The organism is Clostridium sp. BSD9I1 (assembly GCF_900185645.1).
GTDB lineage: Bacteria > Bacillota > Clostridia > Clostridiales > Clostridiaceae > Clostridium_AK.
The window spans coordinates 403,701-461,371 of record NZ_FYAM01000023.1; the positions used below are offsets into that span (position 1 = coordinate 403,701).

Sequence of the window (57,671 nt, forward strand, 5' to 3'; positions counted from 1 at the left end):
CCTTCTAATAAGTACAATAAGTATCATCAAAGTGAATATCAAGTAGTAGATATGGATCCGGCGCAGGAGAATAGATTTGTTTGGATTGATATTGATTCAGATACAAAATCTTGGCTTACATGGGCCATGAGCGAAGAAGGAAATATACATACAGATATTATTGAATTTATTGGAACCTTTCCAGATTATCTTCATACACCGTATATAGAGGAAAGTATTAAAGCAACGCCTCGAAGTTGGGAAAGGGTTTCAAAAGCCTATGGAGTTTATTTAAGTAATAAAAATAAATACCCTAGTAAAATTTTTTATAATCTTGTAAGGGGAAATGTAGGCGGAAGCATAGCACAGGACTTTTTAAATTTTTTAGAAGAAAATAAAAATCCAATTATTAAACCCAAGGATATATTTGAAAAGGGATATTTGAGTGATGAATTATATGTAAAGGTAAAAACTGAAAGTCATTCAAGACTTTATATTGCAGCTAAAAATGCTCTTTTATATTTAAAGCACTCAGAACATGGAGAAAATGATATAAACTTATTTTCTGAGTTTATCCAGATGTATCCTAAGGATTTAAAAGTAGGTATAATGCAAGAGATTAAATTTAATTATAGTGATTCGTTATACAAGGAATTTTTAGATAATGATATATTTATTGAAGGATACTTTAGTCTATATGAAGATTTGGATGATTAAGGGAGGCATTGATGAATAATAGTAGTTTTGAGGAATTAAGAAAAGAACTTTTAAAAGAAGTTTATGCTTTAGGAGAAGAGATCAGCAAAAGCGAAGGCTTTGCAGTGAAGTTTAATAAGCTAATAGAATATTGTACCTTTTCACTAATGGAGGGGGAAGATAACTTCTTTGGCTTATTTACTATGCAAATGAAAAGAAATATAAATTATAATACCCTTAGTCCGCTGGGAACCACCGTATCCCTATCTCATTTTATATTACATTTTAATCCCACAATATTTTTACATTGCTCATTAAAGGAAATGAGAGCTCTTATAAAACATGAAATATATCATATAATGTTTGGACATCTTAAAAGACATAAAGAACTTAGAAAGAAATATAGTGAATCTGTAGTAAATTTAGCTCTAGATATTTCTATAAATCAATATATTGAAAATTTACCATCATGGAGTCGCAGTATAAAGGAAGTAAGTTTATCCTATAATGTTGATTTAGAATATGAAGAGTCCGCAGAATACTATGCTGAAAAAATTCAAAATGCCATCGAGAAATTAATTAAGGATTCAGGCACAGAAATATCAAAAGAAGTATTTAATAAAAGTGAACCTGAAACTGAATATGTATTAGATATAGAAAAATCTCATGATATATGGACACAAGAAAATTATGATTTTAATATGGATTATATAAGTGAACTTACTAAAAAAACAGTTGAGAATGCAAAAAGGGGTAAAGTGCCTATATCAATAGAAAAAGCTATAAATTTATTAAATAAAAGAGCAGAAATATCTTGGAATGATTATCTAAAAAGGGCCTTAGGCACAATGCCTTCAGGATATAAGAAAACAATAACTAGAAAGGATAGAAGGCAGCCAAATAGACTCGATCTAAGAGGAAGACTTTCAAATCATTTAGTACAAATAATAATAGCAATAGATATAAGTGGTAGCATAACAGATAAGGAAATAGACAAAATAATGATTGAAGTTTTAAATATAGTTAAAAATTATAAATCAGAAATTACAATAATAGAATGTGATAATATAATCAGAAGAGTTTACAAAGTTAAGAATAAAAAAGATGTGAAAGCAAAGTTGGAAACAAAAGGTGGAACTGCTTTTTCTCCCATTTTCGAATATATACATAATAACAAGCTAGCAAATTATCTTCTAATATATTTTACAGATGGAGTAGGAGAAGATGAGCTTACTGTAAAGCCTATAAACTATAAAACACTATGGGTTCTTACAGGAAAGGAAGAAGATTTATCTCTTAAAAATCCTCATGGTGAAATAAAAAAATTATCTAATAAACCTACTATAAAAAATGATGTAAACATTGCAATAGAAGCAATGAAAGAAATAACTAAGGATTGGGCAGCAGCTGCAAATCAGTATATTTGATAAACTATATAATAAAATAAATTTAAAAGGAAATTATAATATATGATATTGTATTTGTAGGGAAGGATGTATACTATATGAATTTAAAAATAATAGATAAGCCTATAGCATGGCATTTGAAAAATTTAATATTTATAATTATAGGTACGTTAATATCAGCTTTAGGTATTAATTTATTTATAGTAAATGCTAATCTTTTGAGTGGAGGAGTTTCAGGTATAGCTCTTATATTACAATATGTATTTAATATACCAGCAGGATATTCTACTCTTGCAATAAATATACCTCTTCTTTATTTAAGCTACAAAAAAATGGATTTAAGGTTTACCTTGTATACTATCATAGCTACTATTTCATTTTCTGTAATGCTTATAGTAACAAATTCACTACAAAATATAATTTCTATAGATGATACTTTGCTGTTATCCCTGTATGGTGGAATATTAAATGGAGTAGGAGTAGGAATAGCTTTCACTTATTATGGTTCTACTGGAGGACTTGACATAATATCTTCAGTTTTAAAAAGAAAAAATGAGAACTTTAATATAGGTACTACTAGTTTTATAGTAAATGCTGTAATAGTTCTAATAGGTGCGTTTATATTCGGAATTACTAGTGCATTGTATACATTGGTATCTATATATATAACAGCTTATATGATAGATATGGTTATTAAAGGTTTCGACAGAAAAAATAAGTTAATTTTTATAATAACTGAAAAAGAAAAAGAAGTTAGTGAAGCTATAATGCAAAGTTTAGGTAGAGGCGTTACCTTTTTGTATGGAGAAGGTGCATATACTAATCTTGAAAGGAAAGTATTATACTGTGTAGTGCAACTTTCTCAAGTACCGCTTTTAAAACAAATGGTAAAAGAAATAGATGAAAATTCATTTATTTCTATATTGGATGTAGCTGAAGTGGAAGGAAAAGGCTTTAGAAAAGATTCTATATAATACAAAAAAATTCTATATTTAATTTGAAAAACTATAGTTTTAGTTTATAATATAATAGAATAAGTTAGGAAGGTGATGATTACATGAATAATGTAGACAATTTAGCTGTAAATACCATAAGATTTTTATCTGCAGAAGCTATAGAGAAAGCTAATTCTGGCCACCCAGGATTACCATTAGGTGCAGCACCTATGGCATATGCATTATGGTCAAAAAATATGAAGCATAATCCTAAAAACCCTAAATGGATAGATAGAGATAGATTTGTACTATCAGCAGGACATGGTTCAATGCTCATATACTCATTACTTCATTTGTTTGGATATGGGCTAACAATTGAAGATCTTAAAAACTTTAGACAGTGGGGAAGTAAAACACCAGGTCACCCTGAATATAAGCATACTGTTGGAGTAGAAACTACTACAGGACCACTTGGACAGGGATTCTGCAATGCAGTAGGTATGTCTATAAGTGAAAGTTATTTAGCTGAAAAATTTAATAAACCTGATTTTAAAATGATAAATCATTATACATATACACTTGTAGGAGATGGATGCCTAATGGAAGGTATTACTTCAGAAGCAGCATCTCTTGCAGGAACTTTAGGTCTTGGAAAACTTATTGCATTATATGATTCAAATAATATATCTATAGAAGGACATACAGATATAGCCTTCAGAGAAAATGTAGGTAAGAGATTCGAAGCTTACAATTGGCAAGTTATTAATGTAGAAGATGGAAACGATATAGAAGCTATAGATAAGGCAATTAAAGAAGCTAAGAATGAGGAAAACAAACCTTCACTTATCATAGTGAAAACACATATTGGATACGGATGTCCAGCAAAGCAAGGTAAGTCTTCTGCTCATGGTGAACCATTGGGATTAGAGAATATAGGAGCTTCAAAGGAATTCTTAAAATGGGCTTATAAAGATGAATTTTATGTTCCAGATGAAGTCAGAGGCCACATGGGAAATCTTCAAAATGATTTTTCAAAAGAAGAAGGAAATTGGATTGAATTAAAGAAAAAATATGATGAAAACTATCCTGAACTTGCTAAAGAATGGGATTTATGGTTTGGTAACAAATTAAACGTAGATTTATTAAATGATGAGTCATTTTGGAGCTTTGATAAGAAGATGGCAACACGTGCATCTTCAGGAGAACTAATAAATAGATTAACTAAAGTTATTCCTAACTTAATTGGAGGTTCTGCAGACCTTGCTCCATCCAATAAAACTTACATGAAAGATAAAGGCGATTTTTCAAAGGAAGATAGAAGCGGAGCAAATTTACATTATGGAGTTAGAGAACATGCTATGGCTGCAATAGGTAATGGTATTGCACTTCATGGAGGGCTTAAAACATTTGTATCAACATTCTTTGTGTTCTCAGATTATATGAAAGCATCTATGAGATTATCAGCCCTTATGGGACTTCCTGTAACTTATGTTCTTACTCATGATAGTATAGGAGTAGGGGAAGATGGTCCTACTCATGAACCTATAGAACAATTAGCTGCACTTAGAAGTATACCTAATATGACAGTATACAGACCAGCAGATTCTAAGGAAACTGCTGCAGCATGGTATCATGCAATAACTCATGAAGAAGGTCCAACAGCATTAGTGTTAACAAGACAAAACCTTCCTTTATACGATGAAACAGGTAAGGAAGCTTTAAAGGGTGCTTATATACTTAAGGATTCTGAAAAAGGTACTCCTGATGTAATACTTATGGCTACAGGTTCTGAAGTAGAGTTAATATATGAAGCATCAAAAGTATTAAAAGAAAAAGGAATTGATGCTAGAGTAGTAAGTATGCCTTCTTTAGAAGTATTTGAAGCACAAGGAGAAGAGTATAAGGAAAAGATTCTTCCAATGAATATAAGAAAAAGAGTAGCAGTTGAAGCAGCTTCCTCATTTGGTTGGCATAAATATGTTGGATTAGATGGAGAAATAATTTCAATTGATACATTTGGTGCTTCTGCTCCAGCAGAAATACTATTTAGAGAATTTGGATTTACTGTAGAAAACGTAGTTGAAAAGGTTGAAAAGTTAATGAGTAAATAATAAAGTTTAAAAAATAGAGCATGCTCGATGACATGCTCTATTTTTTTAGCTTATAATAATATTCTTCTGTATTGTTATCTATTACTTTGAATTCATATCCTAACCCTTTATAATATCTTATTATGTGCGGAAGAGCTTTTACAGTGTTTTTATTATTAGAATTACAATGAAGGAGTACTATAAGTCTGCTATAGCTTTGCTTGTATTTTTTTGCATTTTGAACAAGCTTATTAGTGGTTAAGTTTGGATTTACCCCATCTGAAAGGTCTACATTCCAATCATAAACTTTAAAATTATGCTCATGTAAACTTACCAAAAAATCTTGAGTAAGATGATTAGAACTTCCTCCTGGAAATCTTATTACGGAAGGTGAAACATTAATAATTTCCTTAACTTTACTACGCACTTTTTCCATTTCTTCTATAAATATTTCTTTACTAGAATATATACTTTTAAAATTATGCGAGTAAGTATGAAGCCCTATACTATGGCCTTCATTGTGTATTCTTTTCAGTATATCTTCTCGTCCTTCAATTTCTTTGCCTACTACAAAGAATGTAGCCTTTACATTATTTTCTTTTAAAACATCTAGTAGTTTATCGGTAATTATATAAGTAGGACCATCATCAAAAGTAAGATATACAGTTTTATTATAATTTGGATCACCAGCATCGTATGTGGTTAGAGGATTTGATTTATCCTTTGCATATAATATATTTAAATCTTGAAGCTTAGCGCTAATTATAGCTACAAAAACTATAATGAAACATAGCGTATATACTCTAGTTTTTCTAAGTTTAATCATTCTAATCAACTACTTTCATTATATAATTTATAATTAGTATTTCACTAAACAGCATTTTTATTAAACCATAATTTTTAATTAAGATATATTTGATATTTTATATTATAAGATAAAGTCATTTTTAATATAATATTAAAAATAAAATCTTTATAAATTGACTTAAAAGTGCTAAAAAAGTATAATAAGATATATCCCTTTTGTTGGTAATTTAAACGAGCAAAAGAGATAATATATTTTAATAGGCCTAATTGCAAGGAAATACTAAGCAAAAGGGGGAAAGACATGAATAGTGTATTTAAACCTTCTAGGGCTTTACTAGAAGGTTTTTTTATTATGCAAAGGAGGAAAGGGTATGGATAAAAGAATAGGTGTAGTAGGGATAGTTGTAGAGGAGCTTGAAAGTGCAGAAAAGGTTAATAGTACATTACATGAGTTCTCATCTATAATAGTTGGAAGGTTAGGTATTCCTTATAGAGAAAGAGGAATCAGTGTTATTTCACTTATAGTAGATGGTACATCAGATGAAATAAGTGCCATGACAGGTAAAATTGGCAAAATAAAAGGCGTAAATGTAAAGTCAGCTATGACAAAAAAATAATTTTATAAGGGGAATATAAATGAATACAGTACAAAAATTAGTAAGATCATCTTTATTATTAGCTTTAGCTATTGCAGCGCAAGCTATAGGAAGAAGTTTTCCTCAAATAAGTCAATTATTCGTTGGGTCTATAGTAAATGCTATACTTATAATTGCAGCCGTAAGCTCAGGAATGCAATGGGGAATACTAGTAGGAGGACTAACACCTCTTTTAGCATGGTCTATTGGGCAATTACCGGCACCCTTTGGTCCTTTTGTACCTTTTATAATGATGGGTAACATTATATTTGTAGTAGCGTTTTCTATTATAAATAAAATGGGGGATAAAGCTGGTATTTTTGGAGTGATAATAAGTTCGTTATTAAAATTTGGCTTCCTATCTTTAGCATCATCTAAACTTATAACTATATTTAACTTAGGTATTCCGAAAAAGGTTGCAGACAAGTTAATAATTAGCATGGGAACTCCTCAGCTTATTACTGCGCTTTTAGGAGGGATTATAGCACTTATGCTAACAAATTTATTAAAAAAGAGAAGAATATTATAAGAGGATAGAAATTTCTATCCTCTTATTTTTTTTATAGCATCATTTCATTATTATCGCAATGTAATTTTGTAAATGTATTGGTTAGGTTATATGCCCTTAATAGAGATTTTGCTAAATTGTTAGCCATAGAATATACATAAAATAATCTTGTTTGTTGAAGCATGTATAAATTAGCATATTTTATATTATGATATTTATTTACAACAGCTTTAATAGATACATTTCCCATACAAAATGTACTATCACATAAGGCAGAAGCAGGAATTAACGGAGTATCTTCTATTATAAATTTGCCAATACTTTTTTTATCTCCTAAACAGGCATCTAATGCAATTATAAAATGATCTTTGTACTTATTTTTAATTATATCATTATTAGATTTAATAAAACCTAAATCTATAATGTTTTCAAGATCTCCTAGTACGTCATAAGAGCAATTGTTTTCCTTTAGAAGTGTACCCGTTAGGGGACCAAAAGAATCTCCTAAACAATTATCAGTACCTATACAAAGTATTAATATCTTTTTTTTATCTTTAATTTTAGGGTATATAAAGTTAGAAACATTAATAATTGAATCATCACTTAAAGCATCACAGTAATACTTTTCTCCCATGATTTTGGCCCCCTTTTATACTTTGCCCAATGTAACATTAAATAATATATATTATAACATATATTACCTATATATTGAATAAATTGGAATAAAAAAGAGCAGTATGTAACTACTGCTCCTAATAAGCTTTAGCATTTTTTACAAAACAAAGCTACTAAAACTAAAGGTAATAAATAACTATTGTTGTTTCCTAAAAATGAGTTATTTCCGCAACATTGATTGCATCCACAACCTTGGCTACATTGATGGCTTTGATTACAACAGCAGCTTGACTTCTTAACATATTCATATTCACAACAACAATCTTTGTGTTTATGCTTGTGACTCATATCCTATCCCTCCTTTTTATAATATGTTTATTGTCGTAGATAGGACTACTAGTCTTAATTTATTATATTCCATTAGTGTAATTATGATAATGAATTTATTGCATATATATTAACAATTATGTTAACGAACAAAAGTAAACTTTTTTAAATATAGCATTTGGTTTATAATAATATAAAAAGAAATATAATTGCTTATAGTAATTTAAAATTTTCTATAAGGAATTCAAGGAGGTATGACAAAATGTATGTAATAGCATCTATTGGACCTAGGGTAAACAATATTGATAGTATAATAAATATTATAGAACATGGAGCAAATGTATTAAGATTTAACTTTTCTCATATAGATTATAAAAATTCTGAGGGTTTAATTAAATATGTTAAATCAAATTATCCTCATATACTTATTATGGGCGATATACAGGGAAGCAAAATACGTATAAGTGATAAGTTTAAATTTGAAATAAAAGTTTATCCAGATCAAAAGGTAGATTTCTATAATGAACGGACTAATTTGTTTGTAAAAAACGATAGACATAGAGATATGATTCCTTTAATACCATTAAACTTTAATGGTATCTCCATCGAAAATTTTAGTGGCAAAAAGCTTTTGATGAAGGATGGAACCATGGAATTTGATATTATACAAAATAAAAATTCTATATTGCATACTATAGTAAGAAAAGGTGGAATACTAAGAAGAGAAAAGGGTATAAACATTCCAGGGGTTAAAAGAAAACATTTAAAATTAAACTATAAAGACAAAGAAGATATAAAATGGGCATTAACTAATAAGGTAGATATAATATGCTTATCATATTGCTCGGTAGCAGAGCAAATTGTGGAATTAAAAAACTTTATAAAAGTCCACAAGACCAAATCGAACCTTAATACATTAATTTGGGCTAAATTAGAAGAAGAAGAAGGTATTAAGAATAGTAAAGATATATTAAAAGCAACTGATGGCGTGTTGATAGGCAGAGGAGATTTAATAAGTGAAGTGGATATAATTAAAATACCGTTACTTCAAGAAAGAATTGTTAAGGAGGCAGCACTAGAAAAGAAGGACGTAATAATAGCAACTTATATATTAAATTCAATGAAAAATTCATCTAATCCTAATATAAGTGAAGTAAATGATATATATAATTTTCTTGATAAAGGAGTCAAGGGCTTTTTACTTGCAGGCGAAGTATCAATTGGTAAGTATCCTATAGAGGCTATAAAGTTTTTGAATAAAATGATTAATTTTTATAAGAATAATATTAAATAGTATTATTGGATAAATAAGTATACATAATATTTATTATGTATATACAAAAAATGTTATCCACAAATTAAATTTACTATAAAACTTAGACAAAGGAGGGTAACAAATGAATAAGCACTATAAAAAAGTATTAAAAAACAATAAAAGTGTATCTACTAATTGGGGAGCATATCAAGACACTACGGATCCATTATTATTTGCTTCTAAAGAACATAATATAGACCCTTATGGAGACACAAATCAACCTTTAGGAGAGGATTCTCATACAATACCTTTAGATATGACAGTAGAGAATGATAGAATAAATCCTTCTGTAGCTCGTGAAGCTATAAATACTATAACTGGAGATCCTTATATGTATACTGGTGGTTTAAATAGCAAGATGAACGCAAATATTGCCGACTTAGGACCAGATACTATACCAGGCACCTATAAAATGCCTTATGAAAGCAGTCGAACTATAAATAAAGGTGTTAAAACTCCAATATTTGACGATACTGATGATCCTATTATTGCTTATGATGATATAAATAAAGATGTTGGAGAGGCAATATCGCAAAACGGCTTTCAATTAAATGATAGATTAGATCCAAGTTTAAATACTGAAAAAGTAAATTATAATCTTCATAATAGACAAGATCCCACTATAGAAACTCTGCAGCATACAAGATTAAATCATCTTTTAACTGAACAAAAGAAGGGCAGTGCAAATGAAGAATATAAAAATACTCGAAGTAATCGTGGCTTATTTTATAATTTAGATTCAAGGCTTAATGAAAGTATTGAAAATAGAGTAGATGTGAATATAAATCCAAAAAAACCTTGACCATTTGCAATTTTCCTGTTATTATTAATAAAAATTGAATAAAATCATCCATATAATTCTGATAATACGGTTCAGAAGTTTCTACGGGAGACCACAAATTTCCTGCTATGGGTGAATCTGTTGCATCTGGTTTTAAATTTATTAAATGAACCAATATATGCTGGTAACGGGTTTACTCAAAATCCCTTACCAGCTTTTTTATTTTAATATACTAAAATTTAGGAGGTTTATTATGAATAATATTTATTCAAACAGCAATAAAAAGTCATTATTTGAGTCAATTTTTAAGTTATCTCAAAATAAAACTGATGTAAAGACTGAAGTTCTTGCAGGATTTACTACTTTTGTTACTATGGCCTATGCTCTTTTAGTTATTCCTAATATATTGAAGTTTTCAGGAATGAACTCATTAGGGTTAATAGGGGACAAGGCTGCCGCTCTTTCTACTGCAAATGATCCTGTTATTGCAGCTGCATTTGTAGGCATGTGTATTACTTCAGCTATTGGCACAATTCTTATGGGATTATATGCTAATTTACCTTTTGCTGTTGCCCCTGGTATAGGACTTACAGCATTCTTTACTTATAGTGTATGTTTAACACTAGGCTATACTTGGCAGCAAGCGTTAGCTGCAGTATTTCTTTCAGGACTACTTTTTATTTTAATAACTATTACTTCCATAAGAGAAAAAATTGTGGAAGCACTACCTGAAAATTTAAAAATAGCTATTACTGGTGGTATAGGACTTTTCATAGCGTTAATAGGATTGAAAAGTGGTAGTATAATAATTGCTAACCCATCTACTCTTGTAGGTTTCGGAAGCTTTACAAATTCTAGTACAGTATTAACCTTAATAGGAATTATCTTAATGGCAGTTTTAATGGCAAGAAATGTAAAAGGTGCAATGCTATTATCTATAATTATTACTACTATAATAGGAATACCTATGGGAATCACAAATATAAAAGATATAAGTTTTTTAAGTATGCCCGCAAATCCGGGACCTGTATTTATGGCATTTGACTTTAAGGGACTTATGCATCATGATGGAACAGGAGTTCTAGGCGCATTTATAAGTATATTTATGGTAGTATTAACATTTAGTTTAGTAGATCTTTTTGATACTATAGGAACACTTGTAGGAACTGCTCAAAAGGCAAATATGATTGAAGAAGACGGTAAAATTAAAAATATGAAAAAAGCGCTTTTAACTGATGCTATATCTACAACTATAAGCGCAATGTTTGGGACTACCACTACTGCAACTTATGTAGAATCCACTGCAGGAATTGCAGAAGGTGGACGAACAGGACTTACTTCTGTTGTTACAGGGATTCTCTTTATACTTGCATTATTTTTAGGTAGTTTAGTAGGTATAGTTCCATCTGAGGCAACTGCTCCAGCACTAGTAATAGTAGGAGTACTTATGATGAGCTCTGTTAAAGAAATTAACTTTGATGACTTTACAGAGGCAGTGCCTGCTTTCTTTACAATAGCTATTATGCCATTTAGTTATAGTATTGCTAATGGAATAGCTGCTGGAATAATATTTTATCCAATCATGAAAGTAGCTACAGGCAAGCATAAAGATGTACATCCTATAATATATATATTGGCTGTATTATTTGTACTAAGGTTCTTATTACTTCCACAATAATATAAGTATTAAAAGCTCAGCATAATTAATTTGTGCTGAGCTTTAACATTTATTGTTTAGTTGTATATAAATGTATTATAATAAATATTGGTTATTTTATGAAGTAATTAGTAGGAGGATGCATTAATGTCAAATATATTACTTGGTACTTTAGCTAGCATATTTACAGGTTTAGCAACAGGTATAGGAGCCCTACCCATATTTTTTACCAAAAAGGTATCTCATAAGTATTTAGATGCAATGCTTGGATTTGCTGCAGGAGTCATGCTTGCCGCTACATGTTTTAGCCTTATAATTCCTTCGATTAACTATGGGGGCGGCAATATAAAAGCAGTGCTTATAACATCTTCTGGAATATTAAGTGGAGGAATAATGCTGGATTTAATAGATAAGTATGCCCCCCATCAGCATTATTTATTTAATAAAAAGTCTGAAGGGAGAGCGTCTAATCTAACAAAAGTATGGCTGTTTATCATTGCCATAACGATACACAATTTTCCTGAAGGATTAACAGTAGGAGTTGGATTTGGTGGTAATAATATAAATGACGGAATATCTCTTGCTATAGGAATCGCACTACAAAATATGCCTGAAGGCCTTGCAGTAGGTTTGGCCTTGATAAGAGAAAACTACTCCGCTAAAAAAGCTTTTTTAATAGCACTTCTTACGGGTCTAGTTGAACCTGTTGGAGGAGTTATAGGTGTGTCTTTAGTAAGCATAGCACAACCTATACTTCCTTTTATATTAGCCCTAGCTGCAGGAGCAATGCTATTTGTAATAAGTGATGAAATAATACCTGAGACTCACGAACATGGCTATGAGAGAATAGCAACCTATGGACTATTAATAGGATTTATAATAATGATGATTATGGATGTTACTCTAGGATAAAGGAGCGAAATAAAATACATGGAAAGATTACAAAAGTTTATGGCTAGATGCGGTATAGCTTCAAGAAGAAAATGTGAAGAAATAATACTAAGTGGGAAAGTTAAAGTAAATAATGAGGTAGTAAAAGAATTAGGAGCAAAGATAGATCCTTTAAGAGATACTGTTATAGTCAATGATAAACTTATCAAGCCCGAGGAAAAAAAGCTATATATAGCTTTAAATAAACCTGAAGGATATCTTTCAACTGTTAAAGATGATAGAGGAAGAAAAACACTATTAGATTTAGTAAAGGTAGATGAAAGAATATATCCAATAGGTAGACTTGACTATGATACATCAGGACTTATACTTCTTACTAATGATGGCAATATCTATAATAATATAATGCATCCAAGAGTAGAAAAAAATAAAAGATATATTGCAGTAATTAAAGGGTGTCCTGATGAATCAAAACTAAATAAATTTAAAAGTGGAATTGATATTGGTGGATATATTACTGCTCCATCAGATATAAAAGTACTAAAGATGGAAAATAATAATACTGAGGTATTAATAACAATACATGAGGGGAAAAATAGACAAATAAGAAAAATGTGTGAAAAAATAGGTCACCCTGTGTTAAAATTAAAAAGAGTAGCTATTGGAAATATCGAACTTGATAATCTAGAAAAGGGGCATTGGAGATTTTTGACTGATGATGAAGTAAAATATCTTAAGGAATAATAGGAGGATGCTTATGAAAAATGAATTACAATTAATCGCCGTGAAGGAATTAAATCATTATGATGACATGTATAAAATAGTAGACTTTCTTAATAAAAATTTAAGTAATATGAATTTAGTCTTTGGATTAACAGAAAAAGAAGGTAAAGATATACTCTCCATATATAAAGAATCTTAGCAGAAATTGAAAGATATATTGATTATGTGTTCATTAGATGGTAAAATGAAATAAATGTTGCAATATTTTAGGGGATGTGGAGAAAGGATTGAATTAATATGGATGTTGGAAAACAGGATTTAATGAGAATTATTCAAAGTAGATTCCCAAGACTTAGTAAAGGTCAAAAGCTTATAGCTGAATATATATTAAAACACTATGATAAAGCTGCTTTTATGACTGCTGCAAAACTTGGAGTTAGTGTTGGGGTTAGTGAGTCTACCGTAGTAAGATTTGCCAACGAGTTAGGCTTTAGTGGATATCCAAAACTTCAAAAGGCGCTGCAGGAATTAATTAAGAATAAATTAACTACTGTTCAAAGAATTGAACTTTCTAATGATTTTATAAGTCAAGAATCTGCATTGAAAAGTGTTTTGAAATCAGATATGGAAAATATAAGATCTACTTTAGAAAAAATAAATCATAAAACCTTTGATGATGTAGTAAATAGCATATTTAGAGCCAGAAAGATATATATTGTAGGTCTTAGAAGCTCTACCGCTATGGCTGAATTTTTAGGATTTTACTTAAACCTTATATTAGATAATGTAAAGGTTATTGGCTTTGGAGTTAGTGATATATTTGAACATATGCTAAATATAAATGAAGAAGATTTAGTTATAGGAATTGGGTTCCCAAGATATGCAGCTCGCACTATAGAAGCTTTAGATTATGCAAAAGGTAAATATGCTAATGTGGTAGCTATTACTGATAGTTTATTATCCCCTTTAGCAGCAAGAGCAGATTATACCTTAATTGCTCAAAGCAATATGGCTTCATTTGTAGATTCTCTAGTAGCTCCTCTAAGTGTAATAAATGCACTTATAATTGCAGTAGGCCTTAGAGAAAAGGATAAGATATCTTCTACTTTTGAAAAACTAGAAAAAATTTGGGAAGACTATGAAGTTTATGCTTATAAAGAAAAGAGATCAGAATAAATGAGAGCGAACCTTTAATGGTTCGTTTTCTTAATTATAGGAGGTTTTGCAAGTGTCAAAGGTTATTGTTATAGGTGGTGGGCCTGCAGGTATAATGAGTGCAATTACTGCAGCTGAAAACCATGATGTTATTTTAATAGAAAAGAATGAAAAACTAGGTAAAAAACTTTTCATAACTGGAAAAGGAAGATGTAATGTTACTAATGCTAAGGACATAGGTGAATTTTTTGATTATATTCCTGGTAATCCTGAATTTTTGTATAGTTCACTTTATACATATACAAACGAAAATGTAATGAATTTTTTTCAAAGCCTAGGGGTAAAACTGAAAGTAGAAAGAGGCGATAGAGTTTTTCCTGAATCTGATAAGTCTTCTGACATAATAAGAGGTTTAGAACAAGAACTTATTAAAAGAAATGTTAATGTGAAATTAAATGCTAAGGTGAAGGATGTAATACTAGATGAAGGTAAAATTGCGGAATTAATTTTACAGGATGATTCTCATATTAAAGGTGACTATTTTATATTAGCTACAGGTGGTGCTTCATACCCTCAAACTGGATCAAGCGGCGAAGGATTCAATTTTGCAAAAAAAGCAGGTCATAAGATAGTACCATTGAAGCCTTCATTAGTCCCTATAGAACTTGAAGATGAATGGGTTAAAGAACTTCAGGGATTGTCTCTTAAAAATGTAGAAGTAAAAATTAAAAAAGGTACTAAAGTTGTATATAAAGAGTTTGGAGAAATGTTATTTACTCATTTTGGCATTTCAGGGCCAATAGTGTTAAGCAGCAGTCGGTTTGTGGAATCAAATTCATCTATGCAAGCTGTAATAGATTTAAAACCAGCTTTGTCTGAAGAAGAGCTTGATAAGAGAATACAAAAGGATTTTACTAAATATATAAATAAAGATTTTAAAAATTCCTTAGATGATTTATTACCTAAAAAGTTAATAAGTATAATTATAAAACTATCTTCTATACCCGAAGATAAAAAGGTAAATTCAATAACAAAAGAAGAAAGAAAATCATTAGTTTATTTAATCAAAAATCTAACATCTAACATAAAAGGGTTAAGGCCTTTAGCAGAAGCAATAGTAACTGCTGGAGGAGTAAATGTAAAAGAGATAGACCCTTCTACAATGAAATCTAAATTAGTAGATAACTTATACTTTGCAGGGGAAGTGATAGATGTAGATGCCTATACAGGAGGATATAATATACAAATAGCATTTTCCACAGGCTATTTAGCAGGTAAAATGATAGGTGATAAATAATGTATAGCATGTCTATTACTATAGAATAAAAACGCTTACCTAAATAAAGGAAAATCGTTCTTACTATAGAATATATAAATTAAAAGTAAAAAAAGAAAGGAAGTTTGAAATTGAAAGTAGCTATAGCAATTGATGGTCCTGCAGGGGCAGGGAAGAGTACCATTGCAAAAATACTCGCAACTAAATTTAACTTAATGTATATAGATACAGGTGCAATGTATCGTGCAGTAACTTTACTGGCCAAAACAAATGATATATCTCCAGATAATATATCAGCATTATGTACATTACTTGAAAATACAAACATGCATTTTGAAAATAATAGACTTATCTTAAATAATAATGATGTAAGTGAAGCTATTAGAACTCCAGAAATAAGCAATAGTGTATCCCTATATGCAGCTATTTCAGAGGTAAGAACTCTTTTAGTTAAACAGCAGCAAAAAATGTCTGAAAAGTATGATGTTATCATGGATGGCCGAGACATTGGTACTGTAGTTTTAAAGGATGCTCCTTTTAAGTTTTATCTTGTTGCATCTCCAGAGCTGCGTGCTAAAAGAAGATATGAAGAGCTTTTAGCTAAGAATATAACTGTAAAATATGATGAAATTCTCAGTGATATTATAAAAAGAGATTATATAGATTCTAATAGAGATGTAACTCCTTTAAGAAAAGCAGAAGATGCTATTGAAATAGATACTTCATATTTGACTATAGATGAAGTAGTTGAGAAAATTTCTAATATAATATTAAATACTTTAAAAGATAAAGAAAGGTGATATATTGTGGAAGTTATACTTTCAAAAAACGCAGGCTTTTGCTATGGAGTTAAGAGAGCCGTTGACATGGCCGTAAGTGTTCAAGAAAAATACAATAAAAAAATATATACATTAGGGCCATTAATTCATAATAATGATGTTGTAAGTTACTTAAAAACATTAAATATATTTCCTATAGAAATAGAAGATATAGAAAATTTAAAAAAGGATGATATAGTAATAATACGTTCACATGGTATTCCACTTGAAATATTTAATAAACTCAAGGAAAAAGAAGTTATTACAATAGATGCTACCTGTACATATGTTTCTAATATACAACAGAAGGTAAAAAAGTACTATGATTCTGGATACTCTATATTAATAGTAGGGGATAAAAATCATCCTGAAGTTATAGGTATAAATGGATGGTGTAATAATTCCGCTATAATTACAAATGATAGTGATGAACTACAGCATCTTCCAAGAAAAATATGCGTAGTTTCTCAAACTACTGAAAAACAATCTCGTTGGGAAAATGTACTTGAAAAGGTAGTTAAGTTTAGTAAAGAAATAGTTGCCTTTAATACCATATGCAGCGCCACTGAAGTAAGGCAAAAGGCTGCTTATGATCTATCAGAACATGTAGACTGTATGATAGTAATAGGAGGTAAAAATAGCTCAAATACAACTAAACTATATGAAATATGTACTAAAAACTGCAACAACACAATTCACATAGAAAATTTCAAAGAAATTCCTTTAGAGTTGCTAAATAATAAAAATATAAAAAAAATAGGAATAACCGCTGGTGCATCTACTCCGGATTGGGTTATAAATGAAACTATAAATAAACTAAGTAATAGGTAATATAGTATAATTTTATAAAATGCGTGTATGCTATTATAGTACACGCATTTTATAAGTCAATATAAAAACCATTAAACATAGTAGGAATTAAGAGAAAAATAGAACAATTACTAGTTTAAATGAAAATATTTTATAAAAACAAGGAAATATATTGACATTTCTCGTATATTTGATAAAATTTACTTGTTAATAAATTATAAAATATACTGTATCAAGGAGGAGTTTTTATAGAATGAACACTTTAGGACGCCACATTTTGGCTGAAATATATGGTTGTGATGGTGATATATTAGATAATAAAGAAATGATAGAAAGAATAATGGTAGATTCTGCACTAAAGTCAGGAGCTGAAGTTAGAGAAGTAACATTTCATAAATTTAGTCCAATGGGAGTTAGTGGAGTAGTTATAATATCAGAATCTCACCTTACTATACATACTTGGCCTGAGCTTGGATATGCCGCTGTTGATGTATTTACATGTGGAGACAAGATAAATCCATGGGATGCATGTAACTATATGACTGAAAAATTTCAGGCTAAGAATATGACAGCTACAGAAGTAAAAAGAGGTATATTTGAACAGCCTGTATCCGTTAAGGTTTCCAATATTTAAAAGGTCATCGCTTATAGATGTCCTTTTTTTATTTGTAATAATTTCTCCTATAATTAATATAATTTAATAGATACTAATAGGAGGGTAATTATGGGAGATAGGAAGTTAATACAGTATGTAGATGAACTTACTGATAAAGAAAAATCGATGATAAAAAAAGTTCTAGAAAACTATAATTTCTCCGTAATAGATATTAGCAAAGTAAGAAGCAGCTATAAAATAGATACTAATATAGGAGCTGTATGTTTAAAAAGAGTGAAACATAATAAAACTAAAACTCTTAATAGCAATTATTTAGCTGAAGAATTAAATAAAAATGATTTTCCTTATACATCTAAATTTTTTAGAACAAAAGATAACTATTTATTTGCAGCACATAAAAAAATGTATTTTTATGTTGTTGAATGGATTGATGGAGATGAATGTGACTTAAATGATATAGAGGAAGCATGTAACTGCGTTCGTCTTTTAGCGAGGTTTCATTTATCTAGCCAATATATTGATACAAAAGTACTAAAAATTAAAAACAATTTAAAAAATTGGCCAAGAATATTTAAAAAAAATTTAGGCGATTTGGACAAAATTAAAAAACATATTGAAAAGAAACGATTAAGATCTGAATTTGATAAAGTTTATAAAAGTTACTTAGATAGTTTTTATAATATGGGAAGTATGTGTTTACAAGTTTTGAATACCTCTGATTATTATGCACTATCTAAAAAAGCTAATGAACAAAAATTTGTTTGTCATGATAGTTTTTACTATCAAAATATAATAAAAAAGGACGATACTTATTATATAGTAAATTTAGATAATATATTAATAGATCTTCATATAAACGATTTAAGTAAATTTATACGAAGGCTTATGTTTAAAAAAGAGTATCAGTGGGACTTTGAAAAAGCTAAAACAATGATAGAAGCTTATAATAGTATAAATAAGTTATCTAGATCTGAATTAGAATCTATGCTTTCTATGATTATTTTTCCACATAAATTTTGCAGGTTAGGTAAGAAAAGATATATAAAACATAAGGATTGGAGCGAAAGTAAGTATATTCGTAAACTTAACAAACTTCTTCGATATAACGAGGCTCAACAAAAATTCTTAAATGATTATTTATGTTACTTGGGGAGTTTTGATGACTTTAAGGAAAATATTGACTAAGTTTTTTTAAAGTTTTATACTTATTTATATAATATTAGGCTTATGAGGAATGTTATGTGCAAATATGTTAAGTTAAGTAAGAGTTTAATGCCACAATTTAAAGAATTAAATGCTGCTAGAAAATCATTTAACTCTTTAAACGAAGATTTTTTTCAATATTATAGCACTACAACTTTACCGCAAAAATTATTTTTGCGTAGAAATATAAGCATACTTCAGGATAATAAAAACTTATGCGGATATATTTGGACTTCTATAGATAACAAAAATTTCTATAATATAAGGGCTTTAAGTGTAGATTTATCTAGTAAAAGTGCAGACTATTTAAGACTACTTTTAAAAACTTTAAAGCCAGGTTTTACAGCAGATTTTTTATGTGAAACCAATGAATTCAATATACAACTACTAAAAGAAGCAGGTTTTAGTAAAAAAGTAGGCACAATTGAAATGGGTTTGGATTTAAAAAAGGAAATAAAATCTGTATCAGTAGAAAATATAAGCTTTGAAGTATTTAGAAAAGGATTAGATGAAAAAATAAGATGTGACATTCAAAATGAGGTATTTAAAGATAAAAATAGAGTTCCTATTTCTACAAAGGATATCTACTTTGATGAAAATCAATATTATTATTTTAGTCCCGGTGCTATATTCATAAAAGAGAATAATAAATATATTGGATATGGTCAAGTTATAATAGAAGGAGATATACCTATTATTGTAAATGTAGGTATTTTGCCTGATTATAGAGGTAAGGGTTACGGTAAACTGCTTATAAATTACCTTTTAAAAATAATAGATAATTATAGTTATAATACGGCAACTATAAATGTGGACACAAATAATACCGTTGCATTTAATTTATATAAGGATTGCGGATTTAATGTTTTAAAAGAATATGTGAAATTAGAAATAAAGACATAGTCTCACGCTGTGTCTTTTATTTATTTCTTATAATTCTACAAATTTCAATAAAAAATAGATAAACACTATAAAATATAGTATAATGTTTAATGTTACTTATGAAAACTTTAATATGAGGTGAAATAATTATGGATAATCAAAAATACTTTTATATAGAAACCTGGGGCTGCCAGATGAATGAAGAGGATTCCGAAAAGCTTTCAGGAATGCTAAAAAATATGGGTTATGCTAAAACTGAAGAAAAGAAAAAATCAAGTATTATAATTTTTAATACATGTTGTGTAAGAGAAAACGCAGAACTTAAAGTATATGGTAATCTTGGAGCGTTAAAAGCATTAAAAGAAAAAAATTCTGATTTAATTATTGCTGTATGTGGATGTATGATGCAGCAGGAGGGTATGGCTGAAGCTATAATAAAGAAATATCCTTTTGTAGATATAATATTCGGAACCCATAATGCCCATATGTTCCCTGAGTATTTAAATAGAACAAGACAAGAAAACAAATCAATAATAGAAGTATGGGATAAGGAAAAGGGTATTGTGGAAGGACTTCCTATAGATAGAGAAAGCAATACTAAAGCTTTTGTAACTATTATGTATGGCTGCAATAACTTCTGCACTTACTGTATAGTTCCTTATGTTAGGGGTAGAGAAAGAAGCAGAACTCCTGAAGAAATTGAAAAAGAAATAATGGCTCTTGTTGATAAAGGATATAAAGAAGTAACTCTACTTGGACAAAACGTAAATTCTTATGGAAAAGATTTAGTTCCAAGTCTTAGCTTTGCAAATCTTTTAAAAAAACTTAATAATATAAATGGTATAGAAAGAATAAGATTTATGACTTCTCATCCAAAGGATTTAACTGATGATGTTATAGATGCTGTAGCTGAATGTAGTAAATTATGTGATCACATTCATTTACCTGTCCAATCAGGTTCAAGTAAGATACTAAAAGAAATGAATAGAAAATATACAAGAGAAGAGTATTTAAATTTAGTAAATAAAATAAAGGCAAAAATTCCTGGAGTAGCTTTAACTACAGATATAATAGTTGGTTTCCCTGGAGAAACAGAAGAAGATTTTAGCGAGACTCTAAGCTTAGTTAGCGAAGTAGAGTATGATTCTGCTTTCACTTTCCTTTATTCTACAAGAAGAGGAACTCCTGCTTGTGAATTTGAAACTCAGGTAAGCGAAGAAGTTAAGCGCGAAAGATTTAATAGATTAGTAGAAGAAGTAAATAAAGCCTGCGCAAAGAAAAACAAGGAATATGAAGGCCGTACAGTGAAAGTTTTAGTAGAAGGTACAAGTAAAAGTGATGATGAAAAGCTTATGGGAAGAACTGAAACAAGTAAACTTGTAAACTTTGCTGGAAATAAAGATAATATAGGTAAAATAGTTACTGTAAAAATAACTAAAGCACAAACTTTTTCACTATTAGGCGAAGAAATATAAATTTGAAAGAGCATATAATGCACTAGTACGGCATTATATGCCTTTCATACTATTAAGGAGGTTTTGTAAAATTGGCACTCACTCCAATGATGCAGCAATATCTTGAAATAAAAGAAAAATGTAAAGATTGTATATTATTTTTTAGATTAGGAGACTTTTACGAAATGTTCTTTGAAGATGCTGAAGTTGCATCTAAAGAATTAGAGTTAGTTCTTACAGGCAGAGATTGTGGTCTTGATAAAAGAGCTCCTATGTGTGGAATTCCTTATCACTCAGCAAGCTCCTATATAAGCAGACTTATATCTAAAGGTTATAGAGTGGCAATAGGTGAACAATTGGAAGATCCTTCAGTTGCCAAAGGAATTGTAAAAAGAGATATAACAAAAATAATAACTCCAGGTACATATACAGATTCCTCATTTCTAGAAGAAAATAAAAATAACTTTATAATGAGTATACATACTGATAAGGACAATGCAGGACTAAGTTTTTGTGATGTTTCTACTGGTGAATTTATCTCTACTTATACTAAAATGGAAATTTCAGTAATATTGAATGAAATTTCTAAATTTAATCCTAGCGAAATATTGGTAAATAGTAATATAAGTGAAAGCTTTACTTTAGAAATTAAAGAAAGATTTAAAACTTCTCTTACTTTTATAGATGATACATATTATAACAATGAAAATGCGCTTAAAGAGCAATTTTTAGATTTTAATCCTGCTTCCTTTAGTAAATGTGTAATAAAAAGCAGCGCGGCACTGCTTACGTATATAATCGAAACCCAAAACACCTCTCTTTCTCACATAGATAAATTTGAATATTATCATATATTGGACTTTTTATCTATGGATATTAATTCACGAAAAAATCTTGAGCTTACGGAAACTTTAAGAGAAAAAAGTAAAAAAGGATCTCTTTTATGGGTATTAGATAAAACCAGTACATCTATGGGAGGGAGACAACTAAGAAAGTGGGTTGAGCAGCCGCTTGTAAATAAGGAATTAATAAATAATAGATTAGATGCAATACAAGACATTATATCTAATATTTCTCTTCATGAAGATATAAAAGAATCTTTAAAAAGCATATACGACATAGAGAGAATAGTTGGGAAGATATCTTCTAAAAATGTAAATGCAAAAGAACTTATAGCACTTAAAAATTCCATTGGAAATATCCCTGCTATAAAGCAAATACTTAGTAGCTTTAATAGTGGTCTATTAAAAGATATGTACTTAAATATTGATGAATTAAGTGATATTTATAATTTACTAGAAGAATCAATCGTAGATAATCCATCTTTATCCATAAAAGAAGGAAATATAATAAAATCAGGATATAATAATGATATAGACAGCTTAAGAGATGCTAAGGCCCATGGTAAGGAGTGGATTTCTAAGCTTGAGGCACAGGAAAAGGATTTTACAGGTATAAAGTCTTTAAAAGTAGGATATAATAAAGTTTTTGGTTACTTTATAGAAATAACCAAAAGTAATATTGCTTCAATCCCAGAAGGACGTTACATACGAAAACAAACCTTATCAAATGCGGAAAGATATATTACTCCTGAACTAAAAGAAATGGAAGAAAAGATCTTAGGAGCAGAGGAAAAATTAACTGCTTTAGAATATGATATATTTTTACAAATAAGAAGTACTATCGAAAATGAAATAGATAGAATGAAAAAATCCGGCCATATAATTTCAGAACTAGATTGTTTAAGTTCATTAGCTACTGTGGCATTGGAAAATAATTACTGCAAACCTTCTATATCTGATGATAATGCTTTATCCATTACAGAAGGCCGTCATCCTGTAGTAGAAAAGATGATACCTACGGGATGCTTTATATCCAATGATACACTTATGGATACAAAAGAAAACCAAATGATTTTGATTACAGGCCCTAATATGGCTGGAAAATCAACTTATATGAGGCAAGTTGCCCTTATTACTATTATGGCTCAAATAGGAAGCTTTGTTCCTGCAAAATCAGCTAAAATATCAATATGTGATAAAATATTTACAAGAATAGGTGCATCAGATGATTTAGCAGCAGGTAAAAGTACATTTATGGTTGAAATGTGGGAAGTTGCAAATATACTTCAAAATGCCACTAATAAGAGCTTAGTGCTATTAGATGAAGTTGGAAGGGGTACCAGCACCTTTGATGGATTAAGCATCGCTTGGTCTGTTATAGAGCATATGTGTGGAGATGAAGATTTAAAATGCAAAACGCTATTTGCTACTCATTATCACGAACTAATAGTATTGGAAAATAAGCTTAAGGGCGTTAAAAACTTTTCAGTTTCTATTAAAAAAATAGATAATGAATTAGTATTTCTAAGAAAAATAGTACAGGGCGGTGCTGATGAGTCTTACGGAATAGAAGTTGCAAAGCTTGCTGGCTTACCTGACAAAGTTATAGAAAGAGCTAAAGAAATACTTAATACAATTGAAAAAAATAAAAATGTTGTAACAAATATAGATGAACTATCATGCAATACATCTGAAGTTGCAATAAGTAAAACTTTAAGCGAGCCAAAAACCAATGCTATACCTTCTAAAAATCATGAAATTAAAGAGGAAAGCCTGCAATTAAACTTTACTGACATTGAAAAAAATAATCTTTTAGATGAGATTGCATCCATAGACATCATGAATGTAACGCCTATAGAAGGATTTAATAAACTTTATGAAATAATTAGAAAAGCTAAAACTATCTCAAAGGTGTGATGAGTTTGGTTAGAATAAATGTATTAGATAAAAATACTTCTAATAAAATAGCTGCTGGCGAAGTGGTAGAAAGACCTTTTTCCGTTGTAAAGGAGCTTTTAGAAAATAGCTTGGATGCTGGTGCTAAAAACATTGTTATGGAAATAATAGAAGGTGGCCAAAAGCTTATAAAAATCACAGATGATGGAGTAGGTATACATCCTGATGATATAGAAAAGGCATTTTTACCACATGCAACAAGCAAAATTTCGAGTATTGATGATATATTCAAATTGAGTACCATGGGTTTTAGAGGAGAAGCGCTAGCTAGCATCTCCTCAGTATCTAAGGTTACTCTCAAAAGCAAAATTAAAGATTTGGATTTTGGCAGGGAAATTCATATTGAAGGTGGTAACATACATTACCTAAAAGATACAGGAAGTAACAATGGTACAACAATTGAAGTACAGGATTTGTTTTATAATGTACCTGCAAGACTTAAATTTTTAAAATCTTCTTCTCGTGAAGCATCATTAATATCTGATATTGTACAAAGACTGGCACTTGCTCATCCAGATGTATCTTTTAAACTAATAAATAACGAAAAAGCAGTGCTTCATTCTTTTGGGACAGGAGATATAAAAGACGTTATTCGAAATGTATATGGAAAAACCGTTTTAGAAAATGTGATATATTTTGAGTCGCATAAGGATATAATTTCTGTACATGGTTTTATAGGAAATAGCGAAATAAGTCGCGGTAGCAGAAACCATCAAAGCATATTTGTAAATAAAAGATATATAAAGAGCAGGCTTATTACTACAGCTGTAGAAAATGCCTTTAAATCCTTCTTAACTATAAATAAATATCCCTTCTTTATATTATTTATAGATATATTTCCAGAGTATGTGGATGTAAATGTACATCCTACTAAAACTGAAGTTAAATTTAAAGATGAACGTGAATTATTTGGAACTGTATTTCATTCTGTTCATGAAGCAATAAAAAATAGTGTTATAAATTCATTTAATATAGAAGAGGAAGTAAAAGAAGCAGAAAAAGAAATTAAGTCTATAGAAACATTGCAGCTACCTATAGATTTTCTAAATTCCTCAAATTCAGTTGTATCATCTGGAAACTTCAGTGAAAAAACCAATGTGAAAACTAACGATATTAATATAAACTCAAATTTAAACAATGAATATACTTCAGAACATAAAGTTATAATTACTGAGACTCATAATGATAACTTTGAAGAAAAGCCATCATTATATATAAAGGAAGATCCAGCTAAAAAAGAACAAATTCTAGAAGCCCAAAAGCTTGCAAAATTACCAGAAATAAATATAATAGGTCAGTTTAATAAAACTTATATATTAGGGGAGATGAGTGACGATCTTTATATAATAGACCAACATGCAGCTCATGAAAAGATATTATTTGAAACATATTCTAAAAATATATCACAGCAGGAAGTGATTTCTCAGCTACTCATAAGCCCAGTTATAATAGAACTTCTACCTGAAGACTACTGCTATTATATGGAAAATAAAGATATATTTAATAAAGCAGGGTTTAATATTGAGATTTTTGGAGAAAATACTATAAGTATACGAGAAGTTCCTTTAATACTCGGAAAACCTGAGATAAATAAATTGTTTTTGGAAATATTAGATAATCTTAAAAATATGGGAAGCGGTAATACACCTGATGTTAAATATAATACCATAGCAAAGCTTGCTTGTAAGTCTGCAGTAAAGGCAAATAATAAGTTATCTCTTGAGGAAATGAAATCCTTAATAAATGAACTTAGGTTTATCGACAATCCATTTACCTGTCCTCATGGTAGACCTACTATAATTAAACTAACCTTATATGAATTAGAAAAAAGATTTAAAAGAGTTCAGTAGAAAGGGAGATAATTTTGAAAAAGGATTTATTTATACTAGCAGGCCCTACTGGTGTTGGAAAAACCGATATATCTATTAAGCTTGCAAAAAAATTAAATGGCGAAATAATATCAGCTGATTCTATGCAAATATATAAGTACATGAATATAGGTTCTGCTAAAATTACTAATGAGGAAATGAATAATATTAATCACTATTTAATTGACATAGTAGAGCCACATGAAAGTTTTAATGTAGCCCAGTTTAAAGAAGTAGCTGAAGAGTGTATAAACAAGATACATAGTGAAAAAAAGCTGCCAATGGTAGTTGGTGGAACTGGATTATATATAAACTCACTTATATATGACTATAATTTTACGGAAGCAGATAAAGATGAAGAATATAGAGTATATCTAGAAAACCTTGCAGCAGAAAAAGGAAATGATTATGTCCATGAAATGCTTAAGGATATAGATAGTGAATCTTATAATAAAATACATGCTAATAATCTAAAAAGAGTGATAAGAGCATTGGAAGTATATAAATTAACCGGAAAAACCATAGGAGAATATAGTATGGATAAAGAATGTTATGAAATCCCGTATAACCTTCATTATTTTGTACTTACTATGGACAGAGAAAAGCTTTATAACAGGATAGATAAAAGAGTAGACATCATGCTTGAAAAGGGTCTTATAGATGAAGTAGAGCGCTTAAGAGCTATGGGGTATACAGAAGAAATGCAATCTATGCAGGGAATAGGATATAAGGAAATTCTTTATTACTTAGAAGGTAAGATATCCTTAGATGAAACTATTTATTTAATTAAAAAGGGTAGTAGAAATTATGCTAAGAGGCAGCTAACTTGGTTTAGACGCGAGAAACATGCTCATTGGATAAATAAAGATGATTTTTCTAGCGAAAATGATATAGTAAATGAAATTTTAGGTCAAGTAAATGGCAGTGCTTAGTATTTTTCATGAAAAATTAAAGGATTTTAGTATATCATATAGAATAATAATATATAAGCTATAATGGAGGGTGAGTTATATGAATAAAACAGTGAACAATTTGCAAGATATATTTTTAAATGGTGCAAGAAAAAATAAAACTGATGTTACTATACATCTTGTAAATGGATTCAAACTAACTGGTTATGTAAAGGGATTTGATAGCTTTACGGTTATATTAGATTGTTTAGGAAAGCAAATGCTTGTTTATAAACATGCCATTTCAACTATAACTCCAGCGAAAGCAATTTTATTTACACCTAATCCTCAAGATACGCAATTTAATGGCTAAGGAAATAATAGGCAAAATTTTTGCCTATTATTTTTTTATGTGGTAATATATTAAGTTGTATGTATTTTAAAAACTATATTATGAATTGTTAGGTTGGAGGATGTAATTATAATGATTAAATTAACTAAAGATTATCTTAAGAATGTCTATCACATAAAAGATAATGTACTAGATTTATATGAAAAAGCTCTAAAAGATGTAGAAGAAGAGTTTAAAAGGTATGATGAAATAAGGGAATTCAACCAATTAAAGGTCTTAAATGCGCTTCAAGAAGAAAGAATAAGCGAGTCTCACTTTACTAATTCCACGGGATATGGTTATGGAGATATCGGAAGGGATTCTTTAGATAAAGTATATGCAAGAATATTTAATACAGAAAGCGCACTAGTGAGACCTCATTTTGTAAATGGAACTCATGCCATTGGTGCAGCACTATTTGGGAATTTAAGACCTGGTGATACTATGTTATCAATAGTAGGTTCTCCTTATGATACATTACACGGAATCATTGGAATTGGAGAGCAAAAGAACATAGGTTCACTTAAGGAATACGGAGTAAATTACAAACAAATAGACTTAGATAATGGGAAAGTAAATTTAAAAGAAGTAGAAGCAGCATTAAAAGAAGATAACTCTATAAAAATCGTACATATTCAAAGATCTACTGGCTATGGTTGGAGAAATTCATTACTTGTATCTGAAATAAGCGAGATTATAAAATTTATTAAAAACATAAGAGAAGATGTTATTTGTTTTGTGGACAATTGTTATGGAGAATTCATAGATACTCTAGAACCTACGGATGTAGGTGCAGATTTAGTAGCAGGGTCCCTTATTAAAAACATAGGGGGAGGAATTGCTCCTACAGGAGGATACATAGCAGGTAAAGAAGAGTATGTAACTCAAGCCTCATATAGGCTTACAATTCCGGGAATAGGTGGAGAATGCGGTTCTACCTTTGGTGTGATGAGAACTTTATTCCAAGGACTTTTCTTAGCACCTCATATTGCTATGGAAGCGGTAAAAGGAGCTATATTTTGTTCAAGAATAATGGAGCTTGCCGGCTTTGAGGTACTTCCAAAGTTTAATGAAAAAAGAAGTGATATTATTCAAGCAATCAAGTTTAACGATAAAGAAAAGCTTATAAATTTTTGCAAGGGTATTCAGCTAGGTTCTCCTATAGACTCCTTTGTACAATGCGAACCATGGGATATGCCAGGATATGAAGATCAAGTTATAATGGCCGCTGGAGCCTTTATACAAGGATCATCTATAGAGCTTTCAGCTGATGCTCCAATTCGAGAGCCTTATATAGCATACCTCCAAGGTGGTCTTACTTTTGATCATGCAAAAACTGGAATAATCATAGCTCTTAATAAAATATTAAACTAGAAACTTAATATATAAATAAAAAACCAAGCATGATGTTATGCTTGGTTTAATATTTTCTATAAAGTCCTATAAGTTTCCCTATAATGGTACATTCTTTTACTATTATAGGCTCCATAGTCTTATTTTCAGGTTGTAGTCTTATGAAATCACTTTCTTTGAAAAATCTTTTTATAGTAGCTTCATTTTCGATAAGCGCTACTACAATGTCTCCATTTTCAGCTGAATTAGTTTTTTCTATTATAACTAAATCCTCATTCATTATTCCTACATCAATCATGCTTTCTCCATGAACTTTAAGCATAAACAATTCTTTATTGCTTCTTATAAAGTTAACAGGCAAAGCAAAGGTATCTTCTATATTTTCAACTGCTAGTATAGGCACGCCTGCAGTAACTGTACCTATTACAGGAATACTAACTAGCTCTCTTTTAAATGATTCATCCATAACTTCAATAGCACGAGGTTTTGTAGGATCCCTTTTTATAAGACCTTTTTTTTCTAATCTTTGAAGATGACCGTGAACAGTGGAAGTGGATTTAAGGCCTACTGCATTACAAATTTCTCTTACGGAAGGTGGGTAACCCTTATCATGTATTTGCTGCTTTATATATTCGTATATTTCCTTTTGCTTATCCTGCCTAGACATAAGAACACCTCTTACATATAATTTTAATAAAATTATATCATAATATAAACAAAATATCAAACTTATGTTCTCGAAACTTGTGTTCTCATATGCTATAATTTCTAATAAAATTAGTTTTTATGAATACTTTCATTGAATATAGAATCATAATTTGTTATAATAGAATATTGTAAATAAAACTTAAATATCAAGTGATTCTTAGACTCAGGTGGAGTTTACTTATGAAGAATACTTATCTCCAGCTGAGTCTTAGAAAAACTTATCCAAGGGCGTATCATCCGTTACCTCCAACCTAAAAGGATGGAGGTATTACGGATGGTTGCCATCGAACAAATTTATTAGAAAAAGAGGGGTATATATGGCTAGATATACATATTGTATTTTTGAGGAAACCAAATCTTGTAATGACTGTGGAAAATGTGATATATGCGATTTAAATCCAAATAAAATATGTAATAATTGCGGGAAATGTTTAGAAAAAGATGGTTTTGATATGCGTTCTGTAACTATAGATGGCATAGCACAAGAAGAAGAAGATATCACAGATTTTGACATGCCAGATTCAACCGAGGACTCTTTTGTAGGGGATGACGACTATGATTCAACTGATAACACCGAAAAGATAGAGCTTATAGATGATATAGAAGGACTAAGAGATCTTTTAGATGACGAAGAAAAGGCTTCTCAATATATATCTGAAGAATACCCAGGTCTTATAAGACTTAGAAAGAGAAACTAATAGGTTAGGGGAGAGGTATGAGGATTATTCCTCATACTCATCACTTAATGGATTTGATTTAACAGCTTCCCTTAATCTTTCATTATCTACATGCGTATAAATTTGAGTAGTGGAAATATTCTCATGGCCTAATATCTGCTGAAGACTTCTTATATCTACATTGCCATGTTTATACATAAGCGTAGCAGCTGTATGCCTCAATTTGTGAGGGGTGTATTTATCCGTATCCAAACCAGCTTTTCCTATATATTTTTTCACCATTACTTCTATGGAACGTTTGCTTATTCCTTTTTTATCCTTATTTAAAAACAATATATCCCTATGTTCAGGTGGAATCTTATCTAGGTACTCATTTCTAATTTTCAAATAATTATCAATTGCTTTCATGCACGCTTTATTTAAATAAACCGTTCTTTCCTTATTTCCTTTACCGATAATAGTTAATATATCACCTTTTATTTTAGAAATGTTTATACTGCAAAGTTCCGATATTCTTAATCCACAATTTAGAAATAAGGTAATTACACAATAATCTCTTGCTTGATTAGAACCATCTATAACACTTAATAGTTTTTTGCTTTCTTCTAATGTCAAATATGCTGGATTTCTCTTATCTATTTTGGGTTTCTCTAATTCTAAGGCTAAATTTTCGTCTAAAATTTTAGCTTTACCATGTAAATATTTGAAAAACGATCTTAATGTAGCTACTTTTCTAGCTCTTGCATAAGCGCTATTATCTCTGTATTTTTCTAAGAAAGACATGAATGCATATAAATCAGTCAACTTTATGTTTCTTAAAAAATCATTATCAATATCATTTATAGTTATTTCTTCAAATTCCATAGAATCATCTTTATGTATTCCCTTATATAATTTCAAAAATCTAAAAAACATAGTTAAGTCAACTTTATATCCCTTTATAGTATTAGGGGATTTTCCTTTTATAGTTTCTAGATAATTTAAAAAATCCACCATACATTCTGGTAAGGTATTGCTATTTTCTCTTATTGATCCAAAATCTAATTTCATGTTTATTTTATACTCCTTTTATACTCCTTTTATACTACATATTAACTTTGGCATATTAAGTTATATTAATTTTTCTCAGTATACTAGAGTACACTAATGATTTTAAGTATACTAATATCAAAATTATATATAACACCACTTATACAGTTAATCCGTTATAATTTTCATCAAATTTTCAATCTTTCTCTCCAATTCTTTGGAATAATTTAATTTAATATTATCTTCATCTATTATTTTATAATCATTGAGCACTTGAATTAATAAGTCATCAATTTTGCTTCTAACATATTCCTTTGATAACGAACGAGGCGATTCTCCGAATAAAAGTTTATTTTTAGGTGTTTTATTAACAGTTTTTTCACCTCTTCCTTTTGGAGATCGATTAATTCCAAGTTCTTTTAACCATACTTGTATAGTTCTTATACTTACATCGTATATTTTGGATATATCTATAGTACTCATATTTTTCTTAATCATAAGTATGTATAAGTCCCTTATGATATATTTATAACCTCTGTCAATATTTAGAGATTCGTAATGATTATAAATTTTTTCGAGTTCATGATTATCTTTAGAATCAAGTATAGCAGAGGAGAGTGTATTTTTAATTTCATCAGTATATTTAAAGTTCTTATACTTGTATGTTATAGTTCGACCACGCATATATTACAAGACCTCCTAAAATCGTTATAATCATTGATTTTACTGACTTATATGTATTCGCATTAAAATTATAACGCAGTTTAATAAATGTATATTTAGCGAATATGCATATTCTATAAAAGAGGGGGAAATCCTTATTTTTTGACTTTTTTCTTATCCCCATTTATACAAAATTTTAAGTAAATATTTAAGCCTAATAATACAAATTCACATTTAAAAAAATTTAAAATTTATTTTTTGCTCAAAATTCATGTATAGATATATGGAATTATTGGTATAATATATAATAATAATTGAATAAATTTTTATTAAAATTCCCCTTCTCTTTTCAATTTCTATATCAATTGATATAGATTATCATTTGGAAGGGTGTACATCTGTATTAGCTGTTATAATAATAAAATGTATACAGATTATAAAAGTTACTAGTTTTTATTAGCCAATTTCCAAGAGATTAGCTAGAGAATAGATCGAGGCTAAAATTACTAACCATATATATTCATGATATTCATGCATTGTTGATTCTGTATGAAAAACTAATCCGGAATCATTATATTCTCGTTTTGCAACAGAAGAACATATGTTCTTTGCCCTGATAAATCTAACACATATACAATTATAATAGTTTCTTTATTACTGTTTACTATTGTATCTTGATTCCAATGATATAAAATTTCTTTTATATCGTGTATATCGTGCATTTTAAAGGCTTAGATACCAATTCGTTGCTTCTATGCATTGCCTAAAAACATTAAAAATGTAGTAATATTTTATTTTAAATTCTTCATATAATTCTCTTAATTCTCTTCTTTTGCATTATAATGCCATTTTTGCGCTCGAAGAACATATGTTCGTTAATCCAAAATACTTCCGGTTTATATGTTATTAATACTATAAACTGAATTTAATTACTGATATTCGGCGTTATTACCCTCTTTACTCTTTATTAAAGACGCAAAAGGTCATCTGGAAGGTAGAAACTCTGGTTATTAACAAATATCTCTTGTATCTCATGATCTGAGCTATCAAATTCTTTGAACTTATTTACCTCTTTATTTATCCTTTCCATTTTTTTATCTAATTGAGCAACAGTATCTGCAGCTTCCTTAAGTCCTTCTATTAACTGTTGCGGAACATCTTTATTGTATTTATAATAAATTTTGTGCTCTAAACTGGCCCAAAAATCCATCCCAATGGTTCTAATTTGAACTTCCACACAAACATCTTCAGTTCTATCAGACATAAAAACAGGTACTTGTAAAATCAAATGTAAACTTTGATATCCATTTGGTTTTGGATTTTTTATATAATCCTTGCATTCAATTGTTTTTATATCCTTTTGATTTTGCAGCATCTCACTAATCTTATAAATATCAGAGGAAAATGAGCATACTATGCGAATTCCAGCAATATCTTTGATATTTTCTTTTATAGAAGGTAGCGATAGCTCATATCCTTTTCTGTAGATTTTTCTCAAAATGCTTTCTGGACTCTTGATTCTAGATTTCACATGTTCAATAGGATTATAATCATGAATGTATTGAAATTCTTGCTTTAAAATATCAATTTTAGTATTTAATTCATCCAAACCAAATTTATAATACATTAGAAACCTTGTAAACTCCGCTTTAGATGCCTTTAATTGCTTTAAACCTGCCGTCGTATTTGCCCCCATTTTACACTTGCTCCCTTTCTTAATCAATATCTATACATAAGCTCACATCAGCCCATTTTCTTGTGAATAATAGGCCTTCGGAAAGTCCCTTCAACTTATTTCGAACGTATAAGTAACTCATTATATTTATTTTTCATTTCCGCTAACTCTACTTTAGCTTCAGCCAGGGAAAGCTTTCTTTCCGCTTCCATTTTTATTATAATTCCATCTCTAACTTCTTCTATTTCCTTTGTTTTAGCATCATCATAGGACTTAATTTTATCATTTAATTGAGAAATAATAGATCCATACCTTTCCTCCATAGCAGAAATCTCAGCTTTTTTTAATACCTCTATATTATTTATAGTGGATTGGAAATTTACATTTACAACTTCAAGCGATTTGATTTTAATTTCATTACTAGATACTTGTTCTAATAGCTTTTTATTCTCCAATTGTAGTTTAGTATTTTCTTTTTCCAAAGCACTATTTTGTCTTTCTAGTTCCTTATTTTTTCTATATTGCTCCTTTATCAAGTCTTCATGCTCTTTAATTTCAATGTTTTTCTTCTCAATTACACCATTTAATTCAGCTATTTTAGAATCTAATCCATTTTTAACATCATCAAATATTTGATTAGTACGCTCCAGTTCTAAGTTTCTTTTTCTAACCTCTTCAATTTTCTTTGAAAGCGTATCCAGCTCAAGATTTAAGTTCTTTTCTGTTTGCTCTGAATTTGATTTAAATGTCATAACTGTATTTTGCGCCTTTTCAGTGATACTTTTAATATGAGATAGCACATTATTTAAATCAGAAGATATTAAACTTAACTCACTTTCATAACTTATAGCTTCTTCTTTCTTTTTCTTTTCCTCACCATTGATAAAATTCCAAAACATATATTCAAACATCTCAGTTTGGCTTAATTTTTTATCAGCAGCCATCTTTTTAAATTCACTTTCTACATAATCATCAGGCCTAATTGCTCCAAGTCCAGCTTTTTGTTTCTTTGGTTCATTATATTGTTCTTTTATCATATATACTTCACTCCTATTATATCATTATTTATATTATATCAGTGAATTTCATAATAGTATATGGCTTTTCTCGTTAGTATCTTAAAATTAGATAGTATATCATTATATACTATCTAATTTTAAGCTTATTTACTATACATAATAGTATGCTACTTATTTAACCAGCAATATTTAAGAAACCTTTAAAGAGTTATAAGTCTCGATAGGTCAAAACAAATCATGTGGAATATTTATAGAAACGTAAATAGTTTATAAAAGTCTACATAAATAAAAGAATGCCTATTAGGGATTATTAAGAAATTAAAGCAATGTAATGTATAGCAATTATATGGTCTATTTATTATAAATTTGCAATAGATAGAGTTTCTTTCTTTTATTACAGAACAAGACCAGCAAATTAATTTGCTGGTCTTCAGATTGATTGTATATTATACATATATAATTTGTATAAAAGTAATATTAATATTTTTTATATTAGATTTATATTTAAGCTAGCTCTTTTAATAATCTTAGTATTAATCTTTCTTGTGTGTCTTTTTCTTATGTTTAGTTCCAGCATTATTTTCCTTCTTTTCTTTTTCTTGTTGACTAGCAACAGAAGCGTCGTGTTTTTCACCCATAGTATTTATTCCTCCTTTATAGAAATTTATTCAGAGTATTACTCTACTATTCTGTGCTAAATTATACATCTTCATTCATAGTTGCATTATGCCAAATCCTGCCGTGTTACTATGTCTAAATAATAGGATCTGTAGAAGTAATATGACCAAAGTCTATACCCATAGGTAAAGATTTTGGTCATATTTTTAATAATTCTACTTTAACAGCTTTTCTATATCACTCTTAAGCTTTAATGGTGATGTTGTAGGAGCATATCTTTTTATTACATTTCCATTAGTATCTATTAAAAACTTTGTAAAGTTCCATTTTATTTCCTTGCTGAATACTCCTTTTGATTCGTTCTTTAAATATTTATATAAAGGGTGAGCATTTTCTCCATTCACATCTATTTTTTCAAACATCTTAAATGTAACTCCGTAATTCAATTGACAAAACTCATTTATTTCATCGTTGCTGCCTGAATCTTGATTTGCAAATTGGTTACAAGGGAATCCTAGTATCTCAAGACCGCTATCTTTATATTCTTGGTACAGTTCCTCTAAACCTTTAAACTGAGGAGTTAATCCACATTTACTTGCTGTGTTAACAATTAAAACCACCTTTCCCTTGTAATTGTTCATGTTTACTTCCTTACCATTCATACCTTTTGCTGAAAAATCATAAAAACTCATATCTTAGTTCTCCTCTCAATTTTAACTAGTTTGTATAAATTTAATTTGATAAAATCAATTATTTTAAAAATATGGTTGAACTCCGTGAGGAATTCAACTTATTCTTCTGATACATTAAGTAACTCATCTAAGTACTTTTTTAACATAATAAGCGTTTCTTCATTGCCTTTAAATTTACAGAACATTTTATCTGGTACTTCAAGTATATCTTCTTTTAGTACTCTTCCTTCTTCTGTTAATTCTACTATTACAACTCTATCATCTTCCTTACTTCTGTATTTAATAATCAATCCCATAGACTCTAATTTCTTTATTACAGGAGTAAGGGTTCCTGAATCTAAATGTAACCTTTTCCCTAATTCTTTAAATATAATCTTTTCTTCTTCCCATATAACTAGCATAGTTATATACTGGGTATATGTTAAATTGTATTTATCAAGTATTGGCTTATATAGCTTTATAATTTCTCTTGATAAAGCATATAGCGGAAAACATATTTGATTTTCTAATTTAATTTTATCATACTTATCCATTTTATTTACCCCGTAACACGATTTATACCAATTTAATTTAATACAATCAAACTTTAATTTTATTATATTATATACTTTTTATATTGTCAACATTAGCATGCTTCCAATATCCTTATTTAATACTTTTGATCCTATCTAAATCAGAGCTGCAAAGTATTTCAAGATTAGAGAAAATTTTTTCAGCTGACCAATCCCACCATTTTAAATCTAATAGATATTGAATTAAATCATCATCAAAACGTTTTTTAATAATTTTAATAGGATTGCCACCGGCAATATGGTATGGGGGAATATCTTTTGCAACTACTGAATTTGCCGCAATAATTGCACCATCACCTATGTGAATTCCCGGCATAACAGTAACGTTTTGACCAATCCAAACATCATTACCAACAACAGTATCTCCCTTAAACGGTAAATCCTTAAGGGACGGCATTGCCTTTTCCCAACCGCTTCCCATGATATTAAAGGGATAGGTTGTCACAGAGTTCATTCGATGGTTTGCACCATTCATAATAAATTCTATTCCCTTTGCAATTGCACAAAACTTGCCGATAATAAGCTTATCACCAATAAAATCATAGTGATGTGTAACATGCTTTTCAAAGTATTCAGCGCCATTGATATCATCATAGTAAGTATAGTCTCCAACTTTAATATTGGGGTTTTTTATAACATTCTTGATATAGCAAATTTGCTTTATGTTTTCATTTGGATAAATGCTATCTGGATTTGGTCCTATTTTATTCATAAATTACACCTCATTAGTTCACATAATTATATTATCTTTTATTCTTTAATATATATTCTTTAATATATATTCTTTTAAAATTCTATTTCACACTCTACTGGACAATGATCAGATCCCATTATATTGCTATGTATTGATGCAGAAACAAGTTTTTCATCTAGTCTTTTAGAAGTGCAGAAATAATCAATACGCCATCCAGCATTCTTTTCTCTAGCTTTAAATCTATAAGACCACCAAGAATAAGCACCTTCCTTATCCGGATAAAAATATCTAAATGTATCTGTAAAACCCGCTTCTAAAAATCTACTAAACTTTGATCTTTCTTCATCTGTAAAACCAGCATTATTACGATTTGTTTTTGGATTCTTCAAATCAATTTCTTTATGTGCAACATTCAAATCCCCACACACTATAACAGGCTTATTCTTATCTAAGGCTAATAAATACTCTCTAAAATCATCTTCCCATTTCATACGATAGTCTAGCCTTGCTAATTCACTTTGAGAATTGGGTGTATACACTGTAACAATATAGAACTTGTCATACTCTAGTGTAATTACGCGCCCTTCCTTGTCATGTTCTTCAATTCCTATTCCATAGGATGCAGATAATGGAGTATGTTTCGTGAAAATTGCTGTGCCAGAGTACCCCTTCTTCTCAGCATAATTCCAATACTGTTCATATCCATCAAATGAAAGCTGTATCTGTCCTTCTTGTAATTTACTTTCCTGAATACAAAAGAAATCCGCATCTGCCTTCTTAAAAAAATCTTCAAATCCCTTTTGTACACAAGCACGTAACCCATTTACATTCCATGAGATAAATTTCATATTCTTATCCTCCAATTTCTTAATATCTATTTTACTACTATAATACAGAATTCTTATATAAATTCAAATGACTCCGCTGCTATTTTTATAAATAACGAATGTATGTTCTTTTGCCCTAAAATGGCCATTTTTATAAATTGTATCAAATAGATTATATCATTTAACACCGTAAAATCAAATGAAGTGCATTAATTGGTAATTTGGTAATAACGTAACTTTTTTCCTAGTAAACTATGGCCATGCTAGACATAAATTATAAAATTGATTAAAATAGTAAGTAAACTAAAAAGAACTAGTATAAACCTGTGATTGGAGAAACAACCATGACAATTAAAAATAGTATTCGTAATATTGGAATAGTCGCTCACGTAGATGCTGGTAAAACTACTTTGACAGAGCAGCTACTTTATCAAAGCGGCTCTAGTAGAACCTTAGGAAGCGTTGATAAAGGAACAACTCATACAGATTCTTTAGATATTGAAAAGCAAAGAGGAATTTCAGTAAAAGCTTCTGAAACCGATCTTTATTGGAAAAAAACTAGTATTTATATCATCGATACTCCTGGACATATTGATTTTAGTGCCGAAGTGGAAAGAAGTATATCCGTTTTAGATGGTGCCGTGATGGTACTCTCTTCTGTAGAAGGTGTCCAGCCTCAAACAGAAGTATATTTCAATGCTTTAAAACAACTTAATACTCCCACAATATTTTTTATAAATAAGCTTGATCGTATTGGTTCTTCTCCTGATAGGATTCTTGAGGATATGAAGAAGTTACTTTCAAATAAGCTTGTACCCATACAGTTGCTTTCCAAAACAGATACTGGTTTTAGTGTAGAAAACTTATTTGATAAATTTCATAATATAAAAACCATAAAAGACATAGATAGTGAAATTCACAAATCATTAGTAGAAGATATTGCTAGCATATTATGTGATAACAACGAAGATCTTCTTCAGCAATACCTAGAAGATTCTCTAACTATGGATACTATAAAATATCAGATAGAAATCCAAGCAAAAGAAGGTAAAATTTATCCTGTTTTATTTGGAACTGCGCTAAAAGGTGAAGGAGTTACTGAATTACTTGATAGTATTATAAATTATCTACCAGGTCCAGTTGATTTAGATGATAGTGAATTATCCGCACTGGTATATAAAATCTCTCATCATAAAACTTTAGGGAAAACAGCTCACTTAAAATTATTTAGTGGAAAAATAGAAAGTAGAGATGAAATATTTAATATAAACAAGGATAAAAAAGAGAAAGTTACCGTGATAAAAAAGATAGTAAGTCAAAAGCAGATAGATATAAAATCAACCGCTAGCGGCGATTTAGTAATGGTAAGTGGATTAGATTGCAGTACCTACGATATATTAGGAAGTAAAACTCATATTCCAAAACTCCCTTCTCTTGCCTCCCCTCTTTTGACTTTGAAAATATATGCAAAAAAAGAAGAGGATTATATACCCCTAGTAGAAGCATTAAATATATTACAAGCGGAAGATCCTCTATTAAATATGGAATGGATAAAGGAAAAGAAAGAAATTCATATTCAAATTATGGGTAAAATTCAATTAGAGATAATCCACTCTATACTAATGGAAAGATTTAATATAGAAGTTGCCTTTGATTCACCTTCTGTTATCTACAAAGAAACGCCTGTGTCTAGTGGCTATGGAGAAGAGTCCTATACTATGCCTAAGCCATGCTGGGCTGTAGTAGATTTCTTAATAGAACCCCTGCCACGAGGAAGTGGTATCATATATGAATCCAAGGTCAGAACTGAAAAGGTAAAATTAAAATATCAAAGAGAAATAGAAAATAACTTAGATAAAATATTGCAGCAAGGAATTTATGGCTGGAATGTTACTGACTTAAGGATAACCTTTGTGGAAGGCGAAGATCATGTTTTACATTCACGCTCAGGAGATTTTGCCACAGCTACCGCCATGGCACTTATGAAAGGCCTTACTAAAATAGGTACCACTTTATTAGAACCAATGATCAATTTTAGAATTACTGTACCTGAAGATATCTGTGGAAAAGTTTTAAATGATATAATTCAGATGCGAGGAGTCTTTGAAAACCCTACCATTCATAATAATGCTGCTACTATAGAAGGTGTTTTACCTGTGGCCACCTCCTTAGAATATTCCATTACTTTAAGCATAATTTCTTCTGGGAAAGCAGTAATGAGCACTAAATTTGCTGGATATGAGCCCTGCAGCTTAGAATTAGGGGCAAAACGAGAACGATTTGGTGTTAATCCTTTAGATAGAGCTAAATATATACTTTACGCACGTAATGCACTATAAATCAAAATCCCATTTATGCTGTGCTATTTGACGCTTTAGTATGTCTATTACCCTATTAGAATGAGCAAAAGGAGATGATTCAGATGAATAATAAAAGATTACGTGCTAATATGATTTTATTACTTACTTCAGCTATATGGGGATTTGCATTTGTTGCACAAAGAGTAGGTTCTCAATATGTAGGAGCTTTTACGTTCAATGGAATAAGATTTGCCCTTGGAAGTATTTCTCTCCTACCCTTAATTATATACTTCGATAAGAAAAAGAAAAATGACAGCAGTAATGAAAATAATATTGAAGTAAGTGTAAAGAAAATAATTGTACCTGGAGTGCTCATTGGTGCCATTCTTTTCGCGGGTTCAACCCTTCAACAAATTGGCCTTACCTATACAACCGCTGGGAAAGCAAGCTTTATTACAGGTCTTTACATGGTGGTCGTACCGATAATTGGAATATTTTTAGGGCACAAAATTGGGAAAAACTCCTGGATTGGAGTAGGACTTGCAGTTGCTGGACTCTATCTGTTAAGCGTAAATGAAAATTTCAGTATAAGCTATGGGGATTTCCTTGAAGTTATAGGTTCCATGTTCTGGGCTATTCACATTTTGACAATAGATTATTTTTCTAATAAGGTGGATTCTTTGAAATTATCATGTATTCAATGTGCAACATGCTCATTTTTAAGCATTATATCCGCTTTAATATTCGAAGAGATTACCATAAGCGGTATATCAAATGCTTTAATTCCAATACTCTATGGTGGCTTTTTATCCGTTGGTGTAGCATACACCCTACAAGTGGTAGCTCAAAAGGACGCCAAACCATCTCATGCAGCAATCATTCTAAGTATGGAATCAGTATTTGGTGCTATAGGAGGCGCAGTTCTACTTGGGGAAATTATGAGTGCAAGAGGATATATAGGTTGTATTCTTATACTTGGAGGAATATTAGTATCTCAAATTAAACTTTCTCCAATGCAAATCATATCTGAAGCAATAATAGAAGATGAATAATAATAATAATAATAATAATAATAATAATAATAGTTAAGGGTTAAGTCCTTCAATAGGAATTTGGCCCTTAACTATTTTAACCACAACTATATAATTTATTAATCATTCTAGCCTTATACTTTATTATGGCATTCTTCCTATTCTGTTTATAAAATTTTCTACAGCCTCACAAGAAGGGAGAGCGCTTATAGCCCCCTTATTAATAGTAGTCAATGCTGCAACTGCATTTGAAAATCCTAGAATATGTTGCATATCTTTGTATGATATATTATTTATGTCTATGTCTTTACTTAAAATCTTAAATAAAAAAGCTCCTATAAAGGAATCTCCAGCACCAGTAGTATCTACGGCTTTAACCTTGAACCCCTCTAAATCCAATTCACAACCACCAAAATAAGCGGAAGCTCCTTTGCTTCCCCTTGTAATAAGCAAAACTTTAATATCAAATCGCATCAACCATTGAATTGCTTTTTCTTCATCATTAATTCCTGTAATAAATTCCAGCTCATCCTCACTTATTTTTAGTATGTCAGCATATTTTATAAATTCACCAATTATACTTTTATATTCCTCATGATCTTGCCATAAGGGAAGTCTTATATTGGGGTCAAAGGATATTAGCCCTCCAGCCTTTTTAACCCCTTCAATAGCAGCTATATGTGCTTTTCTAACTGGTGCATCTACAAGACTTACAGAACAAAAATGAAGAATATCTCCTGCTTCAAACCAATCGCTGCATATTTCACTTTCTTCTAAAAGCATGTCAGCACTTCTCTTTCTATAAAAAGAGAAGTCTCTTTCACCATCCTCCTTTAAGGAAACAAAAGCAAGAGCGGTATTAGCTTTATCAGTTCTAAATATATACTCTGTACCTACTCCCGTATTCTTTAAAGTTTCAACAAGAAAATCTCCAAAGGCATCTTGCCCTAATTTGCCTATAAAATAGCTTCTACCACCTAGTATTGATACTGTAGCAGCCACATTGGCTGGAGCACCACCTGGAGCCTTTTGAAAGGAATTAACCTTTTTTAATTCAACTCCACTTTGCTCAGAAATAAAATCAATCAGCGCTTCCCCAATTGTAAATATCTTTGCCATTATTGAACCTCCGAAACTCAAGCTATAAAATCACCAATATTATTGTTTAATTTATGGTTTTTTTATCTATTATAAATTATATCTTAATAATAAACATACGTGTACATCTTCTATTTATTCAAGTAAATTTTATTAAAGAAAATTCCCTCAAACTAAGCTGTCTGAGGGAACATTTTTTATTAGTTTCACAGAATGTAGTAAAAGCCTTTGAAATATAGTGAGATACCTGATCGCTATTTTGTACACCACTTTAAATTATTCTTAGATGTTGTAAAATACTTATTTAGAAGGTTATAAATTTATTGTTTGTGATTTATTTTTCTGGAATTTGAGGCGCATCACCCGGATGAATCAGATCGAATCTGCTTTTGTCGTTCAGCCGTTCCAGCTCGCTAATGGTGCAGCCCAGTTTGCGGGCAATGAGCCAAAGCATGGTATATGGGGTGTACTTCAAGTTTTTGGGTGCATCTGCTTTCACACCGTATTGATCAAAGGAGTCGGCCAGGGGTTTGTCAGTGATGTTCACTGTGATGTTGCCCTTGCTGTTCACTGTACCGAAACCCTTGATTTCTCCTTGTATGGGAAAATTAGGCTTATCCAGTGCTGGTGGGGTGACAATGACAGGGCTGTTTTTATGCGAGGAGCTTTCACCGCCGCCGCCACCATTTGAACTTGTCATCACGCTTCTTCTGGATTTGATTGTTTCAATCAGAGTTTCGCTTTCGTGCTTGGCATAGCCCTTTGTCAAATCCAAAAGGGCCGTCAGAGCGTCAAAACGACTTGACAGCTGAACCCCTATCTGACTCATGGCATTGCTGATATTCTCATCAAGCATGGCCAGTTTGCGCTGGGTAGAGATTGTCCATAGAACAATAACCGAAACAATTGTGATAAAAGTTGGCAGCATAATATAATCCTCCTTTTTCATTTTGGAATGGGCAGACAGACAACAGTTTTGTTCCCCTGCCAATTTTGTGGCTTGTGTGCCCGACAGATAAATACATCTCATCTTTTTCTGTAACAGTACCAAAAACACTCGGGACGCTCATGGTGATATAACCAAAGGTCATAGAAACAAACTATGTTTCCGAAGCTGCATCGGTATTGCCTGCCCCTCCGGAACTGCTTTGTGTGGGAGCAGGGGTGTCCTTGCCTCCGCAAGCTGCAAGTCTCAGTGTCATAACAAGTGCCATCATAAGTAGCAGTGATTTTTTCATTATAAACTCTCCGTTTTCTGTTGGTTTCTGTGGGGAACATTCCTTTACGTTCAATCTATCAAAAATTCCCCTAAAAAAACTGTCCACTGCATGAAACATGCTTTTTTCTGCACGAAATATAATGCCGAATATCCAATTATTATTTTAAAATGATAGTGGAGAAATGGAAGAATATTTATGCTAAAGATTGCGATCTGTGATGACAATATTGACGAGCTATCCAATATGGTACAGCTCATAAACCAATACCAATCATCAAAAAATCATAGCTGCGAATACGCCGTCTCTCCAAACGGATTTGAGTTGGTTTTGACAAAACCGTACCGATAAAATTATTCCAATTGCTCAAGAGTGGCAAAATAGGCCTCTAGATTCTGTATATCCTATAGTATTTTTAGATGCTATCCATTATAAAGTGCGTTCTGAGGGAAAAGTTATTAATAAAGCTGCATATATAATTATGGCAATATCTATGTCGGGAAACAAAGAGATATTAGGCATTTGGGTTAGAGAAAATGAAAGTGCAAAGTATTGGTTAAGAGTTCTAACAGAACTTAAAAATAGAGGTGAAAGATGTTTATATTGCAGCTATAGATTGGTTAATAGGTTTGAAAGATGCTATAAAATCAATTTATCCTAATACAGAAATTCAACAAAGTAAATGGGGAGATTTATATTCGATAGCAATAAATTCATGACAAAATAATTGGGAGGATTGCTACAAATACTAGCACAGCTATCTATTCACTTCGAAGATAGGTTTGATGAAAGTATGATATAGCTTGTATAATGTCTACCTGCTAATTGAGAAGTGTCTCTCTTTTTGAAAATAAAGCTTGTACACCTAAAGTTTAGTAGAAATAAAAGAGGAAAAATCAAAATGATTCATCCTCTTTAATATAAAAAATATATCCATATTGAAAAATTTTTAATAGAGTTTATACGAATTTATTGACGTACTCAACTAAATATTCTAGTAGAGTTATTCCTGCAGAATCGATCATCATATCTACTTCTCTAAATTTATTTTAAAATTTGTCCAAGTTCTTTTTCTAGAGCTTTATTCAGCACTCCTTCTCCACCAAATATTATTATTTCTGATGCCTTTTTATTCTTTAGATAGTTTATTTGGTTTTCTGATAAAACTTTATCTAAAAGAATAATTGGTGAATTATTCTTTGCTGCATATATACTTCCTGCTAAGGCATCTGGAAAGTTGTTTCCTGATGCTACACATCCAACACTTCCTGATAAATTGAATTTTTTTGCTACTTCAATAGAAGTTTCAAAACGATCCATCCCACCTATTCTTACAATATTGGATTTATCAAGTGCTGTAAGTTGTGAAATTTGATTTTCAACAGCTTCACTAATTGCTCCCTGCAATCCAATTATAAATACTTTACCTGGCTTTAGTTCTAAAAGCTTTTTCTTTATTGCATCAGGAATTTCATTCTGTGCAACTAATAATATAGGATATTGGTTTACTGCTGCTGCACTGCTTACTGAAAGTGCATCTGGAAAATTCTCTCCACTTACAATAACTACTGGTGAGCCTTCTTTAATCTCTAGATTTTCAGCAATTTTTGATGCAGTTTCATATCTATCCATTCCACTGATCCTTTTAATAGTTTGGAATCCACTATCTTTTATTTTTTGTTCAATAGCACTGCTCACTACTCCAGTGCCTCCTAATATAAATATTGTTCCATTTGACTCCATTCTATCCTTCATATAAGAGATTATTTTTTCCGGATCGCTATTAGAGCTTCCAACTAAAAGCATTGGTGCATTATTCTTATATGCAAATACGCTTCCTGTTAATCCATCTGGATAGTTCTCTGAATTTACAATAACTACATTTTTCACCTTGTCTTTAAAGGCTGCTTTTGCAATTTCAATGGCTGTATCTACTCTATTTTCTCCAGCCAATCTTGTTACTCCAGTAGTATCTGCTGAGCTATCATTAAATTTTATAATTGTAAAGGTACTGAATTTATTTATTCTAAATTTTATTCCTAAGGTTCCATTTTTGTATTCTACTATTTCCCCTCTTGTAAGTACCTTTTCTCCATCACTGTGTTCTATGAACACTCCAAGGCTTTTTAAGAAAGCTTCTCTTTCTGATGGATTAGTTGAAATTGTAACACCTTTTAATGGCAGTTCGATGTCTACTGATCTATTACTCATATTTGTTTCTATGGTCATAGGTCGTCCTACTACTGCTATACTATCATTTTCTGATACTTTTTTTACTACTTCTTCTTGAACTGCTCTTTGTTTAATTTCTTCTTGCTGCTTTGCATCTTTTATTGGAACTACTCTAAAATATAAATCTTCCTCTATCTGTCCATCTCCTGGCTCAGCTAAATCTTTTATAGATTCTTTAGGTAAAGTAATTCTAGCATTTTCCGTATCTATTTCTAAGCTTATATTCCCATTTGCTATTACAGAGATGGTAGCTTTAGGTACACCTACTTTTGTTTCTGATACCTCATCCTTTGCATCTGGTACTACAATTCTTGCAATATCCTTACCTTCCTTTTTCAGTGAATCTACTGTTTCTTTAGCTTTGTCCTCAGTATATTTCACCTCATCCATTTTTGTACCATCTGCTTGTGTAGTTCTATTAATTACTACTTTCGAAACTGTATTGTCACTTTTACCATCTGTAACATTTACTGTAACTTGTTCTGTTTTTGAAGATGATGTGGATGAACCGCCTCCACCACCACCACCTGAAGAATTCACTGTCCATTTTGCATATAAAGTTACATTTCCTGTTACTGTATCTGTTGCAAAATCCCATACATTTGTACAGCTGCTTTCCTTATACCAGCCTCCAAAAGTATAGTTAGTTCTTATTGGTGCTGATGGTTCTGTTATTTTTTCTCCTGAGTTTATATTCGTTAGACTTCCTACTGCGCTTCCACTTTGTGAGTCAAATCTTATTGTGTAAGTTGGATTTGCTGTCCATTTTGCATATAAAGTTACATTTTCTGTTACTGTATCTGTCTGAAATCCCATGCATTTGTACAGCTAGCTTCCTTATACCAGCCTCCAAAAGTATAGTTAGTTCTTATTGGTGCTGATGGCTCTGTTATTTTGTCTCCTGAGTTTATATTTACTATATCGCTTACTGGACTTCCACTTTGTGAGTCAAAGCTTACTGTGTAGGTTTCTGCTGCATTTATAGTCATTGTATATATGTGTCTATCTGTTGCTGGTGGCACTGCACTATCTGTTACAGATACTGTAAAGCTAAATGCACCTGCACTAGTTGGAGTTCCTGTTAAGGTACCATCAGCTGCAAGACTTAGTCCTGCCGGCAATCTACCTGGAGTTACTGTATAGCTTTTTATTCCTACTCCTCCAGTAGAATTAAAATTAAATCCACTGTAAGCTACTCCTACTGTTCCTGCTGGGGGATTTGTAGTTTCAATTGCCAATGCTGGAGCAGTTATATCTACTACTCTATAGGTTGTACCATTTTCTAAACCAGTTATATCTGTCACACCTGTTACAGATACTGGTGTGATGTTTCCTACAGTTCCTGTTGCATTCACATATTTTCCATTATCGCTTCCACTGATAATTTGCACTGTATAAGTTTTAGATGCATCCAACCCTGTGATGGTTGCATTTCCTGCGATAGCTTCTGCTACAGAGCTTCCATCCACAGTAACTACTGCTGGAGATTTAATATTGCCATTTGAAGAAGCTGATAAATAAGCATCTAAGAATAAAGATGTTGAATAACTCTTTGCTGTAACCTTATAAGTATATATTCCTGCACCACCACCGACGCCTGTAATGGCTGATGTAAAATCTACACCGCTAGCTGCACTCGCTGCTGGAACATTCACTGCTCCATTTAATAGCTTCCCATTCTTATAAAGCTGTACATCATAGAGTGCTGCATTTGCTACCGCTGTCCAATGTGCTACATCTCCAGTCCATGTGAGCCCTGTTACTGTTTCAAGCTTTGTTATATTTTGACTTCCTGAAGCTGTTGATTGTGGTCCATCTAAATAAGTAGATCCATTTCCCTTTGCTGTCACTTTAATAGTATATACTCCGGGTCCTCCTGACCTCATTTGTAGAATTATTGAACTTCCTGATTCCATTGTATCCGTTCCTTCCGAAGTTCCATCCCTAAACAATTCAACTTCGTAACTGGATGTATTAGGTACGGCATTCCAGCTTATTATGCCTGAAGAAGAAAGTGCTACATTTTTTACCTGTGCTAGCTGAATTGTCCTAATGTTGTCATTTGAAGCAGATGATTCATCACTATCTGAAAATAAAGAACTTAAATAAGCCTTTGCTTTAACTTTATAGGTGTAAGTTCCAGCGTTGCTTACTGCAATAGTTGATGAATAATCTACACCGCTAGCTACATTACCTGGTAATACAGTTACTACCCCATATAATTTAATTCCATTATTATATAGCTGTACTTCATAATATGCTACATTGGGTACTGCTGTCCAATGTGCTACATCTCCAGTCCATGTGATCCCTGTTACTGTTTCAAGCTTTTTTATAGTTTGACTTCCTGAAGCTGTTGATTGTGGTCCATTAGTGTAAGTGGTTCCATTTCCCTTTGCTGTCACTTTAACAGTGTAAACACCAGCTCCTGCTGCTTTCATGTCTGAAAGACAATTATGACTTGTTGCATCTATTGCATCTGCTGATTTTGTTACTGCTTTTCCTTGCTCTATACTACCCTTGTATAACTGTACTTCATAACCAGATGCATTAGCTACCTTGTCCCAAGTTGCTACACCTGAAGCAGAAAGTGCTACATTTTTTACCTGTGCTAATGGACTAGTTACAAGATTATCATTAGAAACTGCTGACTGAGCTGCATCCAAAAGCAAAACTCTGTCTCCCTTTGCTGTAACCTTATAAGTATATATTCCTGCACCACCACCGACGCCTATAATGGCTGATGTAAAATCTACACCGCTAGCTGCACTCGCTGCTGGAACATTCACTGCTCCATTTAATCGATTCTCATTCTTATAAAGTTGTACATCATAACTTGCTGCATTGGGCACACTTGTCCAGTGTGCTACATTTCCAGTCCATTTTAGCCCTGCATCTACTTTTGCTAGTTGAATTATAGTCTGACTTCCTGAAGCTTCTGATTGTGGTCCATCTGAGTAAATAGATCCCTCTCCCTCTACCTGTGCCCTTACTTTAACAGTGTAAACACCAGGTCCTCCTGACCTCATTTGTAAAATTACTGAACCTCCTGATGCCATTGGAGTGGTTCCTTTCGAAGTTCCATTCCAAAACAATTCAAGTTGGTACTTGGATGCATTAGGTACAGGATCCCAGGTTACTACGCCTGAAGGAGAAAGTGCTACATTTTTCACCTGTGCTAATGGAGTAGCTACAATATTATCATTAGAAGCTGCTGACTCATCTGCACTTGAAAATAAACTGTCTATATCAGCAAGTGCTGTAACCTTGTAAGTATATGTTCCTTTACCACCATCGATCCCTGTAATGTCTGATGTAAAATCAAAACCATTAGCTACCTGAAAGGGTAACAACATTGCTGGTAACCCTAATTTACTCCCATTTTTGTATAACTGCACAAAATAGCTTCCTGCATTTGGCACTGTTGCCCAGCGTGCTATATTTCCATCCCATGCTAGCCCTGTTACTGTTGCTAGCTTTGTTCTAGCTTCACCTACTGTTGCTGTCGTTTCGTCACTTACTGTGTTTGGCGCTAATATTGCTGTTACGGAAATCGTATCTCCTTCTTTTAATTCTAAGCTGTCAACTGTCCAATATCCACTTATCTTTACTGTTACTGGTGGCTTTGCTACACCATTTACGCTTAGTACTACTGTTGCTCCTGGCACTGCTGTTCCAACTAAACTTGTATCTCCTTCTCTTGGTGTCAATGTTATTACAGGTGTGTCTGTTTTCATATCTGCCGCAAAAGTTGCTCCTACACTTATGTTTTGAGTTACATTGCTATCTATTCTTGTAGTTGTATCAACTCCATCACTCAAGCCTGTAAAATGGTAGCCTGGATTTGCTAATGCCTTTACTGTTGTTATTTGCATAATTAGCATAAACACCAATAGGAAAATTAAACTTCTTTTACCATTCAACAATAGCCGCCTATTTAGTCTTTTTTTCATAGGATCTGTTCCTCCCTAATTCGCAAAGTTGGTTTTTCTTGTTCCAGAAGTTTCTGCAACCTTTGAGTTTCTTCTTTAGTCGCAGAACGAATATGTTTTTTTTCACAGGAGGGGCATTCATTTACCTCTCCTGTCCGGCAAAATAAAAAGCTGCAGTCCTCGCAGGCGTAAGTCATGCCCTCCTCTCCTTTCCCCATGGATATGGCAGTTTTCTTCAAATTCCAAGCAGGAGCTTTTTCTTTGCTTCAAATTCCTGCTGAGAAATGATGCCGTCCTCCATGAGCGCCTTGTATTTCTTGATTTCCTCAATGGCATCTGTAGGAGGAGCCATGGTTGCATGTACCACCCCCGACGTACCGTGACCGATGGACTGCTCTGTTGAACTGGGAAAGGCAACCGTCTTGAATGCTTCCACCAGCTTTTCAATTTCCTCAATGCTACGCTGATACGAGCGGATGTAGTCATTCACATCCGGGAGGTTATTATCAAATCGTGGACCGTCCATGTCGCATTTAATCACCGTCCAGTAGGGATGGTCAAAATGCAGCTCAACGTTAAACGCCTGAAAGGGCTCTGGTACATCAAAATACTGCACCGGTGCTGACCCGTTTTGCTTGCCGTCATCCAGCTTGTCAATGGCACGGGCCATTTGTCTGTTCATCATAAACTGGGCGATTTGAGGCGCCATAGCCATAGCGCGCTCCGGCACAGTGCTTGTATAGCGGCGTATACCCTCCGCTGAACCATCAAACAAGGGGATATTGTCCTCTTTAATGGTAAATGATTTCAGCTGTTTGCCCTCAAATACGGTTTTGTCAGGGTTTTTGCTCATGCAGAACAGCTTATTCTGGTGATCAAAGATGATTTTAGTATCCCAAAGACCGAAGTCAACTCGTTCAGAAATCACGAATTTATCTTTCAGCAGCTGGTTTTGATCGTAAAATGCTAAATATTCCTTGAACTCCTGCATCGTAAGATGGTTTTCCTTGTCGCTTTCCATATCAATCTTGTTGTAGCAAGTGTCACAGATGTATTCGCCCTCGATTTTCGATGGCAGAAACCATGAAATCTTGCCGCCGCAGATGGGGCAAGGTGGTTTTTTAGAAAATAAGCCCATATTAATTTCCTCCATATCTTATCAATCATTATCTTGTTCCGCCGCCCGAACCGCCACCGATTGAGCCTCCGCCTCCTCCAAGGGAAGCAAATCCTCCTCCTCCCCCGCTGCGCTTTTCCTGCTGGCGCTGCTCTTCCGCTTTTTCCATATTGCTGTAAAGCAAATAGTGATAGGAGTAGACGGTAATCATTCTTTGGCTGTACTCGGTCAGCTCGGAAGAAAGCATCGGATATAACGCTTTCATTTGCTCTGCCACCTGATCGGCTATGCCAAAAAGCATGGCATAGGACAGCAGCTCCCGCCAAATGAGCATTTCCTTGACACCTCTCTCTGAAACCAGTGAAAAATCCGTCAGATATCGTTTGAGCCCCATCAGCTCGCCCAGCTCCCGTTCCCCAGCTGGCGTCAGGTCGGTAAGTTTAGCAGAAATATTCCATCGTTTTAGACAATGCTTTTGATTCAAATATGCTCTTCCTGCACTGTCATGCTTTTCAATGTAGGCACGAAGCAGCCTATCATTTTGATTTGCAAAGCGTTCCAGCTCCTTTGCTTGCAAGATACCATCTGAACCGGCAGCACCCTCCAACACCGTGTAAAGGTACTCATCATACTCGTTCATTTTGTCATGATGGCTGCTCATAAGCCGCAGACTGACCCTTTCTTCGCTCTTGCCCATGAATCCGGCTTCCTGGGTTTCCACAGGTGAAAGGCAGCCTAGCTGAATCAGCCGCAACATCCCCGTGGCCAGGATCGCACCATCCTCACAAACATCAAAAATTCTCCCCAGTGCATAGGTGGCACTCAGATTACCGTTGTTGGGAATATCCCTGAAATACCCGAACTTCTCTGCGAATCTTTGCCGTTTTTTCTCTGAGCTTTTCTTTTTTATCCTGCGAATCCAAATAATCAGGCCGATGGGAATTCCAATGGAAAGCAGTATCACGGTAAGTGCTTCAAATGTAGATACGTCTTCCACGTTGGAGCCGATGTTATCATAATCGCTGCCCGAAAAGGCTTTTTCCCTCACTTCTTGAAATCTCCCAGATTTCTGCAGTGAGGGTGACAGGATTCCCTTATCCAGAGCAAACAATACCGTTACATGATTTCCCGCGGAGAGTGGGGTATCTGTGCTGGCAACGATACTTCCATTCTCAAACACCACATCGCCCACGAAACCAAATCCCCATATATCGGCGGTTTCATCGGTGATGGGCGTGCCATCCGCAAGCCGTATTTGAACCGTTACATCGGTAGGAGTTGTATTCATTCCGTCATTGACAAATCGGAAGTTTACGCCATCTCTGTCGCTGTAGTTACCTACCACGTTATCCAGCTTATAGGTAATGGTATAGCGATTTTGGCCATATCGGCTGATGCCGAAGCAGATTTCATAACCTCTGTCCGTATAATGAATCCCGCATTTTCCTGCCTTTTCTTCAAAGCTCCAGTCAATGTTCCAATCCGGCACCGTCTCATAGATACCGTTTTGGTCGGATACCGTAAGCTGGCTTATGGTCAGGTAATCTGGCGCATTCATTGGAATGTAGCTTTCTGTTCCTTCCTCAAATCTCCCTAACCAGCTCTGCGTGATACGCATGGAGCCATCCTCATAAATGACAGCCTGAATATCCATGGTATCCACATGATTCGCTGCAAAAGCCGGGAGAGGGAGAGCAAATAGCAGGACAAAGCATAGAATCAGGCTGTGCACTCTTTTGCGCATAGAGCACCTCATTTCATGCTTGGCATATCTGACTTGCCTGCCTGCTCCTCTAGATAGTCTCTTTTCCTAAAACCTAACATCCCAGCAATCATGGAGACCGGGAACATTCGGATTTCACGGTTCAGCTTCGTCACGCTATCGTTATAAATCAGGCGACTGGTGCGCACCATGTTTTCAAAGATTTGCACCGCGTCCATGGTTTTGATATACGTTTGGTTTGCCTTTAATTCTGGGTATTGCTCCGTTACCATGGCAATTCTGCCTAAGGCTTCTGAAATAACTCCTTCTTGGTGGAGCACATCATCCGGTGTAGATTTTGCCGTAATCACGCTTCTTCTGGATTTGATCGTCTCAATTAGCGTTTCGCTTTCGTGCTTAGCATAGCCCTTTGTCAAATCCAAAAGGGCAATCAGGGCATCAAAGCGGCTTGACAGCTGCACCCCGATCTGACTCATGGCATTGCTTGTATTCTCATCAAGCACGACCAGTTTCCGCTGCGTTGAGATTGTCCATAGAACAATAACCGCAGCAATTGCGATGAAAGTTGGTAACATAATATAATCCTCCTTGTCCATTTTGGGAATTGGCAGACAGAGCATAGTTTTGTCCGCCTGCCAATTTCGTTGATTGTTTGCCAGTCAATTTAACCCTATTTTCATTTCAAATTCTCCATTTTCTATTGGGTGGTATATATGGAACATTGCTTGAGTTCAGTCTATCAAAAATTCCCCTCAAAAACCGTCCGCTGCATAAAACATGATTTTTGGGACATGAATCATGTTTTTGGATATTAAAAATGTTTTACGCCGCCGAACAATACAAGCTGGCGGCGTAACTGGCCCGGAATGGTCATTTGGTTATGGTGATCCAATAGATTTCTTCAGTAATACCTTCGTACTGTATTTCAATCAATTTCCTTCCAGCGCTGGTAAACGGAATTGGATGTCCTTGCTTTAGTTCAACAAATTTCACGCCATCCTCCGAATAACGAAAGGTGAGTTTATTGGTAATATTTGTTGATTTGTCATCAATACGATTAAGCCCGAGTTTATTATAAACTGTACTCACCCCGGTGACGTCAAAGTTTTCGCCAACATTGAAGGTGGTTTTTGTGGGGAATGTCTCTACTCTAAATCCTGACGATAAACGAGGTGTAGCCAGCTCATCCTTTTCGGTCACCTGGGGCTTTATAACCGTCTCACCTGCGGAATTGCCAGTCACGGTAATAAAGTATCTCGCCACAAGCGTTAAAAGGCCATTTCCAATGTCTCCTTTTATTTCAATTAACTTTGTTCCGGCGGTCTGGAACTGACGGCCTTGGGTCAGCTTAACGCCATCTGAGGTATAAAACCCGAAATCCAAGAGTTCTGTTATTTTACCTCCATTATTATCATCCTTATACACCATCTTAAACCCGGTGCTGTCAAAGCCCTCACCTATCTTGTAGATGGTTTTTGTGGGATATGACAGTAGATTCCTTCCGTGCATGAGCTTTGTCGCCACGGTAGGCGTGTTGGAATTTACTCCATGCACCATATAGAAGTTGAACTCGGTGTTGTACGGATAATTGCCGTCGTAGCTATTTCTATATTTATTTTCACTATACCATGTAATGATGTGGGTACCGTCCTTCTTGCTTTGACCTGAAGCATTCAGGTACTGGTCATAAAAGCCGGGAACTTTTATATTAGCTGTCTTTGCCAGGTCGTTCGCTCCGCTATCAATCCACCACAGAAATTCTGCGTCCCGGGTGATCAGACGACTGCCATTTGACGGAAGTCCTTCGATAGCGAGATATTTGCCGTCCTCAGTTTGAATGGTAAACAGCTTCATAGGGATAATAAATGCAGCATTTTTGGGGTCGATTGCTGGAATGGTTTTTTTGTAGTTGACTTTGAATTTTTGCATTCTTGTGCTGGAAAGCTCCCCCTTACTGTCAGCACCTATTACAACGTGGGGTTGACTAGGATATTTCCCCATAGATACATCCATAACAAAAACACCTGAGTCAATCAAGGTGGCCCCTTTCTGAGCCCCGCGCACTAGCCAATACTTCTCATCATTCCAGCATATGGCGGCGTCGCATATGATTCTAGCCTGTTCCATGGTGATTTTTGCACCCGCACTCGTGTCGCCCCCGACTGCAAATTTCACAATGTCAGCTTTAGTGAGTACCCCAAGGTTTCCATCATATCTATATTTGTCTATATAGGCCGAGAGCTTGATGAGGGCTTCAGTAAACTCCCCATAGGTAACGCTCTCTGCTGCGTTAAATTTTCCACCTCCCGGAATTATACCCATATCTGCAAGAAAATAAGCAAGTGCGCCTATATTTCTGCCGCCGATCATTTCGTTAAATTTTATGTCGATGAACTGCTCTTTTTTGTAAAATGGCATATCGTCGCTATATGGCTCATTTCCTCCCCAAACGCTTCCAAAAATCAGGTAGACCATATCCGCGCGAGTGATAGGCTTTGTCCAGTCGTTTGCCGCATTAGGCCACATGTCCTTCGTTCCGATATAGCCATTGTAGTATGCTAGCCGTTCTTTTGCCCAAGGGGAACACACGATACTCGGCTCATTCACTTTTGAAACTTTCGCCTGAAAAATGTAACAGTCGCGGCCGCTATACTTCACTTTTAACCATGTCCCATCGCTGGCCGTCGCTTCCAAAACCGTACCGTAAGGGATTTCCCCTTGAATGGCACCGCCCAGGGACAGGCGATACGGTACATTCCAATTATTCCATAAATCGGGGGTAGTGACGCTCTCGTGCGACTCCGGATTGCGTTTATCCACCTTGTACAGCTTCAGTCCTTCCATTGGTACCATAGTGTCGGTCGCAGTGGCAGAGCCGTCAGTCACGGTAACTGTATATTCTGCTACCTTCTTTCCTCCATACCGTAGTTCAACCACCTTTGTTCCAGCGGTGGTGAATGGACGACCTTGCGTCAGTTCCACTGTCTTAGAGGTATAAAAGGTAATTTTTCCATTAACGTTCGTTTCTTTGCCATTGGCATTATTCACCGCGTTAAGTCCGATTGTATCAAAGCCCTCGCCAAGCTTGTAGGTTCTTTTTGTGGGGTATGACAGTATTTTCACCCCCGGGGTGGCCGCCATTGCCGAAATCGGCAGCAGTGTCAATATTATGCATATGACGAGCAGGATGCTCATAAATCGCTTTTTCATAATGTTGCTCCTCCTTTAGAAATTTTGATTCACATCTTCAATCTATCAGAAATTTCTCCCAAAAAACGTCTGCTGCATGAAACATGATTTTTTCAACATGAATCATAGTTACGGATATTCGACTTTTATGGTAAAATTATCATGTATAAATGGAATAATAAAGAAACGGAGAGGATTCTTATGCTACAGATTGCGGTCTGTGATGACAATATTGACGAGCTGTCTAATATTGTACATCTCATAAACCTATACAGGACATCAAAAAACTTTAGTTGCGAATATGCCGTCTTTTCAAACGGTTTTGAGCTGGTTTCAGCCTTAGAAAAAGGAAAGCGATTTGATATATACTGTCTGGATATTATTATGCCAGGCTTTACGGGCATTGATGTCGCAAAGGAAATCCGTGTTTTTGACAAAACCGCGCCGATTTTATTCTTTACATCATCGCCCGAGTTTGCTTTGGAAAGCTATTCAGTGAAAGCCATTAACTATGTACTAAAGCCAATCTCAAAAGAAAAACTGTTCTTTACCTTTGACGAGATGCTGGATTACATAAAAGTGGAAAAGGATGAGGATGCGGTTATCGTAAAGAGTAATGAGGGAATTCAAAAAATACTGATCTCCAATTTGGCTTTTGCCGAGGTCATCGGCAGAAATGTGTTGTATCACCTGCGCTCAGGCAAGGTAATCCAGTGTACGGAGCCTTTTTCCTCTGTTTGCGATAATCTTCTGAAATATGGGTGTTTTATCAAACCTCACCGTTCCTATCTTGTGAATATGCAGTATGTGGATACCATCGAAAATCATCAGGTTATCTTACAGACCCTTTCCTCTGTCCCTGTTGCACAGGGCAAGGCACGGGAGATTAAGCAGCAATATCTGAATTATCAAATGGAGGAGGAATAAGCGAATGATAGAAACAGTCATGGAATTCTCTCGTTATTTGATTGCCCTGCTGTTCGGCGCGGCAGTTGCGGTCAGCTTCGCCGGAATGGAGCGTACACGGAAAAATTATCTGGCTCTTGGGTGCCTTGCCGTCATTTTATTTATGCTTCAAATAGCAAGTCTGCAGCTCTGGGGCATGGAGATAACGGTCAAAATATATCCCCTGCTTTCCCATCTGCCGGTTGTTGTTTTTATCGTCGTGTACTTAAAGCGCTCATGGTTAATTTCGCTAACCAGTATGCTTGTTTCCTTCCTGTGCTGCCAGCCTCTCCGCTGGATTGGCACTGTTGCAGGCGAGGTTTTTGACAGCGTTTCCATGAACCACTTCGGTTATATTGCGGGTGCGTTTCTGATGTACTATTTCCTGCAAAAATATGCAGTAAAATCTGTTCGGCATCTGATGGAACGCTCTGTTAAATCCTGCCTGCTATTTGGCGCCATGCCGGCCTTTTACTATCTGTTCGACTATACAGCTACTGTTTATACCGATTTTATGTACAGCGGGTCACGTGCAGCTGTACAGTTCATGCCCTTCGTGACATCGGCATTCTATTTTGTGTTTGTCCTCTTTTACTATGCCGAAACGCAAAAACAGGCAAGCATCCAAAGGGAGCGGGATATGCTTGATACGCAGTTTAGACAGGCACAGACAGAGTTTGCTTCTTTGCGGCAGCTGCAGCAGAATGCCGCGGCATATCGTCACGATATGCGCCACCATTTCGCTCTTTTGCAGGGGCTGGCAGCCAAGGAAAATATAGAGGAGGTCAAAGAGTATCTGCGGACTGCCCAGTCCGACATGGACGCCATCACGCC

Annotated in this window: 51 protein-coding genes, 1 pseudogene and 1 riboswitch (2 of these 53 cut by a window edge); of the genes and pseudogenes, 31 read left to right on the forward strand and 21 right to left on the reverse strand. The window is 32.9% G+C overall.

Going from position 1 to position 57,671, the window contains the following annotated elements:
* The 4 genes from BSD9I1_RS09405 to tkt form a co-directional block, all read left to right on the forward strand.
* On the forward strand, positions 1-696 hold the 3' portion of the coding sequence (locus BSD9I1_RS09405; protein WP_186430127.1) for an AAA family ATPase. 441 nt of this gene lie to the left of the window's left edge; the window shows 696 of its 1,137 coding nt (coding positions 442-1,137); the start codon falls outside the window, past its left edge; its stop codon occupies positions 694-696.
* An 11-nt stretch (positions 697-707) separates the two neighbouring features.
* Complete coding sequence (locus BSD9I1_RS09410) at positions 708-2,102, forward strand: VWA-like domain-containing protein (protein WP_186430128.1); 1,395 nt, start codon at positions 708-710, stop codon at positions 2,100-2,102.
* Positions 2,103-2,179: 77 nt separating this feature from the next.
* Complete coding sequence (locus BSD9I1_RS09415) at positions 2,180-3,055, forward strand: YitT family protein (protein ID WP_052085678.1); 876 nt, start codon at positions 2,180-2,182, stop codon at positions 3,053-3,055.
* An 83-nt stretch (positions 3,056-3,138) separates the two neighbouring features.
* A complete protein-coding gene (tkt, locus tag BSD9I1_RS09420) occupies positions 3,139-5,127 on the forward strand; it encodes a transketolase (RefSeq protein ID WP_186430129.1) in 1,989 nt (662 codons plus the stop codon).
* Positions 5,128-5,164: 37 nt separating this feature from the next.
* Here tkt and BSD9I1_RS09425 read toward each other — a convergent pair whose 3' ends face one another.
* Positions 5,165-5,932 (reverse strand): polysaccharide deacetylase family protein, encoded by a 768-nt coding sequence (locus tag BSD9I1_RS09425; RefSeq protein WP_186430130.1) that lies wholly within the window; start codon positions 5,930-5,932, stop codon positions 5,165-5,167.
* 352 nt (positions 5,933-6,284) lie between these two features.
* On the opposite strand from BSD9I1_RS09425, the gene BSD9I1_RS09430 reads away from it, so the two are divergent.
* Together BSD9I1_RS09430 and BSD9I1_RS09435 are read left to right on the forward strand one after the other, a co-directional pair.
* Complete coding sequence (locus tag BSD9I1_RS09430; RefSeq protein ID WP_035307924.1) at positions 6,285-6,530, forward strand: TM1266 family iron-only hydrogenase system putative regulator; 246 nt, start codon at positions 6,285-6,287, stop codon at positions 6,528-6,530.
* Between the two features lie 19 nt (positions 6,531-6,549).
* Entirely contained in the window at positions 6,550-7,077 is a 528-nt protein-coding gene (locus BSD9I1_RS09435; RefSeq protein ID WP_186430131.1) for an ECF transporter S component, read from the forward strand.
* Positions 7,078-7,108: 31 nt separating this feature from the next.
* On the opposite strand, the gene yyaC is transcribed toward BSD9I1_RS09435, so the two are convergent.
* Together yyaC and BSD9I1_RS09445 are read right to left on the reverse strand one after the other, a co-directional pair.
* Positions 7,109-7,690, reverse strand: coding sequence for a spore protease YyaC (gene yyaC / locus BSD9I1_RS09440; protein ID WP_186430132.1), 582 nt, complete (start codon positions 7,688-7,690; stop codon positions 7,109-7,111).
* A 128-nt stretch (positions 7,691-7,818) separates the two neighbouring features.
* A complete protein-coding gene (locus tag BSD9I1_RS09445) occupies positions 7,819-8,019 on the reverse strand; it encodes a hypothetical protein (RefSeq protein WP_186430133.1) in 201 nt (66 codons plus the stop codon).
* A gap of 241 nt (positions 8,020-8,260) precedes the next feature.
* Between BSD9I1_RS09445 and BSD9I1_RS09450 the strand changes: the two genes are divergently transcribed.
* The 19 genes from BSD9I1_RS09450 (at position 8,261) to BSD9I1_RS09540 (ending at position 28,900) form a co-directional block, all read left to right on the forward strand.
* Positions 8,261-9,292 (forward strand): pyruvate kinase, encoded by a 1,032-nt coding sequence (locus tag BSD9I1_RS09450; protein ID WP_186430134.1) that lies wholly within the window; start codon positions 8,261-8,263, stop codon positions 9,290-9,292.
* 103 nt (positions 9,293-9,395) lie between these two features.
* Complete coding sequence (locus BSD9I1_RS09455) at positions 9,396-10,115, forward strand: hypothetical protein (RefSeq protein WP_035307785.1); 720 nt, start codon at positions 9,396-9,398, stop codon at positions 10,113-10,115.
* Positions 10,116-10,143: 28 nt separating this feature from the next.
* A riboswitch (purine riboswitch) is annotated at positions 10,144-10,243 on the forward strand.
* Positions 10,244-10,347: 104 nt separating this feature from the next.
* The gene (locus BSD9I1_RS09460; RefSeq protein WP_186430135.1) at positions 10,348-11,772 is read left to right on the forward strand and encodes an NCS2 family permease; all 1,425 of its coding nucleotides are present in this window, start codon (positions 10,348-10,350) and stop codon (positions 11,770-11,772) included.
* A 126-nt stretch (positions 11,773-11,898) separates the two neighbouring features.
* A complete protein-coding gene (locus BSD9I1_RS09465) occupies positions 11,899-12,663 on the forward strand; it encodes a ZIP family metal transporter (RefSeq protein ID WP_186430136.1) in 765 nt (254 codons plus the stop codon).
* A gap of 18 nt (positions 12,664-12,681) precedes the next feature.
* Positions 12,682-13,386: a pseudouridine synthase gene (locus tag BSD9I1_RS09470; protein WP_186430137.1), complete on the forward strand. Its 705-nt coding sequence runs from the start codon at positions 12,682-12,684 to the stop codon at positions 13,384-13,386.
* 13 nt (positions 13,387-13,399) lie between these two features.
* On the forward strand, positions 13,400-13,564 hold the full coding sequence (locus tag BSD9I1_RS09475) for a DUF4264 family protein (RefSeq protein WP_081957109.1): 165 nt from the start codon (positions 13,400-13,402) through the stop codon (positions 13,562-13,564).
* 98 nt (positions 13,565-13,662) lie between these two features.
* Positions 13,663-14,541 (forward strand): MurR/RpiR family transcriptional regulator, encoded by an 879-nt coding sequence (locus BSD9I1_RS09480; RefSeq protein ID WP_035307778.1) that lies wholly within the window; start codon positions 13,663-13,665, stop codon positions 14,539-14,541.
* 52 nt (positions 14,542-14,593) lie between these two features.
* Positions 14,594-15,817, forward strand: a complete 1,224-nt coding sequence (locus BSD9I1_RS09485) for an NAD(P)/FAD-dependent oxidoreductase (RefSeq protein WP_186430138.1) — start codon at positions 14,594-14,596, stop codon at positions 15,815-15,817.
* A gap of 110 nt (positions 15,818-15,927) precedes the next feature.
* The gene (gene cmk / locus BSD9I1_RS09490) at positions 15,928-16,596 is read left to right on the forward strand and encodes a (d)CMP kinase (protein ID WP_035307775.1); all 669 of its coding nucleotides are present in this window, start codon (positions 15,928-15,930) and stop codon (positions 16,594-16,596) included.
* A 6-nt stretch (positions 16,597-16,602) separates the two neighbouring features.
* Positions 16,603-17,445: a 4-hydroxy-3-methylbut-2-enyl diphosphate reductase gene (locus tag BSD9I1_RS09495; RefSeq protein WP_035307773.1), complete on the forward strand. Its 843-nt coding sequence runs from the start codon at positions 16,603-16,605 to the stop codon at positions 17,443-17,445.
* A gap of 232 nt (positions 17,446-17,677) precedes the next feature.
* Complete coding sequence (speD, locus tag BSD9I1_RS09500) at positions 17,678-18,058, forward strand: adenosylmethionine decarboxylase (RefSeq protein ID WP_186430139.1); 381 nt, start codon at positions 17,678-17,680, stop codon at positions 18,056-18,058.
* Between the two features lie 90 nt (positions 18,059-18,148).
* A complete protein-coding gene (locus BSD9I1_RS09505) occupies positions 18,149-19,225 on the forward strand; it encodes a CotS family spore coat protein (protein ID WP_035307770.1) in 1,077 nt (358 codons plus the stop codon).
* A 54-nt stretch (positions 19,226-19,279) separates the two neighbouring features.
* Positions 19,280-20,146 carry a GNAT family N-acetyltransferase gene (locus BSD9I1_RS09510; RefSeq protein WP_186430140.1) on the forward strand — a complete coding sequence of 289 codons (867 nt, stop codon included), beginning with the start codon at positions 19,280-19,282 and terminating at the stop codon, positions 20,144-20,146.
* Between the two features lie 128 nt (positions 20,147-20,274).
* Complete coding sequence (miaB, locus tag BSD9I1_RS09515) at positions 20,275-21,600, forward strand: tRNA (N6-isopentenyl adenosine(37)-C2)-methylthiotransferase MiaB (RefSeq protein WP_186430141.1); 1,326 nt, start codon at positions 20,275-20,277, stop codon at positions 21,598-21,600.
* Between the two features lie 71 nt (positions 21,601-21,671).
* Positions 21,672-24,338 carry a DNA mismatch repair protein MutS gene (gene mutS / locus BSD9I1_RS09520; RefSeq protein WP_186430142.1) on the forward strand — a complete coding sequence of 889 codons (2,667 nt, stop codon included), beginning with the start codon at positions 21,672-21,674 and terminating at the stop codon, positions 24,336-24,338.
* Positions 24,338-26,227 carry a DNA mismatch repair endonuclease MutL gene (gene mutL, locus BSD9I1_RS09525; RefSeq protein WP_186430143.1) on the forward strand — a complete coding sequence of 630 codons (1,890 nt, stop codon included), beginning with the start codon at positions 24,338-24,340 and terminating at the stop codon, positions 26,225-26,227. Before mutS ends, mutL begins: the two co-directional genes overlap by 1 nt.
* 14 nt (positions 26,228-26,241) lie before the next feature.
* Positions 26,242-27,177 carry a tRNA (adenosine(37)-N6)-dimethylallyltransferase MiaA gene (gene miaA, locus BSD9I1_RS09530; RefSeq protein WP_186430144.1) on the forward strand — a complete coding sequence of 312 codons (936 nt, stop codon included), beginning with the start codon at positions 26,242-26,244 and terminating at the stop codon, positions 27,175-27,177.
* Positions 27,178-27,256: 79 nt separating this feature from the next.
* A complete protein-coding gene (gene hfq / locus BSD9I1_RS09535; RefSeq protein WP_035307762.1) occupies positions 27,257-27,508 on the forward strand; it encodes an RNA chaperone Hfq in 252 nt (83 codons plus the stop codon).
* A 111-nt stretch (positions 27,509-27,619) separates the two neighbouring features.
* Positions 27,620-28,900 carry a methionine gamma-lyase family protein gene (locus BSD9I1_RS09540; protein ID WP_186430145.1) on the forward strand — a complete coding sequence of 427 codons (1,281 nt, stop codon included), beginning with the start codon at positions 27,620-27,622 and terminating at the stop codon, positions 28,898-28,900.
* 46 nt (positions 28,901-28,946) lie between these two features.
* Here BSD9I1_RS09540 and lexA read toward each other — a convergent pair whose 3' ends face one another.
* A complete protein-coding gene (lexA, locus tag BSD9I1_RS09545; protein ID WP_186430146.1) occupies positions 28,947-29,546 on the reverse strand; it encodes a transcriptional repressor LexA in 600 nt (199 codons plus the stop codon).
* A gap of 358 nt (positions 29,547-29,904) precedes the next feature.
* Between lexA and BSD9I1_RS09550 the strand changes: the two genes are divergently transcribed.
* Positions 29,905-30,285: a hypothetical protein gene (locus BSD9I1_RS09550; protein ID WP_186430147.1), complete on the forward strand. Its 381-nt coding sequence runs from the start codon at positions 29,905-29,907 to the stop codon at positions 30,283-30,285.
* A 24-nt stretch (positions 30,286-30,309) separates the two neighbouring features.
* Here the strand turns inward: BSD9I1_RS09550 and BSD9I1_RS09555 are convergent, their stop codons facing one another.
* From BSD9I1_RS09555 to BSD9I1_RS09590, 8 genes are all read right to left on the reverse strand, one after another.
* Positions 30,310-31,314 (reverse strand): tyrosine recombinase XerC, encoded by a 1,005-nt coding sequence (locus BSD9I1_RS09555; RefSeq protein WP_035307749.1) that lies wholly within the window; start codon positions 31,312-31,314, stop codon positions 30,310-30,312.
* Between the two features lie 147 nt (positions 31,315-31,461).
* Complete coding sequence (locus BSD9I1_RS09560; RefSeq protein WP_186430148.1) at positions 31,462-31,977, reverse strand: hypothetical protein; 516 nt, start codon at positions 31,975-31,977, stop codon at positions 31,462-31,464.
* Positions 31,978-32,923: 946 nt separating this feature from the next.
* On the reverse strand, positions 32,924-33,652 hold the full coding sequence (locus BSD9I1_RS09565; RefSeq protein ID WP_186430149.1) for a GTP pyrophosphokinase family protein: 729 nt from the start codon (positions 33,650-33,652) through the stop codon (positions 32,924-32,926).
* Positions 33,653-33,747: 95 nt separating this feature from the next.
* A complete protein-coding gene (locus tag BSD9I1_RS09570) occupies positions 33,748-34,668 on the reverse strand; it encodes a hypothetical protein (protein WP_186430150.1) in 921 nt (306 codons plus the stop codon).
* 815 nt (positions 34,669-35,483) lie between these two features.
* On the reverse strand, positions 35,484-35,960 hold the full coding sequence (locus tag BSD9I1_RS09575) for a glutathione peroxidase (RefSeq protein WP_186430151.1): 477 nt from the start codon (positions 35,958-35,960) through the stop codon (positions 35,484-35,486).
* Between the two features lie 98 nt (positions 35,961-36,058).
* Positions 36,059-36,493 (reverse strand): MarR family winged helix-turn-helix transcriptional regulator, encoded by a 435-nt coding sequence (locus BSD9I1_RS09580; RefSeq protein WP_035307723.1) that lies wholly within the window; start codon positions 36,491-36,493, stop codon positions 36,059-36,061.
* Between the two features lie 112 nt (positions 36,494-36,605).
* The gene (locus tag BSD9I1_RS09585; RefSeq protein ID WP_186430152.1) at positions 36,606-37,244 is read right to left on the reverse strand and encodes a Vat family streptogramin A O-acetyltransferase; all 639 of its coding nucleotides are present in this window, start codon (positions 37,242-37,244) and stop codon (positions 36,606-36,608) included.
* Positions 37,245-37,318: 74 nt separating this feature from the next.
* On the reverse strand, positions 37,319-38,074 hold the full coding sequence (locus tag BSD9I1_RS09590; RefSeq protein WP_035307721.1) for an exodeoxyribonuclease III: 756 nt from the start codon (positions 38,072-38,074) through the stop codon (positions 37,319-37,321).
* 323 nt (positions 38,075-38,397) lie between these two features.
* Between BSD9I1_RS09590 and BSD9I1_RS09595 the strand changes: the two genes are divergently transcribed.
* Together BSD9I1_RS09595 and BSD9I1_RS09600 are read left to right on the forward strand one after the other, a co-directional pair.
* Positions 38,398-40,392 carry a translation factor GTPase family protein gene (locus tag BSD9I1_RS09595; protein ID WP_186430153.1) on the forward strand — a complete coding sequence of 665 codons (1,995 nt, stop codon included), beginning with the start codon at positions 38,398-38,400 and terminating at the stop codon, positions 40,390-40,392.
* A gap of 83 nt (positions 40,393-40,475) precedes the next feature.
* Positions 40,476-41,405: a DMT family transporter gene (locus tag BSD9I1_RS09600; RefSeq protein WP_186430154.1), complete on the forward strand. Its 930-nt coding sequence runs from the start codon at positions 40,476-40,478 to the stop codon at positions 41,403-41,405.
* Positions 41,406-41,528: 123 nt separating this feature from the next.
* Here BSD9I1_RS09600 and BSD9I1_RS09605 read toward each other — a convergent pair whose 3' ends face one another.
* The 3 genes from BSD9I1_RS09605 to BSD9I1_RS09615 form a co-directional block, all read right to left on the reverse strand.
* A complete protein-coding gene (locus BSD9I1_RS09605; RefSeq protein ID WP_186430155.1) occupies positions 41,529-42,503 on the reverse strand; it encodes a carbohydrate kinase in 975 nt (324 codons plus the stop codon).
* Positions 42,504-42,816: 313 nt separating this feature from the next.
* On the reverse strand, positions 42,817-43,410 hold the full coding sequence (locus BSD9I1_RS18910; RefSeq protein ID WP_242966453.1) for a LemA family protein: 594 nt from the start codon (positions 43,408-43,410) through the stop codon (positions 42,817-42,819).
* 172 nt (positions 43,411-43,582) lie between these two features.
* A complete protein-coding gene (locus BSD9I1_RS09615) occupies positions 43,583-43,774 on the reverse strand; it encodes a hypothetical protein (protein WP_186430156.1) in 192 nt (63 codons plus the stop codon).
* Positions 43,775-44,042: 268 nt separating this feature from the next.
* On the opposite strand from BSD9I1_RS09615, the pseudogene BSD9I1_RS09620 reads away from it, so the two are divergent.
* A pseudogene (locus BSD9I1_RS09620) lies at positions 44,043-44,373 on the forward strand (transposase); the annotation flags it as partial.
* A gap of 370 nt (positions 44,374-44,743) precedes the next feature.
* On the opposite strand, the gene BSD9I1_RS09625 reads toward BSD9I1_RS09620, so the two are convergent.
* From BSD9I1_RS09625 to BSD9I1_RS09650, 6 genes are all read right to left on the reverse strand, one after another.
* A complete protein-coding gene (locus BSD9I1_RS09625; RefSeq protein WP_186430157.1) occupies positions 44,744-46,747 on the reverse strand; it encodes a cell wall-binding repeat-containing protein in 2,004 nt (667 codons plus the stop codon).
* On the reverse strand, positions 46,723-49,884 hold the full coding sequence (locus BSD9I1_RS09630) for an InlB B-repeat-containing protein (RefSeq protein WP_186430158.1): 3,162 nt from the start codon (positions 49,882-49,884) through the stop codon (positions 46,723-46,725). Before BSD9I1_RS09630 ends, BSD9I1_RS09625 begins: the two co-directional genes overlap by 25 nt.
* Before the next feature lie 214 nt (positions 49,885-50,098).
* Positions 50,099-51,001 carry a DUF4428 domain-containing protein gene (locus tag BSD9I1_RS09635; protein WP_186430159.1) on the reverse strand — a complete coding sequence of 301 codons (903 nt, stop codon included), beginning with the start codon at positions 50,999-51,001 and terminating at the stop codon, positions 50,099-50,101.
* A gap of 28 nt (positions 51,002-51,029) precedes the next feature.
* Positions 51,030-52,724 (reverse strand): DUF2207 domain-containing protein, encoded by a 1,695-nt coding sequence (locus tag BSD9I1_RS09640; protein WP_186430160.1) that lies wholly within the window; start codon positions 52,722-52,724, stop codon positions 51,030-51,032.
* An 8-nt stretch (positions 52,725-52,732) separates the two neighbouring features.
* Positions 52,733-53,278, reverse strand: coding sequence for a LemA family protein (locus BSD9I1_RS09645; RefSeq protein WP_186430161.1), 546 nt, complete (start codon positions 53,276-53,278; stop codon positions 52,733-52,735).
* A gap of 295 nt (positions 53,279-53,573) precedes the next feature.
* Positions 53,574-55,913: a hypothetical protein gene (locus BSD9I1_RS09650; RefSeq protein ID WP_186430162.1), complete on the reverse strand. Its 2,340-nt coding sequence runs from the start codon at positions 55,911-55,913 to the stop codon at positions 53,574-53,576.
* Positions 55,914-56,093: 180 nt separating this feature from the next.
* On the opposite strand from BSD9I1_RS09650, the gene BSD9I1_RS09655 reads away from it, so the two are divergent.
* Together BSD9I1_RS09655 and BSD9I1_RS09660 are read left to right on the forward strand one after the other, a co-directional pair.
* On the forward strand, positions 56,094-56,819 hold the full coding sequence (locus BSD9I1_RS09655; RefSeq protein ID WP_186430163.1) for a LytTR family DNA-binding domain-containing protein: 726 nt from the start codon (positions 56,094-56,096) through the stop codon (positions 56,817-56,819).
* A 4-nt stretch (positions 56,820-56,823) separates the two neighbouring features.
* Positions 56,824-57,671, forward strand: the 5' portion of a protein-coding gene (locus BSD9I1_RS09660; protein ID WP_186430164.1) for a sensor histidine kinase. The gene runs 424 nt beyond the window's last position; the window shows 848 of its 1,272 coding nt (coding positions 1-848); it begins with the start codon at positions 56,824-56,826; the stop codon falls past the right edge of the window.

Excerpts from the sequence above, each read along its gene's own strand:
- BSD9I1_RS09410 (WP_186430128.1), top strand. The coding sequence starts at position 708 with ATGAATAATAGTAGTTTTGAGGAATTAAGAAAAGAACTTTTAAAAGAA.
- BSD9I1_RS09415 (WP_052085678.1), top strand. The coding sequence starts at position 2,180 with ATGAATTTAAAAATAATAGATAAGCCTATAGCATGGCATTTGAAAAAT.
- tkt (WP_186430129.1), top strand. The coding sequence starts at position 3,139 with ATGAATAATGTAGACAATTTAGCTGTAAATACCATAAGATTTTTATCT.
- BSD9I1_RS09425 (WP_186430130.1), bottom strand. The coding sequence starts at position 5,932 with ATGATTAAACTTAGAAAAACTAGAGTATATACGCTATGTTTCATTATA.
- BSD9I1_RS09430 (WP_035307924.1), top strand. The coding sequence starts at position 6,285 with ATGGATAAAAGAATAGGTGTAGTAGGGATAGTTGTAGAGGAGCTTGAA.
- BSD9I1_RS09435 (WP_186430131.1), top strand. The coding sequence starts at position 6,550 with ATGAATACAGTACAAAAATTAGTAAGATCATCTTTATTATTAGCTTTA.
- yyaC (WP_186430132.1), bottom strand. The coding sequence starts at position 7,690 with ATGGGAGAAAAGTATTACTGTGATGCTTTAAGTGATGATTCAATTATT.
- BSD9I1_RS09445 (WP_186430133.1), bottom strand. The coding sequence starts at position 8,019 with ATGAGTCACAAGCATAAACACAAAGATTGTTGTTGTGAATATGAATAT.
- BSD9I1_RS09450 (WP_186430134.1), top strand. The coding sequence starts at position 8,261 with ATGTATGTAATAGCATCTATTGGACCTAGGGTAAACAATATTGATAGT.
- BSD9I1_RS09455 (WP_035307785.1), top strand. The coding sequence starts at position 9,396 with ATGAATAAGCACTATAAAAAAGTATTAAAAAACAATAAAAGTGTATCT.
- BSD9I1_RS09460 (WP_186430135.1), top strand. The coding sequence starts at position 10,348 with ATGAATAATATTTATTCAAACAGCAATAAAAAGTCATTATTTGAGTCA.
- BSD9I1_RS09465 (WP_186430136.1), top strand. The coding sequence starts at position 11,899 with ATGTCAAATATATTACTTGGTACTTTAGCTAGCATATTTACAGGTTTA.
- BSD9I1_RS09470 (WP_186430137.1), top strand. The coding sequence starts at position 12,682 with ATGGAAAGATTACAAAAGTTTATGGCTAGATGCGGTATAGCTTCAAGA.
- BSD9I1_RS09475 (WP_081957109.1), top strand. The coding sequence starts at position 13,400 with ATGAAAAATGAATTACAATTAATCGCCGTGAAGGAATTAAATCATTAT.
- BSD9I1_RS09480 (WP_035307778.1), top strand. The coding sequence starts at position 13,663 with ATGGATGTTGGAAAACAGGATTTAATGAGAATTATTCAAAGTAGATTC.
- speD (WP_186430139.1), top strand. The coding sequence starts at position 17,678 with ATGAACACTTTAGGACGCCACATTTTGGCTGAAATATATGGTTGTGAT.
- BSD9I1_RS09505 (WP_035307770.1), top strand. The coding sequence starts at position 18,149 with ATGGGAGATAGGAAGTTAATACAGTATGTAGATGAACTTACTGATAAA.
- BSD9I1_RS09510 (WP_186430140.1), top strand. The coding sequence starts at position 19,280 with ATGTGCAAATATGTTAAGTTAAGTAAGAGTTTAATGCCACAATTTAAA.
- miaB (WP_186430141.1), top strand. The coding sequence starts at position 20,275 with ATGGATAATCAAAAATACTTTTATATAGAAACCTGGGGCTGCCAGATG.
- mutL (WP_186430143.1), top strand. The coding sequence starts at position 24,338 with ATGAGTTTGGTTAGAATAAATGTATTAGATAAAAATACTTCTAATAAA.
- hfq (WP_035307762.1), top strand. The coding sequence starts at position 27,257 with ATGAATAAAACAGTGAACAATTTGCAAGATATATTTTTAAATGGTGCA.
- BSD9I1_RS09540 (WP_186430145.1), top strand. The coding sequence starts at position 27,620 with ATGATTAAATTAACTAAAGATTATCTTAAGAATGTCTATCACATAAAA.
- lexA (WP_186430146.1), bottom strand. The coding sequence starts at position 29,546 with ATGTCTAGGCAGGATAAGCAAAAGGAAATATACGAATATATAAAGCAG.
- BSD9I1_RS09550 (WP_186430147.1), top strand. The coding sequence starts at position 29,905 with ATGGCTAGATATACATATTGTATTTTTGAGGAAACCAAATCTTGTAAT.
- BSD9I1_RS09555 (WP_035307749.1), bottom strand. The coding sequence starts at position 31,314 with ATGAAATTAGATTTTGGATCAATAAGAGAAAATAGCAATACCTTACCA.
- BSD9I1_RS09560 (WP_186430148.1), bottom strand. The coding sequence starts at position 31,977 with ATGCGTGGTCGAACTATAACATACAAGTATAAGAACTTTAAATATACT.
- BSD9I1_RS09565 (WP_186430149.1), bottom strand. The coding sequence starts at position 33,652 with ATGGGGGCAAATACGACGGCAGGTTTAAAGCAATTAAAGGCATCTAAA.
- BSD9I1_RS09570 (WP_186430150.1), bottom strand. The coding sequence starts at position 34,668 with ATGATAAAAGAACAATATAATGAACCAAAGAAACAAAAAGCTGGACTT.
- BSD9I1_RS09575 (WP_186430151.1), bottom strand. The coding sequence starts at position 35,960 with ATGAGTTTTTATGATTTTTCAGCAAAAGGTATGAATGGTAAGGAAGTA.
- BSD9I1_RS09580 (WP_035307723.1), bottom strand. The coding sequence starts at position 36,493 with ATGGATAAGTATGATAAAATTAAATTAGAAAATCAAATATGTTTTCCG.
- BSD9I1_RS09585 (WP_186430152.1), bottom strand. The coding sequence starts at position 37,244 with ATGAATAAAATAGGACCAAATCCAGATAGCATTTATCCAAATGAAAAC.
- BSD9I1_RS09590 (WP_035307721.1), bottom strand. The coding sequence starts at position 38,074 with ATGAAATTTATCTCATGGAATGTAAATGGGTTACGTGCTTGTGTACAA.
- BSD9I1_RS09595 (WP_186430153.1), top strand. The coding sequence starts at position 38,398 with ATGACAATTAAAAATAGTATTCGTAATATTGGAATAGTCGCTCACGTA.
- BSD9I1_RS09600 (WP_186430154.1), top strand. The coding sequence starts at position 40,476 with ATGAATAATAAAAGATTACGTGCTAATATGATTTTATTACTTACTTCA.
- BSD9I1_RS09605 (WP_186430155.1), bottom strand. The coding sequence starts at position 42,503 with ATGGCAAAGATATTTACAATTGGGGAAGCGCTGATTGATTTTATTTCT.
- BSD9I1_RS18910 (WP_242966453.1), bottom strand. The coding sequence starts at position 43,410 with ATGCTGCCAACTTTTATCACAATTGTTTCGGTTATTGTTCTATGGACA.
- BSD9I1_RS09625 (WP_186430157.1), bottom strand. The coding sequence starts at position 46,747 with ATGGGATTTCAGACAGATACAGTAACAGAAAATGTAACTTTATATGCA.
- BSD9I1_RS09630 (WP_186430158.1), bottom strand. The coding sequence starts at position 49,884 with ATGAAAAAAAGACTAAATAGGCGGCTATTGTTGAATGGTAAAAGAAGT.
- BSD9I1_RS09635 (WP_186430159.1), bottom strand. The coding sequence starts at position 51,001 with ATGGGCTTATTTTCTAAAAAACCACCTTGCCCCATCTGCGGCGGCAAG.
- BSD9I1_RS09640 (WP_186430160.1), bottom strand. The coding sequence starts at position 52,724 with ATGCGCAAAAGAGTGCACAGCCTGATTCTATGCTTTGTCCTGCTATTT.
- BSD9I1_RS09645 (WP_186430161.1), bottom strand. The coding sequence starts at position 53,278 with ATGTTACCAACTTTCATCGCAATTGCTGCGGTTATTGTTCTATGGACA.
- BSD9I1_RS09650 (WP_186430162.1), bottom strand. The coding sequence starts at position 55,913 with ATGAAAAAGCGATTTATGAGCATCCTGCTCGTCATATGCATAATATTG.
- BSD9I1_RS09655 (WP_186430163.1), top strand. The coding sequence starts at position 56,094 with ATGCTACAGATTGCGGTCTGTGATGACAATATTGACGAGCTGTCTAAT.